Origin of the sequence: Vibrio sp. McD22-P3 (assembly GCF_021568915.1) — a bacterium.
GTDB lineage: Bacteria > Pseudomonadota > Gammaproteobacteria > Enterobacterales > Vibrionaceae > Vibrio > Vibrio mediterranei.
Genome location: NZ_JAKGTN010000010.1, coordinates 173,015 through 224,303, shown reverse-complemented (window position 1 = coordinate 224,303; position 51,289 = coordinate 173,015). Strand labels below are relative to the sequence as shown.

The 51,289-nt window shown below is 42.3% G+C and carries 33 protein-coding genes and 1 pseudogene; 7 read left to right on the top strand and 27 right to left on the bottom strand.

The window, feature by feature from the left end:
- The 3 genes from L2W36_RS13875 to L2W36_RS13865 form a co-directional block, all read left to right on the top strand.
- Positions 1 to 787, top strand: a 787-nt coding sequence (locus L2W36_RS13875; protein WP_236110309.1) for an IS5 family transposase, incomplete at its 5' end; no start/stop codon positions are given.
- A 611-nt stretch (positions 788 to 1,398) separates the two neighbouring features.
- Positions 1,399 to 1,935: a hypothetical protein gene (locus tag L2W36_RS13870; protein WP_236110308.1), complete on the top strand. Its 537-nt coding sequence runs from the start codon at positions 1,399 to 1,401 to the stop codon at positions 1,933 to 1,935.
- A 57-nt stretch (positions 1,936 to 1,992) separates the two neighbouring features.
- Positions 1,993 to 3,357 carry a relaxase/mobilization nuclease domain-containing protein gene (locus L2W36_RS13865; protein ID WP_236110307.1) on the top strand — a complete coding sequence of 455 codons (1,365 nt, stop codon included), beginning with the start codon at positions 1,993 to 1,995 and terminating at the stop codon, positions 3,355 to 3,357.
- 360 nt (positions 3,358 to 3,717) lie between these two features.
- On the opposite strand, the gene L2W36_RS13860 is transcribed toward L2W36_RS13865, so the two are convergent.
- The 6 genes and pseudogenes from L2W36_RS13860 to L2W36_RS13830 form a co-directional block, all read right to left on the bottom strand.
- Positions 3,718 to 5,475, bottom strand: coding sequence for an ATP-dependent nuclease (locus tag L2W36_RS13860; protein ID WP_236110306.1), 1,758 nt, complete (start codon positions 5,473 to 5,475; stop codon positions 3,718 to 3,720).
- Between the two features lie 175 nt (positions 5,476 to 5,650).
- A pseudogene (locus L2W36_RS13850) lies at positions 5,651 to 6,681 on the bottom strand (IS630 family transposase).
- A 78-nt stretch (positions 6,682 to 6,759) separates the two neighbouring features.
- Positions 6,760 to 7,347, bottom strand: a complete 588-nt coding sequence (locus L2W36_RS13845) for a hypothetical protein (RefSeq protein WP_236110305.1) — start codon at positions 7,345 to 7,347, stop codon at positions 6,760 to 6,762.
- A 413-nt stretch (positions 7,348 to 7,760) separates the two neighbouring features.
- Entirely contained in the window at positions 7,761 to 8,495 is a 735-nt protein-coding gene (locus L2W36_RS13840) for an NYN domain-containing protein (RefSeq protein WP_236110304.1), read from the bottom strand.
- Between the two features lie 922 nt (positions 8,496 to 9,417).
- Entirely contained in the window at positions 9,418 to 10,812 is a 1,395-nt protein-coding gene (locus L2W36_RS13835) for a DEAD/DEAH box helicase (RefSeq protein ID WP_236110303.1), read from the bottom strand.
- Between the two features lie 808 nt (positions 10,813 to 11,620).
- A complete protein-coding gene (locus tag L2W36_RS13830) occupies positions 11,621 to 12,238 on the bottom strand; it encodes a hypothetical protein (RefSeq protein ID WP_236110302.1) in 618 nt (205 codons plus the stop codon).
- Positions 12,239 to 12,914: 676 nt separating this feature from the next.
- On the opposite strand from L2W36_RS13830, the gene L2W36_RS13825 reads away from it, so the two are divergent.
- From L2W36_RS13825 to L2W36_RS13815, 3 genes are all read left to right on the top strand, one after another.
- The gene (locus tag L2W36_RS13825) at positions 12,915 to 13,385 is read left to right on the top strand and encodes a hypothetical protein (protein ID WP_236110301.1); all 471 of its coding nucleotides are present in this window, start codon (positions 12,915 to 12,917) and stop codon (positions 13,383 to 13,385) included.
- 279 nt (positions 13,386 to 13,664) lie between these two features.
- A complete protein-coding gene (locus tag L2W36_RS13820) occupies positions 13,665 to 15,662 on the top strand; it encodes a DEAD/DEAH box helicase family protein (protein WP_236110300.1) in 1,998 nt (665 codons plus the stop codon).
- Positions 15,663 to 15,706: 44 nt separating this feature from the next.
- Positions 15,707 to 17,566, top strand: a complete 1,860-nt coding sequence (locus L2W36_RS13815; RefSeq protein WP_236110299.1) for a DEAD/DEAH box helicase family protein — start codon at positions 15,707 to 15,709, stop codon at positions 17,564 to 17,566.
- Between the two features lie 58 nt (positions 17,567 to 17,624).
- On the opposite strand, the gene L2W36_RS13810 is transcribed toward L2W36_RS13815, so the two are convergent.
- The 13 genes from L2W36_RS13810 to L2W36_RS13750 form a co-directional block, all read right to left on the bottom strand.
- Complete coding sequence (locus tag L2W36_RS13810) at positions 17,625 to 17,792, bottom strand: hypothetical protein (protein WP_005376180.1); 168 nt, start codon at positions 17,790 to 17,792, stop codon at positions 17,625 to 17,627.
- An 11-nt stretch (positions 17,793 to 17,803) separates the two neighbouring features.
- Entirely contained in the window at positions 17,804 to 18,520 is a 717-nt protein-coding gene (locus tag L2W36_RS13805; RefSeq protein WP_236110298.1) for a zeta toxin family protein, read from the bottom strand.
- Positions 18,520 to 20,562, bottom strand: a complete 2,043-nt coding sequence (pglZ, locus tag L2W36_RS13800; protein ID WP_236110297.1) for a BREX-1 system phosphatase PglZ type B — start codon at positions 20,560 to 20,562, stop codon at positions 18,520 to 18,522. The genes L2W36_RS13805 and pglZ overlap by 1 nt, the downstream gene beginning before the upstream one ends.
- A complete protein-coding gene (locus L2W36_RS13795) occupies positions 20,562 to 22,367 on the bottom strand; it encodes a DUF262 domain-containing protein (protein ID WP_236110296.1) in 1,806 nt (601 codons plus the stop codon). The genes pglZ and L2W36_RS13795 overlap by 1 nt, the downstream gene beginning before the upstream one ends.
- Positions 22,360 to 25,749 carry an Eco57I restriction-modification methylase domain-containing protein gene (locus L2W36_RS13790; RefSeq protein WP_236110295.1) on the bottom strand — a complete coding sequence of 1,130 codons (3,390 nt, stop codon included), beginning with the start codon at positions 25,747 to 25,749 and terminating at the stop codon, positions 22,360 to 22,362. The genes L2W36_RS13795 and L2W36_RS13790 overlap by 8 nt, the downstream gene beginning before the upstream one ends.
- A gap of 153 nt (positions 25,750 to 25,902) precedes the next feature.
- Entirely contained in the window at positions 25,903 to 29,376 is a 3,474-nt protein-coding gene (gene brxC, locus L2W36_RS13785; RefSeq protein ID WP_236110294.1) for a BREX system P-loop protein BrxC, read from the bottom strand.
- 12 nt (positions 29,377 to 29,388) lie between these two features.
- The gene (locus L2W36_RS13780) at positions 29,389 to 29,934 is read right to left on the bottom strand and encodes a BREX protein BrxB domain-containing protein (protein ID WP_086713495.1); all 546 of its coding nucleotides are present in this window, start codon (positions 29,932 to 29,934) and stop codon (positions 29,389 to 29,391) included.
- Positions 29,934 to 30,713, bottom strand: a complete 780-nt coding sequence (locus tag L2W36_RS13775; RefSeq protein WP_236110293.1) for a hypothetical protein — start codon at positions 30,711 to 30,713, stop codon at positions 29,934 to 29,936. Before L2W36_RS13775 ends, L2W36_RS13780 begins: the two co-directional genes overlap by 1 nt.
- The gene (locus tag L2W36_RS13770; protein ID WP_236110292.1) at positions 30,706 to 31,593 is read right to left on the bottom strand and encodes a helix-turn-helix transcriptional regulator; all 888 of its coding nucleotides are present in this window, start codon (positions 31,591 to 31,593) and stop codon (positions 30,706 to 30,708) included. The genes L2W36_RS13775 and L2W36_RS13770 overlap by 8 nt, the downstream gene beginning before the upstream one ends.
- Positions 31,594 to 32,008: 415 nt before the next feature.
- Positions 32,009 to 33,454, bottom strand: a complete 1,446-nt coding sequence (locus L2W36_RS13765) for a sigma-54-dependent transcriptional regulator (RefSeq protein ID WP_236110291.1) — start codon at positions 33,452 to 33,454, stop codon at positions 32,009 to 32,011.
- A gap of 2 nt (positions 33,455 to 33,456) precedes the next feature.
- Positions 33,457 to 34,989 (bottom strand): phospholipase D-like domain-containing protein, encoded by a 1,533-nt coding sequence (locus L2W36_RS13760; protein WP_236110290.1) that lies wholly within the window; start codon positions 34,987 to 34,989, stop codon positions 33,457 to 33,459.
- Between the two features lie 12 nt (positions 34,990 to 35,001).
- Positions 35,002 to 36,111 carry a hypothetical protein gene (locus tag L2W36_RS13755; RefSeq protein ID WP_236110289.1) on the bottom strand — a complete coding sequence of 370 codons (1,110 nt, stop codon included), beginning with the start codon at positions 36,109 to 36,111 and terminating at the stop codon, positions 35,002 to 35,004.
- Entirely contained in the window at positions 36,108 to 38,837 is a 2,730-nt protein-coding gene (locus L2W36_RS13750) for a DEAD/DEAH box helicase family protein (RefSeq protein WP_236110288.1), read from the bottom strand. Before L2W36_RS13750 ends, L2W36_RS13755 begins: the two co-directional genes overlap by 4 nt.
- Before the next feature lie 627 nt (positions 38,838 to 39,464).
- Here L2W36_RS13750 and L2W36_RS13745 point away from each other — a divergent pair.
- Positions 39,465 to 41,852 (top strand): AAA family ATPase, encoded by a 2,388-nt coding sequence (locus L2W36_RS13745; RefSeq protein ID WP_236110287.1) that lies wholly within the window; start codon positions 39,465 to 39,467, stop codon positions 41,850 to 41,852.
- 152 nt (positions 41,853 to 42,004) lie between these two features.
- Here L2W36_RS13745 and L2W36_RS13740 read toward each other — a convergent pair whose 3' ends face one another.
- The 8 genes from L2W36_RS13740 to L2W36_RS13705 all read right to left on the bottom strand — a co-directional run bounded on the left by L2W36_RS13740 (position 42,005) and on the right by L2W36_RS13705 (position 51,144).
- On the bottom strand, positions 42,005 to 42,265 hold the full coding sequence (locus tag L2W36_RS13740; RefSeq protein WP_236110286.1) for a hypothetical protein: 261 nt from the start codon (positions 42,263 to 42,265) through the stop codon (positions 42,005 to 42,007).
- A gap of 39 nt (positions 42,266 to 42,304) precedes the next feature.
- The gene (locus tag L2W36_RS13735; protein ID WP_236110285.1) at positions 42,305 to 43,591 is read right to left on the bottom strand and encodes a hypothetical protein; all 1,287 of its coding nucleotides are present in this window, start codon (positions 43,589 to 43,591) and stop codon (positions 42,305 to 42,307) included.
- Positions 43,592 to 43,622: 31 nt separating this feature from the next.
- On the bottom strand, positions 43,623 to 44,441 hold the full coding sequence (locus tag L2W36_RS13730; RefSeq protein WP_236110284.1) for an ADP-ribosylglycohydrolase family protein: 819 nt from the start codon (positions 44,439 to 44,441) through the stop codon (positions 43,623 to 43,625).
- Between the two features lie 3 nt (positions 44,442 to 44,444).
- The gene (locus tag L2W36_RS13725) at positions 44,445 to 44,903 is read right to left on the bottom strand and encodes a hypothetical protein (RefSeq protein ID WP_236110283.1); all 459 of its coding nucleotides are present in this window, start codon (positions 44,901 to 44,903) and stop codon (positions 44,445 to 44,447) included.
- Between the two features lies 1 nt (position 44,904).
- Positions 44,905 to 45,402, bottom strand: coding sequence for a hypothetical protein (locus L2W36_RS13720; RefSeq protein WP_236110282.1), 498 nt, complete (start codon positions 45,400 to 45,402; stop codon positions 44,905 to 44,907).
- 513 nt (positions 45,403 to 45,915) lie between these two features.
- On the bottom strand, positions 45,916 to 47,700 hold the full coding sequence (locus L2W36_RS13715; protein ID WP_236110281.1) for a recombinase family protein: 1,785 nt from the start codon (positions 47,698 to 47,700) through the stop codon (positions 45,916 to 45,918).
- A gap of 64 nt (positions 47,701 to 47,764) precedes the next feature.
- On the bottom strand, positions 47,765 to 48,964 hold the full coding sequence (locus L2W36_RS13710) for an acetate/propionate family kinase (protein WP_236110280.1): 1,200 nt from the start codon (positions 48,962 to 48,964) through the stop codon (positions 47,765 to 47,767).
- 275 nt (positions 48,965 to 49,239) lie between these two features.
- A complete protein-coding gene (locus L2W36_RS13705) occupies positions 49,240 to 51,144 on the bottom strand; it encodes a DEAD/DEAH box helicase (RefSeq protein ID WP_006071603.1) in 1,905 nt (634 codons plus the stop codon).
- Positions 51,145 to 51,289 lie beyond the last annotated feature (145 nt).

The following is a 51,289-nucleotide window of genomic DNA, read 5'->3' as shown; positions in this document are numbered from 1 at the left end:
TAGGCCTCGTCGATTCAGCGATCTAGCCATTACTACCGCATTGATGGTAAAACGTGTTTTCTCTATGCCATTGAGAGCGCTGCAAGGCTTTCTAGACTCTGTATTTAAGCTGGCTAACATACCGCTTGTTTGTCCACATTACACCTGTATAAGCCGTCGAGCTAAGGAAGTTGAGGTTTCATTTAAAACTAAAACCAGAGGTGCGATACAGCATCTGGCTATCGATGCTACTGGTCTCAAGGTTTATGGCGAAGGTGAATGGAAGGTCAAAAAGCATGGTACTGACGGGAAGCGTAGAGTCTGGAGAAAACTGCATTTAGCAGTCGACACAAGCACTCACGAGATAGTAGCAGCAGAGCTGAGCTTATCTAATGCCACTGATGCAGAAGTCCTTCCTAATTTGCTCAAGCAAACACGTCGACGAATCATTGAGATATCTGGAGATGGAGCTTACGACACAAGGAACTGCCATGATGCCATACGGATTAAGCGAGCTGTTCCGCTTATCCCACCAAGAGAAGGGGCAGCCTTCTGGGAACAAGGGCACCCTCGCAATTTAGCCGTGGGTTGCCAAAAACTCTACGGCTCCAACAAGAAGTGGAAAAAGCGGTATGGTTATCATAAGCGTTCACTCTCTGAAACAGCCATGTATCGTGTGAAGCAGTTGCTAGGTGGAAGGTTAAGCCTAAGAAACTACAATGCTCAGGTTGGTGAAACCTACGCCATGATTAAAGCGCTGAACAAGCTGACAGGGCTTGGTATGCCTGAAACTCAGTGTGTTGTTTAATAATCACTCAATTTCAGGCGGTTAAGTTTTCTGTCCGAATTACGCAACAAGGCCCTATTGGGAGGGAAACTTGCGTTCGTGTGAGAGAAACTTGCATTCGTGGGAGAAGAATTGGCATTTCTAGGAGCACCAAAATAAATCAAATAACTTTATCAACTACATTTTATTCATTTCTTTTAAAGAAACATTCAAATGACAAAACAAAATATATTTAATATGTATTCTTCTAGAAATTAACATCATCAAAATAATCATTGCAAAGCCACTCTGTGACATTCAAAATATAAAAAATGGGGAATATTTAGAATTTAAAAAAACGAAATTTCCCATTTCAAAATTTGAAAATTAAAGCAGGCCCGTATTTTGGAACACTAAAATAAACATCTTCATGGCCTGCATTTCGATTTTATTTTAGGCGCACCTAAATAGCCACAAAAATATCCTTACTCAAAGCCGCGATGCGTCTTCTGCGTAATGTGTTCTTAAAAAAGAATCAAAAGCAAATAGAATAATGCAATTTCCTATATAAGATCTCGCACAAGATGAGTGGGAAATATAAATCAAAAAAGAAAGATAAAAATAATAGCCGGAATACCGGCAGGAGAAATATTATGGCTACAAGATTTTCATCGATAGAGCAACCGAAAAAAGAAAATAGAGGCAGAAAGAAGCTGCCTCCCGAGGATAAAAAGACAGAAGTTGTGAGGTTCAAAACGACTCTTTCTGAATATGAAATACTTGATTATCTCAGAGAGAACACCGGCTACAACAGCATTGGCTCAATGCTATATGACATGTTTATTGAGCTATTCAACGACAAGGGCATTGTCATTAATATGCCCGGTGAATCGGCTGAAAGGACGCAACAAGACCTGAGAAAAATCGGCACAAACCTAAATCAGGCAACGGCAGCAGTCAATGAAATTGCACGATGGCAAAGAAATGAAATAAGAACCGAAAAAGGATTGGAAAAACTACAAAAAGATTTGAAATTACTGAAAGCCGTCGTCAAAAAACTGCATGAAGAGACAAAAACCGGATTGCACAGGGAAAGCTTCAACAAAGAAACATTTGCGAAAATCAAAGTAATGAAGAAAGCAGATGAAATCCCAGAGATTTCAAAGAGGCTAAAAGAAAAGCTTATCTAATAAGTCCTACCCCGCCAACCGGCGGGACAATAATAAGAACAAGATGAGGCAATTATTATGGAACACCAAGATCATGGCGTGAGAAAAGAATATAAAAATACAATTGATTACAATGCGAGAGCATCAGCTGGAAATGACCTGACCGAACAGAATAAAGTCGCATTCCTTCCCGGCACTTCATTTGCATCTGACCCTTTCACAAGGGATAAGGATGACAATGTTATTGATGTAAACACTGACGAGCTTGTCGCTGAATTTAGAAATCAAGACCTCAAGAGAAAAGGCAAGAAAGGTGGCGGCAAATACATGAACCACTTCAGTTTAACATTGGATCACGAAGACTCGCTAACTCCTGAGCAATTCAACATTGTGATCAATGACTTCATGCAAGAAATGGGATGGCACAATAGCTTATATTTCGGACTCCTTCACTCTGACAAACAACACCTACATGCGCACGTTCACCATCATTTAGTGCAGGACAATGGAAAGACACTCGATATCTTTCGACACTACGAGAAAGCCGTGAGCGCTGCTGCAAAGGTCTCCAAAATGCATGGCTTGAAGGTCGCTCCAAACCCTTATGAGGAGTTGCTTGGCACTAACACAAGCCTTGGCAAAAAAGCAAAAGTGCTCAAGAAGTCAAAAAGTGAGAAAAGTAGAAAGATCGGTGAAAGCATGGCTGAGCTGGATATGCAGCGCATTAACCTTCGACGACGCATCAATCGAGTACACAAAACCAACCCTTTCACGATGAAGTTGTTTGTCGAGAGACTCGAGAAGGAAGGCGTGCAAGTCAAAGCGAGAGAAAACCAATTGGGCGTCATATCCGGCATCAGTTACTCATTGAATGGCGAGAACTGGCACGCGGGTTCAAAGATATCAGCAAAGCACGCATCGTGGGGCTCTCTATTGAAGTCAAAGGAATTGGGCGGCAAAGGTATTGATTATGACCCAATTCGCGACAATGTTGCGCTGGGAGCCACCATTGTTGCGAGATTTGGAATAGAGCTGAACGACGCTCAGTTAACCATTGTTGTTCGTAAGAAGAAGCCGTTTGTACTAAAGATGAATAACGATGGAAATGCATTTATTGATCTTGGAGTTTTCCTCGGCGATGGCCAGGCAAAAATGAGTGTCATCAACATGGTTGCATGGGCAAAAGCAATTATGGAGCTGCTCGACCTTCTCTTTGGCAAAGCATCGCAGTTGAGTCATGAGGACCTCTGCTTCTCGACCATTATTCACTCTCCTCCTCAAGAACTCATATTCGAAGCTAGAGAAGGTGGAGGCACTCTTCATGAGATGAGAGATGACTTGATTGGAGCGCTCGGCGACATTATAGATGGTGGCGAAGGTGGCGGATTCATTAGCACTCCTGTTAATGTTAATGACATCGAACTTTCGAAGATTGGATTTTAGTTTTGCTGCATGTTCAATTCAGAGCATAGCCGACGTTGAGAGTTAACTTGTATTTGAGATGAGGTTAGACTTTTAGATATCCGCAAAAAAATGTCACCATTTTTTGTTTGTATGTTTGTGACCAATCGCTACGCGATTGAAGCTGTGCCACTAAAGATAAGGACCGCCATATCAGTCAAAAACACCGGATAAAATTAAAACATAACCAATTTACATGCAAATGCGGGGCGTACCATTCATTCACTCTTATCGTGGTGAACAACGCTTCATACGACTTCAGGTCGCACGGACATAAACGATTTAGATTTAAAGATCTAAATCGTTTAGCTAGAATAAATATCTTGAAATCTTAAATGCTTGTTAGCTCACACACCACGCGACAAAGTCACTGATATGCTCATGATCAGCAACTACATCTTCTAGCGGGTTATCTATGAGTTTTTGCTTAAACTTATACCACTCTCCAGTTTCTTTTGCGTCCAGAGAAAGGTGAGGTTCAATCGCTCCTAACGACCATACCCATATTGAGTTTTCTTTGAAATATTCACGAATAACACCAATCGGTTCTTTCGATTTTTCTTGGCCAGCTAAAAGTTCATAAATATCCGAAGCTTTAAAGTTATTGCCCTTAGTTGGATTTCGTCCATTTAGTACGAAACCATGCTCCGGCTGTAATTCTTGAATTATGTCTAAGCAAGCTTCTAAGGCTGGGTGCTCCTTATCAATAAGTTTCTTTGTTTTAGCTACAGTAAAAGCGAAGTCTAAATCAGCTAAAGCCTTAGCGGGTATATTCATTTCACTCAAAATTGAAAGCATACCTGGTATATTAGGTGAACCAGTAGCAATCACTAGCGCCAACTTCGATTCACCAAGTGTCTTACCTGTAGCAGACTGAAATAAGGTTGGAAGTACATGCTTTTCTGTATCACCCTCAGCAACTAACACCATATCAGAAAACAGTATCTGTCCAAGGTTATAGGTATCGAACAACAGTCTTGCTTGAGACTCATTGTCATCGAGTACTTTTTCGATTGCTTCTTTTAAGCGACTTTCTACTTTTGTTCCCTCTTCGTTTTTCCGCACTATGTTAGTAATTGGGATATCAGCTTGGTCTATCATAAAAGGAGAATGGGTTGAAAAGACGACTTGATAGCCTTTTTTCGCAAGTACTTTCAGCGATCCACGAATCTGCTCGATAGCTTGAGGGTGAAGAAACAGCTCAGGCTCATCGATCAACAACAGATTAGTTTTTCCCTCTTTTGTCACGTCTTTTGTGATTTCAGAAAGGTGCCTAATCAACGTCATTTGTATCGCACGTTGGGCACCATGCCCCATATCCGAAAAATCCGTACTCCTTTTGTTACCTGTTTCAGTAACTTTGATACTACCTTGTTTAAATAAGTCACTGATATTAGGAGTCGGGATATCTAAATTAAGTGTTAAGCCGGGGAAAAAATCACCAATTTTTCCATTGATAGAATCATCGAACTTTGAAAATTCTTGAAGCCTCTCCTCCCCACTGAGATTAAGTTTCTTGCCGATAGCGGACAACGCCGTATTGATCTCTTCGCCTTTCGTTTTGATAATTTCTTTTTGCAAGTTTGAAATTAGCTTTCCTATCGTGTTCCCTGCTTTAAATTTTGAAACATCTTCTGCTGAATCTTCCATTGAATTGATAAATGTTGGCTCAGGGAACAATGTTGTAACTGCTTGAGGCAATCCATTTGGATTACTCCAGTCATCGTTAGGTTTTTCAGGAGATCGAATACCAAGTACTACAGCATTTTTTGCTGTACCAGGTTTTTCTTGAAAAAAGCGAATATCCAATGAACCACCAACGATGTATGGCTCTAAGCTTGCTTTCTGAGCTGCGGAAAGGTGATTTAGCGCTTTGTCTGTCAAACCAACTAGACGAGCAATAATCTCTATTGGTTTTTTAGAATCATTGAAGCTTGATTCTGTTTGTCCCTTTCCGCGAACAAGCATATCCAAGCATTTTAGAATGTTAGATTTACCCGCATTGTTGTAGCCCACAAGCGGAGTAAACGTTTCTAATTTAATCTTTGTTTTCTTACATGAACGAAAATTATTAATTTCGATTTCCGATATTCTATGCATTTTATTATTTCTCCTTTGTGAGCCAACGCAAAATTAAGGTGTGAGTCACGCAATACCGATGCTACCGCATACCGCTTTAAATACTAAAACCAACGCATAGTAAAATGCTAGACGTGACGAATCACCCTTAATTTTTTGTAAGTTTACAGATAATGCTCCACTAACCTATACCGAATCAACTTGAAGATGCAGGCTTGAGAGTCTGAAAATTATCATTAATTCGAGATGCCAAAGAGCCTGCGATCTCTGGAAGAGTCACAGCAAAAAATTGCTCTATTGCCGACTTGAAGTCCTGCTTTCTTTTGAAGTAAACGTTGTTCCTCGACTTCTCATTCATGACTTTCCATAGCCGCTCTATTGGGTTGAGGTTTGGACTGTAAGGTGGAAGATAATGCAGTTCAATATTCAAGACAAACGCCGCATCTTTGACTAAGTCACTTCGGTGATACCCCGCACCATCTAAGATGATATGAAGCTTATGGGTTAACGGATAACTCTCTCTTAACTTACAGAAAAACGAACAATCGATTCACTGTTAATGCTCTCATAGTCATGAACAATCGTTGCTCCGATATCCGACAGGTTCAGTGCGCCAATTATGTTCAATCGGCTACGATTCCCCGTTGTTTCAATCACTTTATCCTGACCAGTTCGTATCCAACCATGAGATATTTTTGTTGATAGTGTTGGGTGAACTGCGTCGATAAAGACTATCGATTCATCCTCGCCACAGCTTGCCTTTAGCGCCTCATAAGCTTCTATGAATGCTTGCTGTTTTGCTTCATCAAACTTGTGTGGTACGCCTTTCGGTTGCTTGTAGCTAAAACCATTGTGGTGAAGCCATTTGTTCATACCAGAAACAGTATAATCAAGTCCAAATGTATCTTTAACGTAGGCGACAATTTGATGAGTATGAGCATAGGTTTTCTCAGTCAAATGCTCGATTAGGTGCATGGTTTGAGTAGCAGAAAGTTTGCTTTGGCTTCCGCCATTCTCAGGCTTAAGTTTTTCAGAAAGTACGTAGTCGCTGAGGTGACGTGCAACGGTCGATTCATGGATACGAAGAGCTTGAGCAATCATGGCCTGACTCCAACTTTCAGAAGCCAGCAAAACAGCTTTAATACGATCACGCACTCGACCATCACGAGTCGAATCGTGCATCTGTTCGAGTTGTAGTTTCTGTTGAGGGGTCAGTGTAATTTTCATGGTTCGTAGCATGATCCTGATTCTATTGAAAATCAAGCATCTTCAATGATCACTGGTATAATAACAATTTTCATATTGTCAGAATTCATCATCAATATGTTTAATCATACCACTGGGCACATCAAGGTAATGACCGCCACCGAGATCGATTTCATACTCTTCTTGGTTACCTGTAAAGTAATTCGAACTATTTAAGCTATTTGACGGGGGTATAGAAGAAAACGATTGATGATTGGTACTATCATAATAACGGCGAATATCATCTCGACATTGATAGCGGCTCATATAACCGTGCAAACTATTTTCGTAAGTTACACATGACCCATAATTTCTTTCGATAAAGTCCTCAACCAAGTAGGTCATTTGCACAGGGTTTAGCCAAAAGCACTCACTTAGATTCCCCGTGCTAAAATGAACCAGCCTATCTAGGTTTGGTTGATCGCTAAGGTAGCTTAGTAGATTTCTTTCAATTTCGTGTACATTACCGCGCATTATATTAAAGGCAGCATATATAAAATAACCAGGGTTTTGGGAAGATCGATGGCGTGTATCTAGCCTGTTAGTTGTCTTACCAACTTTTGACCATTCTCGATTATAGATATCCCCTCCAATGTATATCCAATCATTGCTTTCGGGGCTACTATAAAACTCTTCTGAACCTCTCACTCTTTATCTCCCTTATTTGGACTTTGTGTGGTTTGTAGCGGCATTGTGAATTTGGCCACCTGATTAGAGGTGTTAAGATACACCTCATAGCATTACAGGTGATGGCAAAAACCTAACAATTGTTAGACAGATAATGTCAGCCGGAACTTGTCCCTCTAAAATACCCTGCTTAACTCTTTCAATCCGTCATATATCATCGTTCAAGCCTGATGTAACCTAACGTTACACAAACAGATCTTGTACTATCAAATCCACACACTTTTTGCCGAACATATCGTAGTAAACTTAGTGCATATTTAACCATTAGCTGAAGTAGGTCAACTAATGACAACAGTATCGAGTCAAGATTGTAGAGCTAAGCAGTTTTTGGGGCAATTCCGAGCTACAGCCCCATTAGCACGATCACTTCGCTCTCACTGCTTACTGCCTTTGGTAACAAGTCTAAATTCCAGACCAGATTGCTTGGATTGACGTGTAGAGTAACGATTTGGGAACTTATCGAAAAAGTCAGACAATTTCTTTAGACCGTAATTACGCGGGTCAAAATCGGGCTTCAATCGTTTGAGGTACTGCCCTACTTCACCTAGTTTCGCCCAGCCAGATTCATCACGATAGTTTTGCCATGCGCGATGCATCAATTGCCAAATTTCTTTCTCAACACCATTTATTTGAGTGGATTGTTGAGGAGGTTGCGGGGACTCCTCCTGTGGCTTATCACCGTTTAGGTTTTCGATAGCAACAAAGTCATCACAAGCGTTTTTAAACGAAGCGGGGGTCATTGCCTTGCCTACCCCTATCACATACATTTCGGACTCTCTCAGCCTCGTTGCAAGGCTAGTGAAATCACTGTCGCTTGAGATAAGCGCAAAAGCATCAAATCGTTGGCTATAAAGAAGGTCCATCGCATCAATGATCATGAGTGCATCAGTGGAGTTCTTCCCCGTAGTGTATGCAAATTGCTGCTTCGCTTGAATGGCTAGTTCATTAAGAGGCTGTTTCCAGTTTTTGAGTTGCTCAGTCGAGAAGTCGCCGTAAGCACGTTTGACGATGATTTGACCGTAGCGTGATAGCTCTTCAATGATAGAGCTCAATTTAGAGTGCGGCGTGTTCTCAGAATCAATTAGAACAGCAATTTTACGACTTCCCATGTACCATTTCCTTTTTCTAAACAAAGGAATAGTATCCGAGTCATCACTCAGATGCTACTGCATGCGTATAAGGATAAATAAAAATTGAAAGAGCTATAATCCCATGGGCTAACGTCCATGAATATGTCGACGTGTTAAAGCCGAAAGCTTTAGCTAAAGAAGAGCCTCTTTTACTTTTTGTATCCTCAGTGCAAAACAGGACCTACTTCAGAAAGTGAATTGGTGTTAGAGGTTGGGCTTTAGCCACCCGCAAAAATTTTACCTGTTTGTTTGTGTACAAATCTTTGTTTATGACCAATCGCTACGCGATTGAAGTAAGCCAGCAACGTTCAAAGTTAAAGCTCAATAACGTTATTTCAAGCGAAACCATCTTTAAACAACACCAAGATCGTTCATTTTTTACTCCTGTGAGATCTATGAACACACTTCCCTACTGTTTTAATTGGTCTCAATATATATAGGAGTGCACGATTTGAAATTTTTACAGTGATTATTTTCAGAGCATTAGACCAATTAATGTCAACATTGCCATATTTAAATCTACCTGATAGCACCAACACTTGGACGAAAGTGATCTAGCAGATGGTCCAGTTCCGCGCAGCGGGTCTATCTCAAAACCATTCAATCGATTTTTTAACCTTGCTTTGTAGGCACACTATTCGAAGTAGATCATTGGCTGTGATATCTTTTATTTCCAAACACCACGCACCATCAAAAAGGTTCAACTAAAAAGTGGAAACTAAACCGCTTCTTTGGGGAGGTCATGCAGCCAGAAAAGATGATTTGCGAAGTTAGGTGGTTTTACCGTTGATAATGGAGAATCGTTATGAGTTCTACTCAAAAGAGCCAGAACTTGAACGGTTGGATTTCTCTGTCCATCGACACCCTGTATAGTTGAAGGATTGTCTATGAATCACACATCTTAACTTACTATTCTCACACACATGGATATCTGCCTCGTTTTTCTAATCATTACTGAATCACCAATTTGGGGTTGTTTTGATACCAATAATCTATCAATAAAAATAGGCTCTTTTGTGCGGTTCACAAACAATATTTTCTGACCGTTCCTTTCGTTATGTTTAATGTTTGTAACAATATCAATATCGTATGAATCGTTTAGAATATCTAAGCCTTCAGAAGCATCTGATAGATTTAGGCGTATCGGCAGTTCCCCTCCACAAAACTTGCAAGATCTTGCGCTTACATGATTTTCACTACCGCAAGCACCACAATATCGCTCTAGCGTATTATGCTGTTTACTGTCTCTTTCTCCGCCAGAACCAGTCAATACTTGATCAAGCGGACCAAATCTTGAAACATGCTTTCCGAAGTCTATCAGAAGACAATCCTTCTTCTTCTCATGGATTCTCATCCCTCGTCCCACCGATTGAATCCACAGTGTTATTGACTGAATTGAACGTAAATAAACTAGCGCATCAATACTTGGGTTATCGTAGCCTACTGTTAATAGTCCAACATTAATCATCCACTGGCGCTTATCTTTCTGCTCAAATTGCTCACAACGCTTATCAATTTCTCTTTGGTTTAATCGAGAGTGGACAACCAACGCCTCCTCGTTGAGTGACTTTAGATATTGAGCAATGAACTCTGCGTGTTCTATGCTCTTGGCAAACACAAGCGCCTTTCGCCTTTTGTTATCGATAAGTAACTTCTTCGATGTCTGTATGTTTGCACGAGTTATTTTTTCTAACTCTTCCGACATGGTTTCCATACCACTCGCTGACAACACAGAATCTGTTCGAATGGGTCTAATCGGAGACAGGTATCCTTGATCCAGTAACTTGGATAAAGTAATACGATAAACTTCGGTCCATGCATCCTGATCTGATAACAACGTATTTCTACGAAACGGAGTAGCAGTCAATCCAATGATAGGTACATTGGGAAATGAAGTAACCAAACGGTTACGTATTTCGCTTTCTTCAGTTTCATCAAAGGACAACAAATGACACTCATCGAAAACAATATAACCGACATCTTCAACCTCATGCTTAATGAAGCTTTGAGTTGTACTAATTATTACATCAGAAGAAATGTCTCTATGACCTAACGAGCCAGCCAATAAGCCCCCAGATACTTCTTCCGCGATTTGTTGAAGCAATCGAACTCGAGGGGTCAGTATAACAATTCTCTTGTTTGTCTTTTGCAATAGTCGGTTAATTACTTCCCGGATGATTAGTGTTTTCCCAGCACCGGTCGGTGCGACAACGAGGGGGTTTCCTCGTTTCTTGCTCAAAAAGGATAACACTGACTCGACAGCCTCAGATTGATAATTTCTTAACTCATTTTTCATTAAATAGTTTCTCCACAGGTGGAAGAGGTATTAGTATGCAGCCTTGTGTGCGGTCGTCTTCATCTATCCTGGCAACCTGCGCGAGATTTGCTCTTTCAAGTTTATCAGCGTAACTCTTAATGATTATTCCCCCAGGCGCATATAGGTAAGCTCTTACTTCTGAAGTTGTGCGAGCTTGTTTGTTACAAACTGCAAATAAAGCTTGAGCAACGAGTACGCCACCTCTTGGTACGTATTGGTATAATTGATAAAGGCAGTTCCCGAATAGGCTTGATTCCTCTTTCGAATACTCCGATTGGGATAACCTGACACTTTCAAGTAGTCGCACTTGATAACATTTACGCCTGGGATTACCGTACATACCGTGTCGAACTTCTATGTACCGGAATTTAGTGAGTTCCTCTAGTTCACTTTTAATTATCACCTTCAAATTCAGGTCTCTAGCTAAAGAATTAAGCTCGACCCACTTTGCCGTTCCATACCTCGCTATCTGCATTAAGATGAGAATCACTCTAAATGATTTAGTTCTATTACCTTCCGCCAGCAATCTCATAAGTCGTTCAATTTCGAATATTTCAATCATTATTGTTAACCTTTACTCATTAATCTCTTGTTTGTATAAAGCAGCAACTGTATCTATCGAACCCATATCTATCTGTGTGCATAAAAGTAGTTTTTCCAATTCACTTTTATGCGTAGTTGAACGCTCTTCAGAAGCATGTATTGATACAACTATTACCTTTCTTTTGGGTGTAAAATGCCCGACCACTCCAGCTTCAGGAGTAATCTAAGTTTCAAAGTTGAATTGTTAATCGATTATCTTGATGTCAAAGCGATCATCTTGATGAACTTCAAGTAGCTTTGATGGAATTTGAAGGCGAAGTACCGCCCCTTCGTCGAGAATGGTTGCCCAGTTTTCGACAGAACCGGCGGAAGTTGCGTAGCCAGAGATAAGAGCCACATCGGCATGAATACGAGCCCCGGGGTCACGTCCAAACGCTCTACAAAGCTGGAGACCTGCAAACTCAATATCACTGCCGTATTCTCGAATTTCTTCCTTCGCAGTGAGTTCAATTGTCGCGGGTTGACTGTTGTAGAGCTCGTCGAGCTGTCTAACTTCACTTGCAACAAAGTTCGGAAAAGTCCAAGCAGCCAGTTCTTTGTCCCAGGTTCCACCTAGCCTTTTACAATCAGAAATCAACAAAGAATTTTTATCGGCTTTCAGTGTTACACGACGCTGTTTGGACTCGTCTTTAATCGAGACTGTTAGCTGTATATCTGTGCCTTCGAGATCTTCAACATTAAGAAATTGCTTGCCCAGTTGAAGTTGGTGAGAAGTGGTGTTTATGAAGATTTTACAGTGTTGACCACTGGTTGTTTCAGCAGAATAGTAATCAGAGTGTTTTTCTTTAATGTTCAGAAGCATAGGCGTTTAGTCCTTAGTAATCAGATTGCATAATTATTCCCCTTATTAATTCGATGGCGATTCGCTCGATTCAACGGCAATCACCGGTGTCACACATAATCAAATGATTGATGCCTCCCCCGAGACACAGAATTGAACTACGGAGTCGAGACTCATTCCAATTCATAACACTATTATAGCTATCAAAATTCAAATGTCAAGAAAAAACCTTTATTTTTCAACTGTATACCAATTTCACTCTGAAATTATTATGTAGCTAACAGAGTCATTCTCGTCTACCTGATGGACTACCGAAAATTTGTTGTAGCCTTGGCTTCGCCAAAATTTACTCCAGTTTTATGGTGCGAATAATGACGGGCTAGTTTCTCGATGAGTTTATTTGAATTGATTAAGACATCTGAACCTCCCTATCAGCAAATCACTGGCTATCTTTCCAGCGCAGCTGGGCCACGCCTATAACGTCACTTGATAGAGTCGATTAAAAAATACTTACCCAAATTTTTTTAATATTTTTAGGACAATAATTATCCTGAGAATACAGATGGTTGAATTCGAAATTCACACAAATCATTGAATTTATGCATTTATTTGTATTAGACAAGAAAATTCACTCAAGTAATATTGTTGTAATGAATAAGCAATGGAAACAATTGCAAGAACATCACTGGTGTCAATTATGAAACGTGAAGTCAACTACAGAGAACACACAACCGAAGCAGCGGCATTCGTTGCTTTTGCTAGACATCTCAAGTGCGATACACAAGCAGCAGCTCGCGTTGGTGCTGCGCAAATGATTAAACGTGTTTGCCGATTGCGGCTTATCGACCACCGAAAAATTGATAGTTCAGAATATCAAGTGTTTGCCAAGTTAATTGAGCGCGATGGCTTATATGCAGCACAACTTTACAAAGAGATAATTAGCATACGCGAAATTCCTGTTTCACTTAATCAACCGAAACAACGATTCTTGGCTCAAGCTGAGCGCATTTTTGCAGCAGTTCTCAATCATTGTGGCAAAGACCTTTTTGATGGAGAAGTGGCAGATATTGAACTGGTGCTTGCTAAGCTGCACTTTCAAATAGAACGCTTGAAAGAAGGCGAAGAGCAAGAGCCGTCACTGACTAAAAGCCCTATCACTTCTGTGTGACGCCACAAGAACTAAAATACGGTCTTAATTGTACTTATTAAGAACTACCCCGAGGCGATAGCTTTCCCACATGATCATTACCCAAAATTGTTAATGCCTGGCCTATTAGAATCGGGAATGAACGATGCTACATGCTCTTTGCCGTAGTTTAATGCCGCAACTTATAATCAAGCTTAACAATCCGTGTCATTAACTCTAATTCATAAGTAGTTTTCACAAAAGCAGGTCTAATCGGTATAATATGCAACTATTATTTTGGTGACAGTTAGGCTAGAAAAATTGACAACTAAAGCAGACAAACTTCGTCATATGGTTCATACCATACTTGAAAGTAACACTCTTCACTCGCACCAAGTCAATGCGGCTTCGAAAACATTTAATGCTCTTATTGGTGATGTGCGAGCAGTTGTAACTGCGGCAGAAATGCAAGCAGGTAAATCAGGAATAGCTCTTGCCTTATGCTGCTTACAAAGACTCAGTTTAAGTGACATCGATATCTGTGATCGCAAGCAGCTTAAAGATACACTCTACTTAGTGACCATGCCTGATACAGCACTAAAAGAACAAGCCGAAGCTGACCTAAGATTAGCGAAGAATGTAGTCGTTAGTAACTTTGTTAATTTTGAAAAAGCGTTGGAGAATGACTTTAAAGGAAACCCACCTAAGCTGATCATCATTGATGAGTGTCACTACGGTTCAAACGTATCTGCTGTCAGATACAGTAAGATCTTTGATTACCTTGAACAAGAGAACGATAGCTGTAAAGTAGTATTCATTTCTGCTACTCCTTTCGGTGCTCTGTACGGAGCGGAAACTGAATATCAAGAGGCTATTGAAATTCAACAAGAGGCCGAATACGAAGACGATCAGGCTCTTATTCTTGAGGCGCAAGAAGCCGCCCAAAGTGCACTTAAAGACTCTATTTTGAGGCGAGATTTCAACACTCGATTAGTATTTCACAAAACCAGCGATGAATACTATGGTGTCCGTGAAATGTTAAAGAGTGGCAAAGTCAAAGGACTGGATCAAGACACTAAAAACTTCCTAGTAGACTCACCTGAACGTAACGAGTTTATCCAACAATTTAAGTCTCACGAGGGTATGGGGTGGTCTTTAGTCCGAGTTCCTGCTGGTTTTGCAATGGATGCTAAAGAATTTCTGATCAGTCAAGGCGTAGATGAAAGTTCTGTTTATATTCTTGGCAACTCGCTAACTGGTGTTCCCGAGGATGAGCATTGCAGCATAGAACGCTTTAAACGTGAGTTTGATGATGCTCTCATCTTTGAGGATAAATTAATTGCAATCACTGTTGCTGGCGCAAGAGCTGGCATCAACTTTGGTGCAATGATGAAGAACAATCTAATTTCGACTTGGGATAGTACCGTTGCTAGCGTTGCAGCAGTTGTACAAGCCAACATAGGTCGTGCGTGTGGTTACCATGGCAACAATTCTTCACTGCACTTTACGAATCTCAATGCAACAGAAGCTTATGCCTCTATTTTGGATCACTTAGAAAAAACGTGCTCCGAGGAAGCTGCCTCAGACTTTGATGGACTAAAAGAATTCTTTGAAGATGTATGTCAAGAGTATCAAGTTAACGGTCTAGATGTTGGTTTAACGATCAAATATAAGCGTAGACGACCTATCGGTGACGTTGAAACCTATCGGACAGACAGTTATATCGCTGTTCCAGCTAAACTATTGGATGACGAAGCAGACTTTACCCAATACACCAGAGATAAACACCTTCTTCAAGCTATTGAGATAATTCGCAATGAGTTTACTGCCAAAGGAGCGCCAAGCGTCAAAGGCAATCGAGCAATGCGTGGCAAAAAGAAGAACTGGATAAAAGCACAATGGGTCAATGGTGACAGTTACAACAACCCTGAGAAAGCTCATGCGGACGGTACTCAGGAAGAGAAAGCAAAGCTCTACACAGCAATGCTAGACAACGATGAATACCTTGAGTTTAACCGTGTTGTCGCTCCTGGTTCAGGCGAACTGTCAGAAAACAAGCTAGTCACCGCGACCATATTCAGTGTATACAACATCTCTCGTCGCCAGGTTGATAAAAAAATTATGACCTTAGAGGATGTTTATGACATGTGTGATTATTTCGATATCGAGCGAGACGACACAATGTTTGTACTCTACAAACGTGGTGAATACGATATCGAGCGTTCCATCGCAAAGAAACAACATAATGAATTGCCTGAAAAATCTGGAGATCTAAGCGATGAATCTCATTTTTCAGACAAAACCGAATCGGTATATTAATAATCTTAGCGGGGGCTTGTTAGCTCCCACTTTTGGTACTAACCATGAATAACTCTGATAAGCACCGCAAACTTGCTGAGCATACTATTTCAAATAATACGTATCCACACCAACGCGAAGCAGCACAACAAGCATTCAACCAGTTTAAGGCAGGATCTAGAGCAGTCGTCATTGCTGCGGAAATGCAATCTGGTAAATCAGGTGTTGCACTTGCCCTATCTTGCTTGCAAAGACTTTCACTTTCAGATGAAGTGATAATCGACAGAAAATGTCTGAAAGACACGTTATATTTAGTAACCATGGCTGACCTTACGCTTCAAGAGCAGGCTAAACAAGACCTGTCTGCTAGCAAAAACGTGGTCGTCAGTAATTTTACAAATTTTGAATCCGCAATAAAGACACACTTCAAGTTTCAAGCCCCTAAGCTGATCATTATTGATGAGTGTCACTATGGTTCAAGCATTGATAGCGTGCGATACGACAAGGTTTTCAATTACCTTGAGCATGACAATCGCCACTGCAATGTTGCCTTTGTCTCTGCGACTCCGTTTAGTGCGCTCTATGCGGCTGGTGAAGACTCCATTCTCCGCCATAACTTCAACACCTCTTTGGTCTTCCATAAAACCAGTAATGAGTACCATGGCATTCGCCAAATGCACCGCAATAACCAGATCATTAAACTGGATGAAAATTCACGTGATTTTTGCGACAGCTCGCTGTTGAGAAACCGTTTTATTCGCCAAATCAAAGAACATGAAGGCTCTGGTTGGTCATTAATTCGAGTACCTAGCAGTCAGGCAAAAATTGCAAGAGATGTTTTGCTCTCTAACGGTATTGAGCCACATCAAATTCATATTATTGGTCAAAAACTAGTAGGCCTAGAAGAACATGAACTCTGCTCTATCAATGACTTTAAGCGTGAATACGAAACTGCTGCATTATTTGATGACAAACTGATAGCAATAACAGTAGCGGGATTTAGGGCTGGCGTTAACTTCGGTCAAGAGATGAAAGAGACACTGATCAACTCTTGGGATAGCACAATTGCTAATATTGCAGCGGTTGTACAAGCTAATATTGGTCGAGCTTGTGGCTATCATGAAAATACTACAGCAAAGCACTACACCAACCTCGATGCAGTCAGAGCCTATGGTGAACTACTTGATCATTTAGAGTCCAATCATAACAGCCATGAGTTTGAAGGACTTCATCAGTTATTTGACCAAATTTGTTCACGTTATGAAGTAAGAGGGTTTGACCGTGGTACGACAATAGCCCCTGTTTCTGAAAACAAGATTACGAAAAAACTTACCGATAGCAAAACCTACTCAACCAAAGGCTATATTGCTGTCCCTGGTAAACTTCGAGACCCTGATTTCGATTTCTCCATCTTTACTACTGACCCAGAACTTTTAGAAGCTATTAGCTTAATCCGTCAAGAACTAATCGGTGATGATGGGCCGTACAGAAAGAAGAACCGCGCCCTTCGTGGTGAACATCAGAATTGGATCAAAGCACAATGGGTAAATGGCGCAACATATGATGATGGAACTCAAAGTTGTGCAAAGGCAAGAGCATTAGCTTTCACCTCACAACTAAATCAAGGTGAAAAGGTTTCCTTTAACCAGGTAGTAAATCCAGGTGGTGGTGAGAAAACGGAAGATAAGCGAGTCATGGCGAGTATATTTAGTACTTATAATCTCTCTGGTCAGATGGATGCTTTCAAACGTTCTCTAGATTCGGATGATATGGAAGAGATTTGTAGCTTACTCGATGTTGAACAAGACAATACTCTTATCGTTCTGTACCAACGTGGATCATTCTTGGAATCTAATTCTGAAGATGAACAACGTCTTAGCCATGACATCCAAACCACTCGGATACGACATAACAGTGTTTTCTAGGAACAACAAAGCCGCGATATTCGCGGCTTTGTTTTAAATACACTAGTTGCAGTATTGCTTAACAGTGACAGTCGTGCTGCTTAGCTTTCGCTATCATTGTCTTCTGCTCTTCGATGGTTTCTTTCACCACCTTATCAAAAAACTTACGTTTTTCACCAGAAGAAGCGTTACGCACAAACTCAGAGAAAGGGGTTGATTTTACCTTTTCACGCTTTGTAGTAAACATCCTATCCTCCATTACTTATTTAAGCCAACGATGGCTTCTAAAGATTCGCGATTGTACTTTTTACGCAGAAGTGCGTCAATATCGCTTACGTTAAAATGAGGTCTTTCGTTCCTGCCGTCAATATTTTTCTCAATAAAAATGATATCAATTTGATCTTGGAAAAGCTTTTTCAACTCACTGACCACTCTTTGTGATTCCATAAACTGATTCACAAACACTTCTTCAGGAACCCTTCTACCCTCGACAATTTCTCTTGCTTTAACTAAACACCAAGCCTGCTCTGGCTCTTGGTAAACAAAGATAATAAGAACATAGCGATTACGTTTTAGAGAACGCTGAATGTTATCTTTAGCTTTTTCGAGGCTAGATAGCGTAGAGTCTAATATAAAACTAACATCCCTTTTTAATGCTCTATCATGAATCGCTTCTACTAAAAGAGTAGCAGGCCTTTGAAATAAGGGAGAATTTATTCCATCGTAATCCTCAAACTCCTTGCGTAACTCATCATTTTCTATATGAACAAGATCTACGCCAGATTCCTTCTTGAAGGTCTTAATCATGTTGCGAGCCGTTTCGGTCTTACCTGCACCTGGAGAACCCGCCATGAAAACCGACACGGCAGACTCCTCCTGAGGTAAGTGATCGACCATTTCTTTTGCAAGCTTCTTTTTGAGCTTCTTAGCTTCTTTAATCGCTTTTTCTGTGATCTGTTCTTCTCGAGATGACATTACTGAGCGTTCCTAACGTTTAATACAGGCGTCAAACACTCCTGTAATGACAGTCCACCATGATTATAGTGATCGCCCGACACATAGCCTGAGATACCAGGTGCCATAGCGATAGAAACACTCGGGTTCCAGAACCAAGGTACGACTAAGCCATCATATTGAACATTACTCTTCAATATCGCACAGCGACGTTGGCGGTTTGTTCCCAATGACTTGTGAATTTCACCTTTTGGTAAGCCATCTGGCACCCATAGCCAGCCGTGGTCTGTGACGATTTTGATGTGCTTCCACCCTGCGTCCAATAGACCTCGGATTCGTGCGACCACATCATCCAATACCTGCTCAATGTACTGTGGCATCTTTAACTGTTGCTTGTGACCTAAGTTATCTAGGTCTCCTGTTTGCACCCAGGCATAACCATTCGGTTCACCTGTTTCCAGTCCATCTAAGTATTGCCAGCCTCGCTCGGCAAGTAGCTTCTTGAGGTAGTGACTACTAAAAGACGCTTGTGTACTCGCTAGTGCAGGAATGAAGTCATCGTTGTCCTCTAAACCCGTTAGCAAATCAGCCAGCGGTGTTACTGCGGCTTTGGCTGTTGCTGTCAATGACGGGAGCGCAGACCATTGAGAAGTGAGATCGGTATTTACACCAATGGCTGAAAGTTTGTTCTCCAGTTGCTGAGCGGTATCGAAACGTAGCCCATCAACAAAGAAAATCACTTGGCTACCAACAGAGTAGTTTGCTGATGTTTCTTTTAACTGTTTATCTCCAGGGTAACCATTCAATCGGACTTGATCTTGGAAGTTAAGCGCTACCCTTTCCAACCACGGTGTGTATATAACAGCCAGCACATCAGCAACCAACTGCTGATGGTGAATATCTTTCGCTTTTGCCATCGCACTCAGCACTGCTGCATCAGCCTGCCAGAAACGACTGATATACAACTCAGCCATGCCCTCTGGAGAACCTGATGTAAATGGGATCTCTGTATGCTCAAGCACAATCGTAACTTGCTCTAAAATGTCTAACCAAGGAGAAAAGCCTAGCTGAGACCATATCCAATCTTGGCGCGATTGTTGGCCATTCCACAGTGCAGTGAACGTCTGCTTCAGGTTCTCACGATTACTGCCCGCAATTTGCTTAAATGCATCTTCAATAACAGATTCATCACGCAAGTTTTCGGATAAGTAATTTTGAGCGTCAAAAGCAAGCCCCGATGGTACTACTGTTTTTAGGCGGTCGACCAGTACAGGAAGATTACTTGCAGTCTCTTCAAATCGTTCCCATACGCCTTGCCACTCACCTTGAGCATCACAGAGCAGCTCCAAAGCAAGTGCCATATTCGCTTCGCTCGGTTCAAAACCGTATCTTGAAATGCAGGACTGGTTGAAAATATCCCACTTACTGCCTTGCCATTGCTCAGCTTTTTCGGTTGGGTTGTTTAACCATCCCAAAATATCTTTGATAGGATCATCGAGAACGATTGAGTAGAAATCTTCCGCTTCTAACTTTTTACCCATCAACTTCGTTGCTGGGGTTTCTAATAGATCGGGTAAAACCTTCAGTATCGCCTCTTGAGTTTTAGTGTCTTTTGCAAGATCGAATTCTAAACCGACTTTAGGATTAGTTAGAAATGAACCAACAGACCAGTCACGTCCTGCCGTGTTATACGCCCACCAGCAACCACGGTATTGCAGCTCAGCCAATGGTTGTAAATACTCAGGGCATTGCTCAATAGCTCGCAAATCTTTTCGCCCAACACCAGGAAGATAAATAATTGGCGTTTTATCTTCAGGTAGTTCGCACTCTTCTAGTTTTACGGCAATCGCACACTTAACCCAAATCGCAGGGCCTGTACGTTCTTCTGGCTTGTATTCACCGAGTTCAATAAGTTCAGGCAACTGTTGTTTTATGTATGGCATTGCGGATTGCCATTGGCAGTCAATGTCTGTCCACAAAATGGCAGCGGGTGCTACTTGAACTGATTTATTAAAAGTTGCAGAGTTTCGCAACTGCTCGATTAAATAATTAACGACTAACATTAAAGCCTTTCTTTGTTAGAAATTGGTAACGGGTACATCTGCAAAATCTGTTGCACAAGATCTTGCGTTCGACTGTCGATTTGCTCGACTGACCATGAATCAGCTCTAGCAAGCTCAGCATTGAGGTACAAACCATTATTGTATCCCACAGGGCTGCCTTTCTTCTCCTGTCTATCTCGCTTTTCAATAAAGCTTTTGTTTCCAAGCGTACTGTTGTACCCAGAAATAGTCAGATTACCGAGTTTATGAGCGTGTGTTTCCAAATACTGCTTCGCCAAAGCCTCATCACTTTGTGCGATCATATCAACCCAGCACTGAGGAATATTTTCTCCTTGCGGGAAGATATGCTCAATAGTCCAGACAAACTGCTTACCTTTTACAGCCCACAAGTTACGCTCCGTCTCTCGTGTCATCCGACTCTGCTCTAGGGCACACAATACATAACGACACACCGACTTATTATCTGCGTATAAATTGCCTGACAAATCACGTTTGAATGTTTCGTCATCAGCACTAACTCGGCTTAAGCTCATCGCCACCGCATCAACAATTTCATCCCCTTGAAGAGTTGGTATTACCCCAGTCAAGTCCATAAAGATTCGAGTAAGATCGCGAGTGGCAGGTCTGTCGGTTGTATTACGTCTAACAAAGAAAGCAATCAATAACTTGGTGATGTTTTCTAAATGATCAAATGACAGCCCTAGCTTTTCTTGCTTAGCAAAAAGCAGCATCAAAAGCAGATAAGAAGGCACCCCTTGAACACGTTCTAAATCTTCAAGCAAATAAGAAAGCCTTGGTTGCTCTGGAACCTGGTTATGGCAAATGATCTGCGCATACAACTCAGAATGCTTAATCATCTTAGTAAGAAATGTCTCTGCATCATGTGAGATAAGCTTCTCATAGACTTGCATTAGGTTCGACTTAGTCGCAACAGGAACACTAACTATGTCTTTCAACTTAGGCTTAAACGCATTGTAGTATTGCCTAAAAAAGCGCTCCTGAACGCCATAATCATCACCGAGGTAACCTAATACCTTCGTCCAATTATTGAAATGCTTGTCAATTTGGCCTTCATCATCACTTTCAAGCTTAGCAAGTAGCTTGTTTTTAATAAGATCAATCGCGGTAAGTGGTACACCTCTATTGTTCAATGATTCAAACAATGTGTACGCATCAGAATGACTTGCCACCTCAATCTTGACTAAGGTTGCAGTATTCACTTTTTCTATTAGTGATGTTAGCGCTGACACTCTATCGCTTGATTCTTGGAGATATTCCTCAATTCGAGAGCTGAAATGTCGGAAAGCTCGAACAATTCTCCGATTACCCGCATTTGAAGGGTAGTCGGCTTCTTTGAGTACGCCCGCTTGATTTAATACCCAGAAATAATCCTGCTGATTGCTATTTTGAACCTGCGGCACAATACGAGTCTGATCTGCATTGCTTTTCAAAATCAACTTGTGCTTCAAGTTATGAAGTTCGAGTTGTTGTTCAAATTCAAGTTCTACGTCAAGGTTCTTGAAGCATGAGTATATGGCTGCTTTAAGCAATGACAGAGTAGTCATTCTCTGTTGACCATCAACCAGCTCCAATGATTGTACAGCTAGTGCGTCAGTACTTTGATTGATACAGATAATAGAACCTAAAAAGTAGCTTGGATCATTGTCGAGCAAATCCTCAAATAATGTATCCCACTGCCATTTACCCCAAGTGTATTCACGCTGATACCTAGGGATAGCGTAGATGACTTTCTCATCTACGCTAAACAGGGCAGAAACCGCGTAGTTTTCTACCGACTTAATCATTCACTTGTTCCCTAGCCGCTTTCTTTTCAGCGAGCGTCAAGTGGTGATCGTTAATACGACTCCCCTCTTTCTCACCGTAGACTGGGCCAAGATCAAACCATGGAGCGGACGCTACATCTGTACCTCGGTCTTTTTTCCAGTGGATGTTTGGCTTACCACGAAGTACACCTGCGCCTTTTTTACCCACGTCTTTCGATAGCATAAATGGACGAATGTTCAAACGAACCCCATCATTCAGATCTGGGTTCCAACCAATTGGCTGCTCTTCTAACGGTTTCCAACGCACGAATATATCCAAGCCCTTTTCACCTGCTAGGATAGCTTCCAGTTGTTTTTTGAGGTTTTCAGCCGCGGTTAAGCGAATGTCTGCACCATCTTTGCCATCAGCTAAATCACGTTTCTGGGTACTGATCCAGTCATCCAGATAGGTGTAGATAAGGCGCTCAAGCCCTTTGTAATCGAGCTTATGGTAGTTAACCAGTGCTGAGAAGCCATCCTTCAAACCATCCCAAACTTGCCAAATGAATGGGCGGTGTTGGAACAGTTTAGAGTGTTGGTCAAAGAACTTGTCACGCAACCAGCTTTCTAGATCTTTCGCTTTTACGGCTTTAATAAGGTTTTGCTCGACTGAGCTTGTCCACTCGTCACCGTAAGCCTTGTGTAAAATTGCTTCTAAACGCTTAGCTGCGGTTTTCTCACCACGTACCGCAGGAATACAAACAATACCGTCATCATCAATCAAACCCGCAAAATCTGCGTTTTTCTTCATCACTTCACGCATTTCTGGAGCTAGTTCCATTTCAGAGTCAGATTCGGCGGGCCATCGATGACCAAGTAACCTAGCTAAAGCAACTTGAAGAACCGAATCATCTTGGCGCGGCGTACCCATCACAGTGATTTTCGATTCATCACACCACAATACTGATGCACTTGGGTGACCATGGAAAATCCATTGCGTTGGGTCGTTTATATATGGTTGTGGTAGTCCATTAGGGTACTCTTCTTCAGCAACCTTTTTCCATTTTTGTAACTCAAATGGAACTTTTGTAAGAGTCGCAGCTGTCACATTCATTTTTTGGTCAATTTTACGAACATTAGACTTGTAATCATCGGAGTTCACATAACACCATAATGACGTATATATTTCGGAAGAACTTGGGGCAATAGGACAAATATTATCGTCAAAGACTTCTCCTTGATACATGAAAGGTTGTAAGCTCATTTTGTTCACTGCCACACCGTGTCTCCCCCACACGGATTGGCCTCTCAACCAACAACCAAGTTGTGAAGATAGCGCTTTTGACTCTATTTTCTCTGTGCAAACTTTACTTCTACCAGACCAAATATCATTTGAAGAAGGAGAGTTTAACCATGGCACATGGTGATTTTCAATTCTATGTAACTCCCAATAATTAAGTAAAAATCTTGGAGCATCACCCGTTGTACTTCCTTTTCCATAATCAGCGTTAAGTTCCAATAAAGGGCTGTCATTCATGGATTCCAAAATAATACGTGAGTCAGGGTTATTTAACTGTTCCTTTTGCGACAAACATAGTGCCTGTTCGTCAACCAAGCCCTGTGCCTTCTCCGTCGGACTATTTTCCATAGATACATCCACGCTACAAATTAGGTTTTCTAAACTTTTTTGACTACGACTAACTCCAATTAAAACAGCCTTAACAACTTCGCCACTAATAGTTTCAAAAGCTCCAGGCCCTAAGCGAGCAATTATATTCCAGGTTTCACGTGTTAGTAACTTTTCTCGAAACTTCTTATAACTACTGAGGAATAACCAGTTTTGTGGGAGAACAATACTAGCTGTCCCTCCGTCAAGACACTGCTCCAAGCTGCGTTCGAAAAATATTGTCGCAAGATCATTTTTAGCCTCTGGATAGTAGCAATCACTATAGTCCTTTAACTTATCTTCTTGCTTACCACGGGCGAGATACGGAACGTTTGTAACCACCCATGAATATTTTTGCTCCAACAATCCTGCGGCTTTTGCCAATCCTTGAGCTAGCGCCACTGCTTGCTCACTTGCTTCTGATCTATTAACCATTGCCTGCTGCAATAGTGCCCAAGGCTGTACTTTAGAGTTCTGTAAAGCTCTAGTTGGGTCAACTAAGCTTCCCAAAGTTGGGGCATCTTTAAAGGTATGCTGCATCCATGCAATAGCATCTGTCAGCGCTTCATCGCCTTTTGCTAAATCTTTCCACTCTTTCTGTGCTTCAGTAATAGACATACCTGAACATGCTAACTGAAGCTCAGGTAATACACGGTAACCGCCAGCATTTGGATAGCGCCAAGCTTCTAAAGCCAGTGCAAATGCAGCTAGTTCTACACAGCGTTGGTCAAGTTCAAGACCATGAATGTTATCGCGCAGTACGGCGTCAATAGCTTGCTTCTCAGACAAACCTTCAAGTTGCATACGCATAGGAACAAGCATTAAGAAAACAGCCACTAAGAAGTGACCAGAACCACAGCAAGGGTCGAGAGTTTTTAACTCTGACAGGTGTTCAGGCCATTTCTCAAACCCACCTGCCGCAGGCTTCCACTGTTCGGCGTCTTCCTCTTTAGAGAAGCGGAGGTACTCTAGAGGAACCCCAGGAATAGCCGCTAACTCACGAAGCTCTTGTTCGTTGTTTGCGCGGATTAAATCATCTTGAGAAAGGCGTTTGTTTGCCCACCAAGCACCAAGTGCATTATCAAGTAAGAAGCTCACCATGTAAGGTTCAGTAAACAACTGCGTTACAGGGCTTAGTTCTTGCGCACCAATTTTCACACCTGACTTGTTAACTTGATCTTTCTTCTTGGTTTGCCAGAACTGGTAACACCAACCTAAGCTGTCTTGCGCTTGGTAGGTTTGAGAGTCTAGCTGAGCAATCAGACTTTCTAACTCTTCCACGCGGTTCATCGACAGCTTTATATCGAAAACAGGCGAATCAACACGGAAAATTTGTGGCAGCATTTTTTGAGCTAAGCGACCTGCCAACTCCCAACCGTCTTTACAATCTGGCTCTTCTTCTGCCAACTCAAAACATTCATCCAGTGTGACAGGCGTGTACTCGTCGTACATCAATAGATTGTTTTGCTCTAGGTAACGAGCAAACAGCATACGATGCCAGTGCTCATAGGCCATTTCGTTGATTAGTCGCTCAGTTTCTTGCTTGCCATCTTTTAATTTGTCACCGAGCTGACGAGCGTGGGCACGCAACTTATTACGTAGCGCACGTTCTTCTTCACTTAAATAACTTGGAGCTTGAGCTTCTGCCACACCCAAACGTTGTAGCGCTTCAAATACGGCTTGTTCTACAATATCGCGAGCTTTAACTACCGTATCTTCTAGCTTCTTACGCAGTGTTTTATCTAATGCTTGTCTCATATCGTTCTTCTTAATTCTATTAGTCTGCCCTACCTAAATAAGAGCGTTTGGACTATTGAGATAGTGTTCGTCAACCACAAACTCCAATTCGCCTAGGATAATACCTCCTAGGCGATATCCTTTTAGAAGTTAGCTTCTAAAAACAAAGTGATATTACTGTGGTACAACTGGCCCGTTTTCTAATTCTGAACGTAGCTCTCGCTCTATTTCAGCTAGCCACTTCTGCAAGTCATCTTCCGTTTCTAGCAATGGTTTATTGAGCTTGTAGTACTTCGTTTTAGGTTGAAGTTCACTGATCGCATCTTTCAGTACCGCATCGAAGATGCCAGGAAGCAAGGCGACTTTGTCATTCCATCTATCAAAGCTGGTTTCATCTAGCGAGTTGAATACCGAGTCCTCGTCAGCAATATTAATTGCTGGAATAACGTCTAAGCTGCGCTTCTTCAAAAACTCATTACGTTTTGCTTCATCAAGCTTTTGCCAGTTTTCATCTGCTAATAAGTCAGACATACAAGCGCGATGCTCTTCTTCATAGCGCTCACGATGTGCAGTTAGCGCGATGCGAAGTTCATTGGTCGCTTTGTCTAGCAATGGTTTGACTGGGCAAGGTTCAGATAACAAGCTTCGGTTAGTTACGATTGCCTGTTGTTCCTGTTGCAGCTCTTTGTATATAGCAAGTGGATAACAGTACTCCATCGCTTGCGTTAGCTTCTTCCATAGCTTCATACGAAGTTCAGCTTTATGCGCTTGCTCTTTCCACTGCTGGAACTCACTAATCAATTGGTCTTTGCTATCAAATGCTTTTTGCAGTTGGTCATTACCTGAGTACATTTCAAGATCTGATAGTAAAGCTGTACTTGGAGCCATAGGGAGTGGCGCGTCACCACCCGCACTGCGAGCCACATTTTTGGCATTAATAATCGCAAAAGGTAGCTTAGTTGCCTCTTCACCTGTGTTGCAGGCTTCTTCAAGCAAGGTAGAAACCACACCACGGACTTTAATAAGCTGAACTTTGGATAGCGTTACGTTTTCTGGTCGGAACTTAGTTTGTGTCACTGAGCTACGATCTAGACTTTTGGCATCAATCGCACGCTCTTGCACATCAGACGCTCGTAGCACGCCTGCCGCTAACATTGCATACAACGCACCATCTACGACATCTTTACCCCAACCGTATGGCGCATCATTGAAGTTGTCTCGAATGTCTTTACCTGTTTTCATTGCGCCAATGAAACGGTAAATCTCAGCACACACTGGTTGTTGATTTGCTTCTCCGTTGAAGCCTACCGCTTCAAGCGCATTTGGATCGGCAAGTTGGCTAGCTTGACTGTACACTTTTGCCCAGCCACGGCTATCTGCCATTTTGAATTTGTTGTAAAGGCGCTGACACGCTAAAGCACCTGCATTTTGAATTTGTTCTGCAAGTGTCTCGCCTTCAACTTCTTGACCACCAGCTAAACGCACTTGCATCTGTGAAAAGATATCGTTCAAATAGCCTTTCTTGGCACGCTCAGCTTCACTCAAACGAGTTTCCATTGCCTGTAAGGCGTCTTTACCCGCTTCTGTTGTTGCTCGACCACGAACCTCTAACGTGTTTTCTGCCGCTTTAAGTGCAACAATGGCATTCTTCAACTCACTACGGTGGATAGTTGGTACATAAACAAAGATGGTTGCACCATCTGGATCTGCGCCACGAGAAAGGTCGTTAAATTGCTTCTCGGTTTGTTCTGGTGCCCAGGCATAAATCCGTTTTGTTGCTTCATTTGGCAACTCTGAATCAAATGACACGTTGATCACTCGTGGCTCTGCTACTTCACCCTGAGTAATTCGAGCTTGAGCTACTTGCTTAGTAATATAACGTTGGATTTCTTTCGAACGGTACGCCTCTAATGTCTGAGGGTTACCCATAAGATCGTTTTCTTGGCGACGGAACTCGTCATACCAAGCTTGGCTTTCTACCGTCTGTAAGCTGAACTCGCGCCCCTGCGCTGTCTCGCGGGACATAATTAGGTGTTCATCTTCAAGCTGTTGCAGCATTTTAGGCACAAGCGGACGAAGCTTGTGTTTGTCGTTTTGTAGATCTTCTAATAGCAAGTCAGATAGTGTATCAACTGTTGCATAAATACCGTACTCCATCTCTGCTGGTAGCTTGCTAATCAGTAAGATCAGAGATAATAAACGACCTTGCAGTTGCGAATCTTCATCACCACCACGCTTACGGCTGATGGTTTCGTAAATCTCCTTAGAGATCACACCTGTTTGCAGTAAGTTTGTGGAGATCTGGTCATAAAGAAAGTCAGCAGGTACGACATAACCCAACTCTTTATCCGCTGTTGTCTTTAATGCTTCATGCACAACACGGAGTTGGTTACGGAGTTGCGAACCTGTACCCGTTCTGTCTAGCGCTGGTAAAATTCGTTCCCAGAAACGGCGGCGAACAGGTAGTAGTGGATAGTCTGGCACCATCCACTTCTCATCATCTTTATTGTGCTCAATGGTGCTGCCACGTAAGTGACGCGAAATCTCACCTAAATTATCATCGACAACCGTTTTAACTGCATTTTCTGCTGACGATTTTTTTTGTAGGATAACTTTGCGGATTACTGCATCTACATCTGTGTCTTCCAACTGCACTGGAACTTGGAAACGCCCCATTAGACGTTGCAGGTTTGCCATACCAGACAAGGCACTTTGACCTGTTGCAACGAACAATAGCTTTGACTTAAGTGCACTAGCGCCACTACAAGTTTCTACCACTTCTTGTACATCAAACGCTTTTTGAACGTTGTCACCGATGTACTGTTGCACCTCATCCAGTACAACTAGAGTTAATGGTAATTCGCCATCATTAGAAATGGCATCAAAAATCGCAGAGACCATCTCATCGTTGGTCACATCATCAATAATTTTGTATTGGGCGCGTAACATCTCGCGTACTTCTTTCATATCTGCGCCGATGCCTGGAATGGCTTGTAGAACCGCATCATGCAATATTGGAGATACGTGCAGGTTTTTAAGCTCTTTCGTCCAAGGGTCTACACCCTCTTTCACTTTTGCCTTAGCTTCAACAAATGACTTAACTTGTTCAAAGACACCTTCCGCTTTTAGCCACATGACAAAACGAGCAAGGTGATATTGCTCTGGTAAACCAGCAGACTTAAAAATGATACCAAGAAACGCCATGCGAACTTTATCGCCAGCACCTGCACCTAACGTACCTGAAGCTGCATAAAGGCCACCGTTACCCGCCGCAATAGATGATAGCTCATCAAAGTGCTTCGCAATGTGCTCTGGTAGGTCTGCGGTTGAGCGAGCATCAGAGCCGTTGTTTAGCGTTTGGTTTGTCCAGAGAGTGCGCAACATTTTAGCAAGGTGAGATTTACCTGAACCGAAGAAGCCACTGATCCATACCCCTGGCTGTTCATTGTTTGTCTTAAACGCTGACAAATAGTTGCTCAGAATGCTGTCCATGCCTTTGGCATATGCACCATCACAAACGAATGTACGCAACTCATATTCAAGCGTATCTAGCGCACCTTTAGACAGGTCATCCTTTACTTGAGCAACCCCGTTGTTAGCCAAGCGACTGCTAACAGGATCGTTTACAAAAATTTCGCGGTTTAACATTGAATAAAGCCCTTATGACGTTGCTGAAATGGCGGTTGCGTGATATCCCCAACCGTCTTTCGCATCTAATAATTGATAGTTGTTGTTTTGTACTTCACCAGGGAAGAAGACGACTAAACGCCCTGTCACCTTTTCAGCTAAAGATTCGACGACCCCCGACACAGATGCGAATCCAAATAGAGTGCCGCAGCCAAGAAGAGCAATGACTCCATCTTCTGTTTGATTTGACTCGACTTTATTGGTCAGTTCTTCGACTAGTTCATCGGCGAAGTCATCGTACAATCCTTTAAGATACTCAGGATCTTCAAAGTAGGTTTCTTTGTAATCTTGATCCGACATCCAGTTTTCGAAACTATGAGTCAAATCTAGAAGTTGCCAAGGGTGGCTATGCTTAACACATGCTTGTTCAAACTCTTCGACACGCGCACGAAGTTTTAGCTCATCTTCTTTGTGGTAGACCAGAAAGATGGTTCGCTCATCAGCAGAAACCGCCACTGGCCATGGAATACTAATGTGTTTTTCAAAGCTTGTTAGTAGCTTGGATAATCGATCTGACATCATTTGTCCTCAGATTCGTTTAATTCAGGCATGACTAGGCCAGGGAAAGTTACTTCAACGACTTCACTTGCCTGCTTGAAGTTAATCATTCCTCTTAGCGATGCTCTATGTGCTAGTTCAAACAATCGTTCTTTATCTTGAGCCAACATACGACACCAAAAACTATCGAATAAACGTTGCCCGCTTAGCCCATGGCAGTGGGCTAGAAATAGAGCGTATGCGACATTCACATAGCTCACTTCTGGGATTTCTCGATACTTCTTTGCTCTACCTGATAGGTATCCTGCTTGAGTCCAGGTTCCATTAATGTTTTGTGCGAAAGATTTTAGGGATGCCGCACTGAAACGCTCAGGGTCATCTTTGGATAGAAAGGTCTCCATTGTCTCTCTAGACAAATGTTGACCAGGTTCTAGGTTTAAAATCACTTCAGCAGAACTACGCAACAATGGGTCTCTGGCTACAGCAAGTTGCAACGCTAGAATCGATTGAGATCCTTCATGCTGCTCCCACCACTCTCGAAAGACTTTAAAGAGGAAGATATCAGGTGACAAACCATACATTGAAGCCAGAGGTTGGAAACTGTACTTACGTGCATTTTCACTTGGTTTTTGAAGGACATTGAATACTTCAATATCTTCTCTGTAGTCTTCTAAGGTAGCGTTTTCAGGACGTCCAAATAATAAGATCTTTAGCTCTTCGATCATCATACTGCGAGATGTATGGGCACCACTATTACCGAACTTAAAACCCAGAGCTTTCAGGTAAGCTTGATTATTCATTGTTATTACCTTCATAACCAGGGGCTAAACTGGCGGTCTCAACACCATAAATAACTGCATTTTCTTCTAGTGCTAAATGGTATTGCTGTGGGTTTAATTGATAAGTACTTGAGCAATCCACATTCCATTGGTTTAGTAAATATCCTGCCAGCGCAGCACGGCATTCAACTTGAAGCTTGCCATGAACCATACCGTAATCAAGTTCTATCGCTTCAGGGTGTTTTGCCGTTGGATGAGGAACAAAGGTTAAATCAACAATGCGGTTCCACTGCTTGTCTGCTGAAATCGATTCTTTGACACTATCGATTTCATTCGGAGCAAGGCTCGCGGATTTTATGCGAGTAAGAACAAAATCACGAAAAGAACTTGTCGAACGATCATAAGCACGAACATGCCAACGACTGCCGTTATTCGCAAGGCTATGAGGCACAATTGTTCTGGTTGAGTTACCAGAACTAAGGGAAACGTACTTAATCTTGAGAGCCATTTTTTGGTGTATGGCACGCATAACTGCCGACAGGATATCAGTCGAAGGTTTGTTCAACTGTTGAGGCTGAATACAAACTTGGCTGTTTTCCAGTTGACTCGCCAATCCATCACCAAAACCTCTAGCAAGACTCACTAATACGGTATCTGGGTCATGGTCAAACAGAGGCACAAATTGGTCTGTACGATGATAAGACTTTGATTGATGAATTAGCTCTAGGTTGCAAGGAGCAAACTCTTTATAAGTGGCGAAGTCACGAGTTGCAGCAGCTAAACCTGTTTGGAATTTAGCGATGAGATCGGCTCTAGCAATCTCACCAAAGTAGCTCAAACTAAAATCGATAAACGCCAAGCGTTCTCTTTGAGCATGAGGTAATTGGTCGAGTTTTTTCATCAGAAACTTCTGTTGAGAATATCTGACGGCAAATGTACTCTAAAAGCAAGCATGGAGCAATCAAAATGATTAGATGATGTGATAAGAAAAACACCTGATTTTTTACTTTGACTTCATTTTTTGATGTTGTCCTCGCTTCGCGAGAAAGCAGCCCAGTTATATGCATCATCACAAAAGGGATCAGTACGACGCTCAAACTTACTGTACACGTGAATGTAAAACAACAACCAACGCCGTAATCACATGCTCAGCCCCCCCCCTCTCACATCATAAAAGTGGCTAACCTGCTGGCGAAAGCCAGGCCAAATTTAGAACGACACTTCAGCCAGTTGCAATATTGGGAAAGATTGGATGTATTTCCTCCCTTTTAGCACCCACCCAGTACCTGCAATACATCGACAAGTAAACAATGTATTTAATTGCCTCTCATATATTTTTGTAGCGTTTTTTGATCCACCTTTAATGATTCAGCAGCTTTAATCCATGTCCCAAACTGCTTTTTGGCTGCGACTGCAAATTCCTTATGAAACGCTTTGGTTAGCTCATCCTTAGTTGTACCTGATAGGTCACCAAAGGTGAATCTTGTTTCTGAACTATCATCTTGGATAACCTGTTCGACTAGCGAAGCCAATGAACTTGAGATTGCCGACTCTGTATCTTGGGCACTTAAAAACGCACACGTCATATATGCCAGCTTTTTTAGGTCACGCAAGTTACCTGGCAAATGTGAAGAGTTAAAAAACCGGATTAATTCATCTGAAACTGGAGCAGCCGTAGGTAGATTAGGGTTAGTATTGACTTCCTGCCAGATTCTTTGCCAATCAGCTGAAAGATCTTCTCTGCATACTCGAAGTGGAGGAATGGCTACAGTAAGCATAGATACACGATCAAAAAAATCAGCATCGAGCACAGTAGCCAATTGCTTAAGCGATTTGTTACTCGCACAAACTAGCTCAAAGTCAGATGTTTCCTCAGTGTCGCTTCCAACGGGGCGAAAACTGTGGTGGTTATCTTGAAGCACTCTAACCAGCTTTCGTTGAACTGAATTTGGTAAGTCTTGGATCTCGTCCAAGAACAATATTTTGCCATTTGCTTCTTTCAAAAGCCCCTTGCGATCCTTTTCAGCCCCAGTGAATGCACCTTTTACGTGGCCAAACAACATACTATCTACTACGTGAGAATCTAATCCACCACACGCTAGGGTAACCACGGACTTTTGCTTCACTTTGCTGACAACGGTTTCAATCAACCTCGTTTTCCCAGTGCCACGCTCACCTAATACAAGTAAAGGAGCTTTAGGAACCGAAGAGAACTGCTTTAACGTTTGCAATGCATCCTGCCTTGCTTTTGATTTAGGGTCTAAATCATAAAGGGCGTAACCGCCCTCTGAACTTGAAATAGCTGAGATCTCTGCAAGATATGTGTTTACGCTGAAGTCAACTTTAGCAATGCTAGTTCTTTTGGTATCGGGGTTATATTGTGATGACCAGAGAACTGTTCCCTGTGGAAAACGCCCCCGAGCATGAAGAATCAACCAAACCGCATGCATCGCCGGTGTTCCCGGCGAAACATTGATATGAAGATGTTGTTCAAGATTTAGCTCTGGAATAACCTCAGATTCTATTGCGTGATAAATTTCGTTGTGATTAGCTGGGTTCTCAAGACCTAAAGTTCGAAAGCTGAGCTGTATATCGCCAAATTCATGCTGCTTATATAGAGCATTATCATCTGCTGACTGAGTTAGTACTATTACTTTGCCAATAGAAACTTTACGGTTCTTAAGCCGCTTTAACGCTTCATCTAATACCTCAATCCCAGCTCTTTGGGAGTGCCAACAAAGCAGAGTGTTATTTATATCCACAGTTACACCTCCAATACGATTCGGGCATTTGGCAACTCACTTTGCTTCAGCCTTTTTGCCATGGCAAGTTCGGGCTCTTGGCGAACTGTAATAGCTAACTGTTTTTTTGTCAGACGAATAACCTTTGGCTCATAACTTTTTCTAGACGCCCCTGTATCCTGCTTTTTAGAAGCTTTATCCTTCGCTGTTGAAGGTCTAAAATACTCTGGACTGGTGTTAGTGATAACAGGCGGCTCTATACGCCATTTATACTCAATCTTGTGAGAGGTATTTTCCCGCCAGTTTGCATTGGGTATTTGGGGTTGTTTATCCATATCAGACAAACAACCTGCTTTTATAGGCGATAACTCAACAACCTTTACTTCGCTAACTGAATACTTCTTGAATACATTATTTTCCCAAGCTTCAAAACCACCAGAAATCATCCCTAGACTCATATCTGTGTTTAATACATTGTGGCTATTAGTTAAAAACACATCTAAGCAGTTCATCAGTTCTGTTACCTGAGTACCAGTGACTTTCACACCTAACTCAAAGCCTTGATCCATGCCATGCGTTTGAAAATTGGCTGACATCACCATGCCATGCATTCCATCTACTACAATCGCTTTCGCATGCAGCCATTTAAAACACATCACTGATGCACCCGCCTGTTTCATAGCCAATAGCGCTGGCATGGCTGCGGGTCTTTGGCGGGATAGAACGGTGACTTTTACCCCCGACTTCGCACGTTCACATATTGCCTTTACAAGCTTATGATCCTCATGCCATCCAAAACTTGATATGATGAGTTCTTTATCCGCTTTATTAATCAACGCTAATGCGTGTTCCCTAATTTGAGCGTCCTCACTAGACGTGACTAGTATTTCAGTCAATTTTCTTGGGTACTCGACGTTTCCCGGCGACTTGTATGCTGAGAATTCACCACGGTTTGTCATGTGGTGCTCCGCACTCTCGAAGATTGCCCAACGGAACACTTTCACGAGCTCATCTATTTGATACTGTGAAAGCGAGACCCCTAACTCTTCATTACGTTTAAGTGCTTCTTCTGTAAGGTTTGCCGTTAATAGTAACCCTTTCGCATTACCGGTTTCATGTAATGCGTCTATGACAACAGCTTTTGCATGGAAATGTGGCGCAGATGCAAAGTGAACATGTCCAGACAATTTGTTTAACATTTCCTTATGCTGCACAAGACACTTTTTACCAAAGTCATCATCAGGCACATCACCATCAAGACGAGTCTCACATGCCAATAGTATGTACACACGAACTTTTCGCTTAGCAGCTTTTAGGACCGCCGATTCGACATTCTCATCAGCAAGCAAAAACGTACTAAGAATAACCGAGTGCTCAGCATTATCGATTAATTCGACAACCCTTGATTGCAGTTCATTGCAGAACAAAGAGCTGTTAATAGGCTGCCAATCAGATACCTGTTTTGGTACAACAGGTAAAAGCACAGGGGGCAACTTGGTATTTGATTGATCAACAATCTTGGTTTCTGTTTTAGTAAACTTTTCAATTAGATTCATCACTATTATTCCTTATAGGTTCCAGTCATGGGCAGCAATCACATGCCAGGTATGCTGATCTTGCTGGTCTTCTTCAATCCAAAACTGATTTGCCAGTTCAGCCCTATCAGGTAGTGTGAAATCCCAACCTTTAAAAGGTTCGAGTGCTTTTTCTCTCCAAACTTGGTACTTGTTATTGGTGGCGTACGTATTGATATTTTTATCTAATCTCCATTCTGCCCACTTTATAGCATCCGACTCAGTAAATGCTGATATCGATAGATTGGGTAACTTCATAGCATCGAACGAGCCCAACTTGGGAACAGAGGGGCTTTTTACGCTTACCGAGCGTTTCATATTGATTCGCTCAGATTCAGTTGTCTTTTCAAAAGCTACAGACAAGATTTCCGTTTGTTCATCCCATTGTTCAAGCAAGCCCTCACTATGTAGAAGTACTTTCAAAACTTGATGGCGGCTGATTGATTCAACCCGACGTGAAAATATAAGATCCTTTCCACGCTTTACATCGATATTGCCATCAGTCACATTCCACTCGATGTGATACGGTTTTCCTTGAGGTGAGATGCGCTCACCTTTAAGTTCAATTTTGTCCACGCGCACTTCCGCTCCCCCACCTATTGGTTGTTCTTGCAAACCAACGAGTTCCTTAACGGATTGAGGTATCTTCAACATTTTATCAGCTCGCGCTTTTAAGCTATGACGGTTCTTCCCAAGGCCGATTGACGCTGCACTTGGTTCCTTATGCGCCTCAATTGTCAAAAGTGGATGAGGCAATAAAGGCTCATCACAAATACATAACTTCCAGCATCCATCTGTCGGAACTAAAACATGGTCTCTGTTTAATGCCGTTTCCCCAGCTTCAGTCAATGTATATTTGCCTCGAATTGATTCTGCTAGTCCATATAATCGACAAAGATTAAGTAACCTTTCAGCGACGACACTACGCCCAAATTTGTCTCCAAATAAGTGTTCAGAGCAGTCGGTAGAATTCGCATTCGGATAATCGTGGAGGAATTGCAGCACGCAGTTAATTTCTGGGCGACTATCTGCCAGTGCTATTTCACCCTGAATGAGCCACGTTTCTGTTTTTATTTCTCGTTTTAGTATGATGTCCTGGCTCATAGCGCCCTCTGTGATTCAGTCTCGATTGTTGTAGACCAGTAAGAATTACTCGCAAAAGTACCTAACACACCCGATGCCTTTTGCATTGCAGAGCGGTTTCCGTACACAATGAGCTGATGCTTGGCTCTGGTAATTGCCACGTTCATGCGATTTGGGCTCTCGAGAAAATTCGTTGGACGATCATTTGCAAAGCTAAGCAAGACAGAGTCTGCTTCATGTCCCTGAAAACGATCTACGGTACATACCTGAATATCAATATACGGCGATGATTTTTCACCTCGATAGAAGTGCCTTACTCCGTGATGATTTCCCGTCCACTTTCGTAAAGCTCGACGTATAGCTCGCTCTTGCGCCCGATAGAAAGTCAAAACAGCGACTTCCCAAGACTTTTGTTGGTTTTTCTCGATATTTGGGTTTGATTTTGCCCAAGAATCAAAGCGACTTAATTCTTTTAATATTTCGTCTACTTCAGCGGTAATTTCACCTTCTTTGCCTTTTCGACCTTTAACGTCGTGCCATATACAACGATGTGAGCCGTTTCTGTAACCCCAGTTGCGCTTTTCAGCCTGTCCATCTGGGCTATGCAAGGCTTTTTCATGGTATATATGTACTCGGGAAAACTCGGCGATATCTGGATGCATCCGATGCTGGTAAGTAAGCCGTATTTGTCGTTGATTCAAAACACTGATAGGAAGCCCATCAGACAATGCAGTCCCTTTCTTTTGATACTCTGTACGCTCAAATCCAACTTGCAGAGATTCAAGGATGGAAGGTAATGCGATCCTACGCACCCTGTCTATTGCTGTGAACGTATCTTTTTCTGAGTCAAATGGTAGTAGCGCTTTGATATCCTCCTTTAACTTGTTCGCAGTTTTAGAACTTCCGGTAGATTCCGAATTTAGGCGCTGTTCGTACATACGCGCCAATCGCCAAGCTAAATGAGATTCCCAGCTATCGGTTTCGGTTTTGATTTTCTTGCGAGTTAATCTCGAATTGGCTGCCACTCGCATTTCTAACTGTTTAGGTAAAGTCGGCAGTCCCCTTATCATCGTCAAATCTAATGGCAGATGATTTACATTCTGAGCAATGAACGCTTGCGAACCAATAACGATAGATGCGTAAGGGAGATCTATTTGCTGCTCTTTCGATGATGCAACCAATACATTTTTGGCCTCTGCTTGCCGATGATAAAAATCAATAGACTTACTATCGCCAGTGCAAACTAAGGATACTTCTCGCTTCTGACTATTGCTTTGTTGAGCAGAGAAAACATCAGCGCACGCTTCTCTTTGATACCTATCCGGTAAGCATGGTTGCAAGTTTACTTCTGTAGCTTCGTCATCGACATAAGGTGAAAGCTGTTTTGGATCACCCACCATGACCCAACGCTTGGCAAGCACAGCTGGCACCAAAAACTCTTGAAAAGTCGTTTTTGAAGCTTCATCAATAATCATCACATCGAAAAGCGGTGATGTTGATTGCTTATTTTTGATGTCAGGATGCTGAAGTAGACCAATTGTTGTCCCACAAACTAGATTTGCAGCCTCAAGAACTAGACGTTCAACAATATATTTTCCTTCGTCCAATTTGTTTTTGAGTAGCTTCTGGCTGTCTGAGATATTTGGTTGATACTGAAGATGTTTCAGCAATCTCGTTCGCTCAGTTTTAACAAACTCTTCCAATTGCCATGGTTTTGCCTTTTGAGAGACACTGGATTTATCTCCGATCCGCACTGGTAGAACCATATCCCGATACATGTTTTCATCAGACATCAGTCGCTCAAGAACATTATCAACAGCAACATGAGTTGATGCACAAAGTAAGATCCGTTTACCTCGCTTTATAAGTTGAAGGATCAGTTCGCAAATTGCTGTTGTTTTGCCCGATCCTGGTGGTCCCTCTAGGAAAGCAAAATCTGGCGTATTGAGTGCAATATTTACAAATTCACGCTGCTGAGATGTTCCCTCTCTTGTATCATCCGTAAGAACGTAATACTCATCGCTAAATATGTGTTCGTCATAAAGAACGCTGGGCCATTTAGCATGTTCTTTACCTTCAAACAGCCTTAATAGAGGGAGATGATGAATAGAAGGAGTGTCTTGTAAACTTTGCAATGCATTAATCTGACACTTTATCTGGTATGTATTTGGACGAATAACCAAATAGTCGTGTTTAGGCAAGCGATCCACTAGTAAGCAGTCATTTTCTACATTTCTGTCCAGGACTGAAATTGCGTTGGATTTATTAAATCCCACATTGCCTGGCGATTTCCCAGTCAAATGCCAACCATAGCCGTCCGGGCACTCATACGACGACAACCCACTACCTAATTCACTCGCAATTTCTTCCGCGTGCTCCTCAGTCGTATAAGCCATTTTAGGCTTACCGTGACTTCTACAGTTTGGGCATTCCCTAGCCGCACTACCTACAGCTTTCCATCTTGCAGGGCTGGCTTCGTATACAGTATCAGTACTCTCATCTAAAAAGAGCTTTAAGTTTTTTTCAAAATCACCGCAGTTATCAGCAGGCTCAACTAATTGTATCCATACTCCATTTTGAGCATCATCCAGCTCTTCCCAAGCTATAGCTTTAACAGCATTAGTACTTTCTAGGTATTTTCGAGTGGTATCTAGGTACTTATAAAACTCTCCTAGACCACTCACCGCTTTACCAAGCAGAATGTCTGGCCGGTGAATCCCTAAGTTTGCATATCTCAATAACGCCATGTTTCTTCCTATGATCCAATTTACTGTCATCCCTAGACATCAAGCATCATGCCAACTACCTTAACAAAATAAAGTTCAACCATTTCATATAGTAAAATCGACATAGATTTATATTGAGCTGTAAAAATCACACCATTAGGTAATTTTTATAACCTATTGGTTTCGATTTGTACATTTCACTTCTCTAGAAATTTAAAGGAAAATGGAAGCCAATAGAACAAAACCAGGCACACCTTGACCAAGCCCTTACTCTTGAACAACCATGGTTCTTTGTCCTTTGATTTTCACCTCGCTTCGCGAGAAAACCATCCAGTGAAAGTGGTACACTTTCGCACTTATCCTTTTATATATACAGAAACCTACCTCCCAGAAAAGTGTCCCTCTCCATGAAAGGTGCAAATAAATCTGGATTATTTTCCAGTCAAGAGGCTGGGTAAAAGACAAAAAATGCTACTTTAGGGTGTATGCCATTGACTCTTGGTTGATTTATATCAACACCAGCATTGGCTATAACTCTTTGTTTTTAAGGCTCATTTTATGTACAGTAACAGAATAATAAGTCGAGAGTTACATATATGTACTCCAAGCACGCTGACCAGTGCTAGACATAGAAAGAGAGCAAACAAAATGAACACATTCATTAGTCGTATTGATAACCCTACAATTCCTGCTGAAGCAAAAAAAATCATCACCCCTTTCATTCCGACAGTCGTATCTAACGTGATTGCAGAAGGCACAAAGAAGTCAAAAATCACTATCGTTACTGACTCAGATAATCTCTACAAAGACGCATGTGTCGCCCGTGCACAACAAGTGAAAATTCAGCTCGGCGAAACAAGAATCAGCCTTGGCGACTCTCCTCTAACAAAGTCGTTAACCATCTTGTCATTTGCTAAAACACAAGAATCGGTCGAAAAAGAAACCAAAAGAGCGATCAGCGACAGCTTAAAATTTCTGGTAAGCAATAGCTTAGACACTCTTAAAAGTATCATTCGCGAGCACATGAAAACTGGGGGCGAGGCTTTTATTGAAACTCTGGAAACCGCTATTCAAGCTAAGAAACAAGCCATCATTTCGTCAACGTCGATTTCGCCTGACAACGATAAAGTCAAGTTCGTCGAAGTAGATTACAAAGCCGATCTAAATCACTTGATAGATCGACAAGGTATCCATCTGTTCGTTGGCGAACCGGGAACAGGCAAATCAGAGATCCAAGCAAAACTAATGGCTGCTGCCAAAGATGACAAGCGCTACCCCATCTCGATCAATGCCTCACGTTCTCTGACCTACTCTCAGCTAAATAAGGAAGACACACGAGACTACAGATATGCATATAGCGACGCAGAGGCTCGTGCAGTCCTCGGCGTTGTGCTCAAACTACTAAGCGATGACTACTACTACTTTCGGAACAAATCAGAGACTCTCTTCATTGATGAACTGGAAGATGTACGCGACCAAATCCAGAGTAATCTCATAAGCAAGTTAGCTGAAAAAAAGGAACTACTAAAGACATTAGAAGAACAAATCATGCGCTCTCACACAGTATTTGGATTTGACGCTTTCTTAAGTGACCACACTGTTGAATGGCTTTATGAACTGGCACAACAGAGTGGTAAAACTATCTATGTTTACTCACAAAAAAGTCCGTTTAAAAAACCAGTAGTCAGGGTCATGCCGCCTACTGTTTGCATACAAAAATCTCGCGAAACACTTGAAAATGGTAAAAAACTAGCTGTGTTTAGCGATGGTAAAAACCGAGAAAATTCTGTTTTTAATGCTGAGATTTTTGCTATTGCTGGAATACACCGAAAATACGAACAGGATGAAGAGCTAGAGCACTTTGTAGATTATCAGAAGATTGACGCTGAGTTTACACAATCAAGCAAAGCTGAGTTGCTAAGCAAACCAACGGAACTTGCCAGGTCAGTTCAAGCTATTTTTTATAATCCTGCTGCTAAAAACGGTCTGAGTATTCTTGATGGCGACTACAGCACAGTTTCGGTAATAGCGCATGGTACGATCTCACCAAACGATTTAATCCAAGCTCCAGGTCGCTTTAGAAAAAATCAAACCGTTAACCTGTGCTTCAGTAACGTCAGAAACAGGCAAACTCAAAGCGAAACGTCCATTCTCACTAGCATGATTAACGACGAGTTTAGCGCAGATCTGACAAGAGAGCAGCTAGACCTTATGTTAGACGATGAATATCTCCAGAAAATCGCCGCTCGTGCAAAGTTCAAGCAAGACATGCGCGAAAACTACGAATTCACTGTCCTTACCATTCTCGAACATTTGGGATATGAGATTGAATTTGTGACCGGGACCGAAGAAGAGCAAGCAAATGGCTCGGCAGCAAACAAGAAAGGAAGAACCGTAGAAAAAGAAACTCGACAAGCACAGGTTTTAAATGCCGAAATGATCACTCGCACTGAAGCTGAACGCATCCGACAGCAAGGCGAGCATGCAACGACTGACAGCAAACTAAAACTCTTTAAATACACTTTAAGTGACTTCTATTGCACTCCTGAAGTAGATCAAGAGTTGCTGGATTTTGACAACCATGGCACTGGCAGGCGCATAATAAACAAGTTCAAGCTTGCTACTGCGGAGACATCTTCATTAACTATCAACCAACAATTCCAACAGCAAATGATTCTCAAGTTTTTTGAAACCGTCGGCTTGTTTGAAGGTGAATTTAAATACAGCAACGCTGATGCGAAAGACTTCCTTAACTTCTTGTTTGAGACAGAGCTAACAGTTGGAGTGCAAAGCAGAAAGGCGTTAGATGTTTTCCATGACACTTTTGAAAGGGCAAAAGTATCAACCGCACAGCCTTTAAGTACAATCACGTCTGTTCTAAAAAGAGAGTTTAATATCAAGCCCCTGCTTTCAGGAAAGAAGAAGCGTCATAGAGCTTATAGTGTTACGTTGCCGGTTGAACTTGAAAGACGCATCAACCAGATCGACAACAGCATCCTAGAATGTTTGATAGCAAAACAAGGAAAGGCTGCATAACTGAACGACGGACAAAAGAAAGGGCGAGTGACCAAACTCGCCCGATTGCAGTAGAGAGTTAACTGCAATCCTTATATTTTGATTCTAGCACTGCTATAGATTATTGCACCACTTTTCGCAACAATAACCTACCTATGTTGCACTTTTTGCAATTAAACTCCGGTCTTGATAAAAGTGAGCGCTGCAAATCTGACATAAGGTAGAACAAAAAGAAAAAAGAAAAGATCTTTCAAATTTCTTCTTGCATGACTAACGTAATCGTAATCAAAGCCGTAGCACTGATAAAAACCGTCAGTCCATTCGTCGTTGTAAGACAAATAAGGTTCGCAAACACTGAATGTTCGCATGAAATCAAACAGAAAATCGACCTGCCAGTAAGACATAGCAACACCCACAAAAATTATGAAAATCATAGCTAACTCCATTTGAATTAAGGAAATTTTGTGTGCTATTTATTTTGGTTGATTGGGATAATCGGCTCGGTAATAATCAATGTCCCGAGGCAATGCATAAACATTAAAGCTGTTGATGAATGCTTCTCGCTTACTGAAATCGTCTTCAATCACCGAGTCCACGTCGTCACGAATATCGTAAAGAATATCGTATTGAGCCGAAGCACCAAACTTGCTGACAAACCAATTGTAGGCTTGTCCATAATGCTCATACTCGTACTCAGGAAAACCAGGGTACACAGATGGAACATCCGAAAAGGTTTCAACGTCGAGCGTTGGGTATTGATGCTGGCTGCGTCCAACCTCCATCCCAGACAGTTTCACGGCTTGACCCTCACTGAACCAGCGCTCCAGTCCTGTACCACCGTCCGTTGGGTTGGTGATGGTGATTTGGAGGTGATGGATCACTTCGTGCGTTGCGATTTGAACGTCATCGGAGCACTGAATGACGGATTTTGGTGCGACTTCAAAGCCATATCGAGTGCCAGCGCCCCATTCTGAATTGCTGCGCGTGTCATCTAATCGCACCACCAATGGTTCGATGCCGTAAGGGGCAGGCACGTTGCGATTTTCACCGTTGCCTGAATAAGCGGCAACTAAATCATCATAAAGCTCGACTTCTTTCGCACTGGGCAGAATGGCTAATGCTACGGCTAATTCACGCTGATATTCTGCTTGTTCAAAAGCGGAATAATGCGCTTGCAGACCGGACCAAGTCGGGACGGCAACGGAGCCGTATGCATAAGTCACATTGCTACCATCAAGAATACGATTAAGAATGGGCGCGTAGTCAGTGGTGTAATTCGATGAAGTGAAATCACCCATATCGCGGATCATAAAGTCGATTTCACTCGCTGCGTCCACCGACAAACCGGATTTGAGCTTGAGATACTCATTATGATCGAGGTTCATGGCAGAAAGAGCGCGTGTCAGCGCAATGTTGCCCAATGTCGCCGCCCATTTGAAATCATCTTCAGGTAAATGAGCAGGGCCAATGACAATAATACGTCCGTTGTCAGAAGTGTAGTATCGATCTGAATCTGCGGCATTGTTTCCACTGCCCATGATTTCAGAGAGATTCATCAAGTGCTGTGAAATACTTTCATTCGGGGTAAGCGCAGCACTTTGCTCTGAGACGGAGATGTATGAGCTTGGGCTGATGCTTGTAGAACCAAGTGAATCACCACCACTTCCGCTACTACCGTCACCATCGCCTTCGCCACCACAGGCCACTAATGAAAGAATTAAAGATGCAACTATCCCTACGCGACACATGAATTTGCGCATATTTGTTCTCCATATCGTTGTTAATTTTTCGTCAGAATGGCAATGACTTACTGTCGTCAAATCTCAATTCGAACTGTTCGACTACTTGCAAAATAGGCTGTGCTTTGCGCCATAAAATTTGCTTGCACATGTGTTCCCATTGCGGGTTTGGGGCAAATTGCTGACTTTTTATCAGCCCTGACATGCATGCCAACGTGTCAGTGTCTCCGCCAACGTACTGACAAAGTCTTATTGAAGTTTCGACACTACGCGCTTGGAAAAGCGCTATGAAAATAGCTAACGGAACCGTATTTGCAGCACTGCAATCAATACCAATGGTTTCGCGTCTAATTTTATTTAAGTCATGTGAGTGACTAGCATCAACGTAATAGTTCCAACGCTGATATAGCTCTTCGCTTATTTCTTGAATAGAAATCCGTTTACGCATTGCCCACACAACCCACGCAATAGCCTGAGCACCCTCAATGGCTTCTTGATGTATGTGAGTTGCCTCTGCTGATTTCTTGGCAATCAGCAATACCTCGTCTTCCTTATCTAGATAGCCAATTACACCTGCACGAGCCGCTGGACCATTAGTATAGCTGTTAGCACTCGGCTTCCCGGTTGTCATCCAGTGGGTGAACGACGGACCAAACTTACAGTCGTTAAAGGTGCCAGCATATAGACGATAGTAGGTTTCAAAATCATCACTATCATCCAGCATTGCATGTGCTGTAGCTGCCAAAAGTATCGAGTCATCTGTTGGATGTGCCTTTTGGCAAAACATCTTCGCTTCCGTTAAGTTATAAGTTCGTAGTTGCGCTCCCTCAAGAAGCGATCCGGCAATATCTCCAATGATTCCACCAATCAATAATCACCCCCCATATTTATCGTTGACGATTTCAGCACTCACATACACACGAAATTCGATGTCCGAATAATCACAAGCTGGTAGTCTGTACATGTTGATTGGTCGCTTATTTCTGTAAGCTTGAATATGCCAAAAGAGAACATACTGGTAGTACGGAAGCCAACCAACTTGGTATACATCGTGCTCGTACTCTGGTTTGCGATAATCAATCATTACGCTCAACATTTCTCTCACATCGCGCTCTTTATAAAGAGCTTTGAATCTAAGAAAATTACACGTGCGGAAGCGCACTTTAGCACCACCCAGAGCTTTAAGGCTCTCGCCATCCTGATTGAGCGCTAAAGACTGAAGCACAGCTCGATTGATGTCGCGATATGTTTCAGCAATAAGTAGCTTGGTCTCGTTGCTTGTTAGATTTCTTATATCTAACTCAAGCCTTTCAGCCGCTTGCTCAAGAAACATCTCAGCCCTCAATTAAGTCTTCTAAGTCGTTCCAGTCGATATTATCTATCTCATTCCAGCTTGCAGCCGACTCAGCAATGGATGCTGGTAATCCATTTGGCAGCAAATTGGGAAGCTGATTATTACTCGCTTGCAAAAGCGTATCGATGATACCGAATTCCTCGTCTTCTGATTGAGTACAGATATAAACGACAAAGGTATCTAATTCAGCACTCATGCTGGTTTGATAAGCGCACATATAAAATTGCACTGCTTCATCGCTAGCTTGAACTTTGAAAAATCCTCGAAGATCGCCATCAATTGGCGCATATGGAAGCACTTGCAAGAACTTATCTACGCTCATGCAACCGAATTTTTTGATGAACTTATCGACATTAGGCGACAGATGAATTACTAGCGCTTCTATTTCTTCGAGTGTTTCTCGCATGCCCGGTTCAGTAGTTGCTGTGCGAATCAAGCGCTCGTATTTATTTCGATCAAAATTTGGTTTAGTTGTCATAGTTCAAACTCCTTTCGTGAGGATGTAAAGTGCCCTACGCTGGAAGCGCATGATGTTTAGTTTTGTTGATTGAACTATTAAAAATTAAGAATATGACTTGCTGCTGAGCAGTGCTGTCTCAAGCAAGTTTGCTGTTTGTGATGATTTGAAAAAGGCGTAATCTACAATAAGAATTACGATGATAAGCAAAGCAATGTATCGAAAAGAAATAAATCTAAGCATTGATATACCCCTCGCTGAGTGGAAGAATAAACTATCATAAAAATTAGTTGACGTCAAGCCATTTTTGTGAATCACCTGCTGCGCGGGATGGAACCAGTTGTTTTTTTCTTCGGTTTTGAGTTTCGATTTCTAGCCTTGCTAGTAGAAATAAATTATGCGCCAATCGAAAACAAGACCTTCAAGCAGATGTTTGGTGGGGACTTTACTAAATTAGCAAAATTCGGATTAGCTTATGTATATGTGTTGGCCCACATTTTTCGACCAACACAATATAATTACCTGAAATTAAAACTAAAGTCTCAACTTCTTTTTCAGAGTTCGCCACTTCTCTGGTTCTTTCTTAAACTCTTGCCTGATTTCAAATAGATACTTAATATCAGATAAATATTCCGGTTCTGTTGGTGCTTTTACAGCGCTAACTTGCTTGAGTAAATCCCTTTGAGTAAGTGCATATGTCAATGAAAGCGGCCTTTCAATTTGAACTTCAATCTCATCTTCCTTAGTGTAATAGTCCGTCAAGATCTTTTCATGAGACAAGTCCCAACTCAATTTGTCATAAGGAAAAAACAATAGCCCTAGTTTTTGTGTCCGAAACTTCACAGCTGTAGCAGAGCCTTTTGTGTCTGGATCTTGAACAACTACATATTCAATAAACTTAGATACATACTCGTGGTATTTCTGCCTTCCCTCTACAGTTGATAAATCCAAGTCTTTGACAGCATTATAGTCGTAGTTTGATGAAACTTTAGTCAGCTCATCTCGTTTATCATACAAAACATCGAGTGTATTGTTCGCTTTGTCCATTTTAGAGCGAAGCAATTTGATTGTTTCAATATGCTCTGCCAATTCTATCTCACTAGATAGATCTAAAAGGTATTGTTGCTTGGATTTGATATCACCATCAATAGTCGCAATCTCTGCCTCAAGTTTTTTGTAAGAACTATCCATCAATCGGCTATAATCTAAGCCCACCAAGCTCTGAACAAGGTGCTTCTCTATTGGGGCGTATCTAGTGAATTTTTGCGTACAACCTTGATTATCAAGTCTTGAACGACAGCGAAGTTTAGGGTGACCGCGTGACGGCTTTGAGTAACTTAAAATGTTTCCACAGCTGGGGCACCTTAGTAGACCACGAAATAAATTTGGAAAAGAACTGCCAACTCTTCCTTTGACGGAGGTTGGGAATGTACTCTGTAAAGCTAGAAATTTCGGGTTGTCGATGACGCGAGGATAGTAGTTTTCAATAGGAGCACCTACGGGTACTTTCTTCGTCTTACCATCAACTTCCTTATGCTCTACACGCTGGAACTCGCCTTTAAGTTGTATCATTTTTAGATACTTATTAACCACTTCAGTACGCCAAGACTTTCCACTAAAGCTGGAAATATTATTCTCATTCAGATATTTGGTAATCCTATGACAACCATAACCTTCCAACTTCATATCAATCATCTTTGTAAGCACTTCAACATGCTCAGGAATTAGCTCAAAGTGTGTTTTGCACGATGAAAGCCTCATCCACGCGGGACAAACAGAGGTACGTTTCTCACCTCCTTCCGCTTCGTCACGGCGTTTTTTGTCAAACGTTGCTTTGATGCGCTGAGATTTCTGTTCACTCTCCATGTGAGCTAAGTGAAATGCAGCGGTCAGGAGAAGGTCGACGCCCATATCAAGCTGCTCATCGTGAGGGATTATGAGGGAAAACTTAGTAATAGCCACATCAACTTTGTACCGTTTCAACTTTGCAAAAAGTTGGCGGCTGTGTTCTGCTGGTAAACGGCTCAGCCTGTCCACAGCCTCCACAATCAACAATGACTTTTCTTTAATTTCTCCTTGCTTAGCAGCTTCTAAGAAAGCCCCAAGTCCGCCATTTTGACTAGTGTTCTTCCCGTAATATGCAGACAAACCCGCATCTACAATTTCATCGACTAGTTGATAGCGGTATTCTGTATTAACCTTATTCTCAGTCTCAATGAACTTTTCAGCACGTTCAATTTGCCTTTTTAAACCTTCCCCTTCTTTTGCTTGGCTCTCTTTACTAACGCGCGAATATATATAAGCATCTCTGACTTCCATGTCATCTCCTATAAAAAAAGCCACTGTTTCCAGTGGCTTAGTATATCAAATTTAGTAGCTATGATTACTTGTTAAGTAGCGCCATTGACTGCTGTACTATAACATACTCTTCATTCGTCGGAATAACCATTGCTACAGCACCTAGCATCTCAGATTTACCGATGATGCCAGCGTTTCCGAAGCGAGCATCTTCGTTGCCTTTCACATCTTCTTTAAAGCCAAGAAGTTTTAGGTTGTTTAAGATCTCGCTACGGATTGGCATAGAGTTTTCACCAATACCACCTGTGAAGATGATGCCATCAAACGAATCTAAAGCTGCTAGGTAAGATGCAATGTATTTTGAGACGCGGTAAGTAAACACTTGGAATGCTAGTTTAGCACCTTCATGACCTTCTTCCATCGCTTCTAAGATGCCACGTGCGTCGCTCGTTAGTCCAGAAACACCTAGGAAGCCAGACTCTTTGTTAAGTGCGTTAAATACTTTGTCCTGTGACCAACCCTTTTTCAAAAGGTATTCAATAATACCTGGGTCTAGGTCGCCACAACGAGTACCCATCATTAGCCCTGATAATGGCGTGAAACCCATTGAAGTATCGACTGAATCACCATTGTTGATAGCACATACTGAAGCACCGTTGCCAAGGTGGACTGAAATGAAGCTAGACTCTTCAATAGGTTTATTGATCATCTTCGCTGCTTCGCGGCTTACAAAATAGTGGCTAGTACCGTGGAAGCCGTAACGACGGATGCCGTAGTCGGTGTATAGTTCATTAGCAATAGCACCAGTGTATGCACGCTCAGGCATTGTTTGGTGGAACGCTGTGTCAAATACTGCAAACTGAGGAAGAGAAGGAAATGCTTCCATCGCTGCTCGGATACCGATAGCGCCTGCTGGGTTATGTAGTGGAGCAAGATCCGCAAGCTTTTCAATTTCCGCTGTTACTTCTTCGTTGATGCGTACAGTCTTAGTGAATTTCTCACCACCGTGAACAATACGGTGACCTACAGCAACGATGTTCTCTTGTAGGCCAAGTTCATCTGTTAAACCCACAAGCTTGCTGATTGCAATTTTGTGGTGACTGTCGTCGCCTTCGATAGCGATTTCAGTTTTTTCACCATTAAATTTCCAGCTCATACGAGATTCAGGAAGGCCAAAGCACTCTCCAAGACCAGACAGAACTGCTTCACCACTTGCTGAGTCGATTACAGCGAATTTCAGAGATGAACTACCAGAGTTAATCACGAGAACAAACGAATTAGACATGGGGGGATATCCTGTTTTGAGCATTGATGGAAGACGACTTCCTAATATTTGTTTGTATTATTCAATATTTTTTGAATCTTTCAACTTTCTTTTATACAAACAACTGTATCAAAATGATATTTATTGATAATGATCAAGGTCCGATTTAATTCACATCTTGAATTTAATCGGTTATATCCCTTGATTATAGGGCAGGTTTGCACCAGTTGCATATTCGTCATACAAAAAAGCCGGGCATGAGCCCGGCTTTCAACTATTTTTGAATAGAAGCGATATTATGCTTCATCACGACGATTGCGTGAGAAACTGCGCTCGCCACGGTGACTGCCACGATGGTCACCACCACGGTTACGGTCAAAACGACGCTCGCCATCACGACCACGACCACCTTCACGGTTGCCATCGCGGTTGCCACGATAACCACCACCCTCACGGTTGCCACGGTAACCACCACGGTTGCCATCACGGTTACCGTCACGACGACCACCATCACGACGACCACGAGGCTCACGGAAATCAGTGAAGTCTACCACTACCGCACCCGCTTCTTTTTGGCGAATACGTAGTTTACGAAGTTTACCAGCAACATCAGAGGTCATTTGCTTTGGAAGCTGAACGTAAGTCGACTCACGATCTAGCTTAATTGCACCAATAGAACCTTTAGTTAGGCCAAGCTCATTCGCAAGTGCACCTACGATGTCTTTAACTTGAACGCCTTGCTCACGACCTACTTGCAGTTGGTATGTATCCCAATCGGCAGTGTTGAAGCTACGACGACCATCACGGCCTCCGTCACGACCACCCTCACGGCGCTCTTTACGACGTTGCTTATCACGTTCGATAGCCGCGATCATTGGATCTTCACCAATGTAGAATAGAGGGCGTTTGCCTTGTTGACGCTTAAGTAGAATCGCTGCCAATGTTGCTGCATCGATTTCTAGGCTTTCTTGTAGTTTCTCTACAAGCTCAGCGAACTTGTCTAGAGACTTATGCTCTTTCTCTTGCTCAAGCTCTGCACCTAGTTTAACTAGACGAGCTTCTGCAACTTTGTCACGTAGAGGAAGTTGGATTTCTTCCATTGATGACTTAGTCACTCGCTCGATAGTACGAAGCATACGGATTTGGTTAGTGCGAACTAGAAGAATCGCCTTACCTTTACGTCCAGCACGACCAGTACGACCGATACGGTGGATGTATGACTCAACATCAAACGGGATGTCGTAGTTAAATACGTGTGTAATACGCGGTACGTCAAGGCCACGTGCAACAACGTCAGTCGCTACTAGGATGTCGATAACACCTTGTTTGATGTGGTCAACAGTGCGCTCACGCAAAGATTGAGGAATATCACCGTGTAATGCTGCCGCTTTAAAGCCACGTGCAGATAGCCAGTCAGCTAGACGCTCAGTATCTTGGCGAGTACGTACGAATACGATTGACGCGTCTGTTTCTTCAGTTTCAAGAAGACGTGCCATTGCTTCGTCTTTCTCTACACCTTTAACAACCCAGAACTGCTGCTCTACTTTGTCTACCGTGTGGTTTTTGCCAGCAACGTCAACGTACTCTGGCTCACGCAAGAAACGATCAACGATCTTCTTGAGCATTGGAGGCATAGTCGCAGAGAATAATACGCGCTGTGCTGTTTCTGGAGCGTGCTCCATGATCTCTGTTACGTCATCAACAAAGCCCATGTTAAGCATTTCGTCTGCTTCATCAAGAACGAACGTGTGTACTTCGTCTAGGTGTAAACGGTCACGGTTGATTAGGTCTTGAACACGACCAGGAGTACCAACAACAATATGAGCACCGTTTTTAAGTGCACGCATTTGATCAACGATAGATGCACCACCGTAGATCTCTAAAACTTTTAAACCATTGATGTTTTGACCAAGGTTTTTCATTTCCGCTGCAACTTGGATAGCAAGTTCACGAGTCGGCGCAAGAACCACAGCTTGTGGTTTACGTTGGTCAAGATTTAGCTTGTTAAGCAGTGGAAGAGAGAATGCAGCTGTTTTACCAGTACCAGTTTGAGCTTTACCTAGCGCATCTTTGCCTGCTAGCAAGTGCGGAATTGCCGCAGCTTGGATAGGAGTTGGAGATACGAAACCCATTCCGTCAAGAGCAGAAAGGATTGAGTCGTTCAGCGCTAAATCGCTAAACTGAATTGAAGAATCTTGCATTGGGATCCCATTTATCAATTATTAACTAAGGTCCCACGAGCTCTACCAATTCCAAACTGATCCAGATTGCTTCTAAAGCAAACCTTAAAGAGCTGATTCCATTCAGATGCGGATAAGTAGCAAATCGCATCAAGCCGCTAGGGAC

Bases quoted from the DNA above. Each gene is read 5' to 3' on its own strand.
- L2W36_RS13790 (WP_236110295.1), bottom strand. From the start codon at position 25,749: ATGAGACAAGCATTAGATAAAACACTGCGTAAGAAGCTAGAAGATACG.
- brxC (WP_236110294.1), bottom strand. From the start codon at position 29,376: ATGTTAAACCGCGAAATTTTTGTAAACGATCCTGTTAGCAGTCGCTTG.
- L2W36_RS13870 (WP_236110308.1), top strand. From the start codon at position 1,399: ATGGCTACAAGATTTTCATCGATAGAGCAACCGAAAAAAGAAAATAGA.
- L2W36_RS13815 (WP_236110299.1), top strand. From the start codon at position 15,707: ATGAATAACTCTGATAAGCACCGCAAACTTGCTGAGCATACTATTTCA.
- L2W36_RS13825 (WP_236110301.1), top strand. From the start codon at position 12,915: ATGAAACGTGAAGTCAACTACAGAGAACACACAACCGAAGCAGCGGCA.
- L2W36_RS13770 (WP_236110292.1), bottom strand. From the start codon at position 31,593: ATGAAAAAACTCGACCAATTACCTCATGCTCAAAGAGAACGCTTGGCG.
- L2W36_RS13840 (WP_236110304.1), bottom strand. From the start codon at position 8,495: ATGGGAAGTCGTAAAATTGCTGTTCTAATTGATTCTGAGAACACGCCG.
- L2W36_RS13860 (WP_236110306.1), bottom strand. From the start codon at position 5,475: ATGCATAGAATATCGGAAATCGAAATTAATAATTTTCGTTCATGTAAG.
- L2W36_RS13755 (WP_236110289.1), bottom strand. From the start codon at position 36,111: ATGAGCCAGGACATCATACTAAAACGAGAAATAAAAACAGAAACGTGG.
- L2W36_RS13720 (WP_236110282.1), bottom strand. From the start codon at position 45,402: ATGACAACTAAACCAAATTTTGATCGAAATAAATACGAGCGCTTGATT.
- L2W36_RS13835 (WP_236110303.1), bottom strand. From the start codon at position 10,812: ATGAAAAATGAGTTAAGAAATTATCAATCTGAGGCTGTCGAGTCAGTG.
- L2W36_RS13830 (WP_236110302.1), bottom strand. From the start codon at position 12,238: ATGCTTCTGAACATTAAAGAAAAACACTCTGATTACTATTCTGCTGAA.
- L2W36_RS13725 (WP_236110283.1), bottom strand. From the start codon at position 44,903: ATGTTTCTTGAGCAAGCGGCTGAAAGGCTTGAGTTAGATATAAGAAAT.
- pglZ (WP_236110297.1), bottom strand. From the start codon at position 20,562: ATGTTAGTCGTTAATTATTTAATCGAGCAGTTGCGAAACTCTGCAACT.
- L2W36_RS13715 (WP_236110281.1), bottom strand. From the start codon at position 47,700: ATGGAAGTCAGAGATGCTTATATATATTCGCGCGTTAGTAAAGAGAGC.
- L2W36_RS13745 (WP_236110287.1), top strand. From the start codon at position 39,465: ATGAACACATTCATTAGTCGTATTGATAACCCTACAATTCCTGCTGAA.
- L2W36_RS13760 (WP_236110290.1), bottom strand. From the start codon at position 34,989: ATGAATCTAATTGAAAAGTTTACTAAAACAGAAACCAAGATTGTTGAT.
- L2W36_RS13705 (WP_006071603.1), bottom strand. From the start codon at position 51,144: ATGCAAGATTCTTCAATTCAGTTTAGCGATTTAGCGCTGAACGACTCA.
- L2W36_RS13740 (WP_236110286.1), bottom strand. From the start codon at position 42,265: ATGATTTTCATAATTTTTGTGGGTGTTGCTATGTCTTACTGGCAGGTC.
- L2W36_RS13735 (WP_236110285.1), bottom strand. From the start codon at position 43,591: ATGCGCAAATTCATGTGTCGCGTAGGGATAGTTGCATCTTTAATTCTT.
- L2W36_RS13775 (WP_236110293.1), bottom strand. From the start codon at position 30,713: ATGAATAATCAAGCTTACCTGAAAGCTCTGGGTTTTAAGTTCGGTAAT.
- L2W36_RS13865 (WP_236110307.1), top strand. From the start codon at position 1,993: ATGGAACACCAAGATCATGGCGTGAGAAAAGAATATAAAAATACAATT.
- L2W36_RS13750 (WP_236110288.1), bottom strand. From the start codon at position 38,837: ATGGCGTTATTGAGATATGCAAACTTAGGGATTCACCGGCCAGACATT.
- L2W36_RS13710 (WP_236110280.1), bottom strand. From the start codon at position 48,964: ATGTCTAATTCGTTTGTTCTCGTGATTAACTCTGGTAGTTCATCTCTG.
- L2W36_RS13780 (WP_086713495.1), bottom strand. From the start codon at position 29,934: ATGTCAGATCGATTATCCAAGCTACTAACAAGCTTTGAAAAACACATT.
- L2W36_RS13805 (WP_236110298.1), bottom strand. From the start codon at position 18,520: ATGTCATCTCGAGAAGAACAGATCACAGAAAAAGCGATTAAAGAAGCT.
- L2W36_RS13795 (WP_236110296.1), bottom strand. From the start codon at position 22,367: ATGATTAAGTCGGTAGAAAACTACGCGGTTTCTGCCCTGTTTAGCGTA.
- L2W36_RS13810 (WP_005376180.1), bottom strand. From the start codon at position 17,792: ATGTTTACTACAAAGCGTGAAAAGGTAAAATCAACCCCTTTCTCTGAG.